This is a genomic window from Candidatus Microbacterium phytovorans, from assembly GCA_029202445.1.
GTDB classification, from domain to species: domain Bacteria; phylum Actinomycetota; class Actinomycetes; order Actinomycetales; family Microbacteriaceae; genus Microbacterium; species Microbacterium phytovorans.
Genome location: CP119321.1, coordinates 515,097 through 571,285, shown reverse-complemented (window position 1 = coordinate 571,285; position 56,189 = coordinate 515,097). Strand labels below are relative to the sequence as shown.

General features: G+C 68.5%; 55 protein-coding genes and 1 tRNA gene (2 of these 56 cut by a window edge). 18 read left to right on the top strand and 38 right to left on the bottom strand.

Annotated features, from left to right (window positions below; all coding sequences use genetic code 11):
- Positions 1-274: the final stretch of an AMP-dependent synthetase/ligase gene (locus tag P0Y48_02700; protein ID WEK14138.1), read on the top strand. The gene continues 1,559 nt to the left of window position 1, outside the view; only the last 274 of its 1,833 coding nucleotides appear in the window; its start codon lies beyond the left edge, outside the window; the stop codon is at positions 272-274.
- A 24-nt stretch (positions 275-298) separates the two neighbouring features.
- On the opposite strand, the gene P0Y48_02695 is transcribed toward P0Y48_02700, so the two are convergent.
- The 3 genes from P0Y48_02695 to P0Y48_02685 all read right to left on the bottom strand — a co-directional run bounded on the left by P0Y48_02695 (position 299) and on the right by P0Y48_02685 (position 5,599).
- Positions 299-790 carry a peptide deformylase gene (locus P0Y48_02695; protein ID WEK14137.1) on the bottom strand — a complete coding sequence of 164 codons (492 nt, stop codon included), beginning with the start codon at positions 788-790 and terminating at the stop codon, positions 299-301.
- Positions 790-2,130 carry a MinD/ParA family protein gene (locus P0Y48_02690; GenBank protein WEK14136.1) on the bottom strand — a complete coding sequence of 447 codons (1,341 nt, stop codon included), beginning with the start codon at positions 2,128-2,130 and terminating at the stop codon, positions 790-792. The genes P0Y48_02695 and P0Y48_02690 overlap by 1 nt, the downstream gene beginning before the upstream one ends.
- Positions 2,131-2,191: 61 nt before the next feature.
- On the bottom strand, positions 2,192-5,599 hold the full coding sequence (locus P0Y48_02685; GenBank protein WEK14135.1) for a pyruvate carboxylase: 3,408 nt from the start codon (positions 5,597-5,599) through the stop codon (positions 2,192-2,194).
- A gap of 112 nt (positions 5,600-5,711) precedes the next feature.
- Between P0Y48_02685 and P0Y48_02680 the strand changes: the two genes are divergently transcribed.
- The gene (locus P0Y48_02680) at positions 5,712-6,521 is read left to right on the top strand and encodes a ParA family protein (GenBank protein ID WEK14134.1); all 810 of its coding nucleotides are present in this window, start codon (positions 5,712-5,714) and stop codon (positions 6,519-6,521) included.
- Positions 6,522-6,597: 76 nt separating this feature from the next.
- On the opposite strand, the gene P0Y48_02675 is transcribed toward P0Y48_02680, so the two are convergent.
- The 3 genes from P0Y48_02675 to P0Y48_02665 form a co-directional block, all read right to left on the bottom strand.
- Entirely contained in the window at positions 6,598-7,143 is a 546-nt protein-coding gene (locus tag P0Y48_02675; protein ID WEK14133.1) for a MerR family transcriptional regulator, read from the bottom strand.
- Between the two features lie 97 nt (positions 7,144-7,240).
- On the bottom strand, positions 7,241-7,918 hold the full coding sequence (locus tag P0Y48_02670; protein WEK14132.1) for a MerR family transcriptional regulator: 678 nt from the start codon (positions 7,916-7,918) through the stop codon (positions 7,241-7,243).
- Positions 7,915-8,397 (bottom strand): FHA domain-containing protein, encoded by a 483-nt coding sequence (locus P0Y48_02665; protein ID WEK14131.1) that lies wholly within the window; start codon positions 8,395-8,397, stop codon positions 7,915-7,917. Before P0Y48_02665 ends, P0Y48_02670 begins: the two co-directional genes overlap by 4 nt.
- Positions 8,398-8,575: 178 nt before the next feature.
- On the opposite strand from P0Y48_02665, the gene P0Y48_02660 reads away from it, so the two are divergent.
- A complete protein-coding gene (locus P0Y48_02660; GenBank protein WEK14130.1) occupies positions 8,576-8,929 on the top strand; it encodes a hypothetical protein in 354 nt (117 codons plus the stop codon).
- 24 nt (positions 8,930-8,953) lie between these two features.
- Here P0Y48_02660 and P0Y48_02655 read toward each other — a convergent pair whose 3' ends face one another.
- Positions 8,954-9,367, bottom strand: coding sequence for a hypothetical protein (locus P0Y48_02655; GenBank protein ID WEK14129.1), 414 nt, complete (start codon positions 9,365-9,367; stop codon positions 8,954-8,956).
- Positions 9,368-9,484: 117 nt separating this feature from the next.
- Between P0Y48_02655 and P0Y48_02650 the strand changes: the two genes are divergently transcribed.
- Positions 9,485-10,030: a copper resistance protein CopC gene (locus P0Y48_02650; protein ID WEK14128.1), complete on the top strand. Its 546-nt coding sequence runs from the start codon at positions 9,485-9,487 to the stop codon at positions 10,028-10,030.
- 9 nt (positions 10,031-10,039) lie between these two features.
- Positions 10,040-11,440, top strand: coding sequence for a dihydrolipoyl dehydrogenase (gene lpdA / locus P0Y48_02645; protein WEK14127.1), 1,401 nt, complete (start codon positions 10,040-10,042; stop codon positions 11,438-11,440).
- Positions 11,441-11,569: 129 nt separating this feature from the next.
- On the opposite strand, the gene P0Y48_02640 is transcribed toward lpdA, so the two are convergent.
- The 4 genes from P0Y48_02640 to P0Y48_02625 form a co-directional block, all read right to left on the bottom strand.
- Complete coding sequence (locus P0Y48_02640) at positions 11,570-12,217, bottom strand: CYTH domain-containing protein (protein WEK14126.1); 648 nt, start codon at positions 12,215-12,217, stop codon at positions 11,570-11,572.
- Positions 12,214-12,441, bottom strand: coding sequence for a response regulator (locus P0Y48_02635; GenBank protein WEK14125.1), 228 nt, complete (start codon positions 12,439-12,441; stop codon positions 12,214-12,216). Before P0Y48_02635 ends, P0Y48_02640 begins: the two co-directional genes overlap by 4 nt.
- Before the next feature lie 64 nt (positions 12,442-12,505).
- Positions 12,506-14,005, bottom strand: coding sequence for a CoA-acylating methylmalonate-semialdehyde dehydrogenase (locus P0Y48_02630; GenBank protein ID WEK14124.1), 1,500 nt, complete (start codon positions 14,003-14,005; stop codon positions 12,506-12,508).
- Positions 14,002-14,946: an NAD(P)-binding domain-containing protein gene (locus tag P0Y48_02625; protein ID WEK14123.1), complete on the bottom strand. Its 945-nt coding sequence runs from the start codon at positions 14,944-14,946 to the stop codon at positions 14,002-14,004. The genes P0Y48_02630 and P0Y48_02625 overlap by 4 nt, the downstream gene beginning before the upstream one ends.
- 133 nt (positions 14,947-15,079) lie before the next feature.
- Between P0Y48_02625 and P0Y48_02620 the strand changes: the two genes are divergently transcribed.
- Together P0Y48_02620 and P0Y48_02615 are read left to right on the top strand one after the other, a co-directional pair.
- Positions 15,080-16,009 (top strand): LysR family transcriptional regulator, encoded by a 930-nt coding sequence (locus tag P0Y48_02620; GenBank protein WEK14122.1) that lies wholly within the window; start codon positions 15,080-15,082, stop codon positions 16,007-16,009.
- Positions 16,006-16,737, top strand: a complete 732-nt coding sequence (locus P0Y48_02615) for a glutamine amidotransferase (GenBank protein ID WEK14121.1) — start codon at positions 16,006-16,008, stop codon at positions 16,735-16,737. The genes P0Y48_02620 and P0Y48_02615 overlap by 4 nt, the downstream gene beginning before the upstream one ends.
- A 6-nt stretch (positions 16,738-16,743) precedes the next feature.
- On the opposite strand, the gene P0Y48_02610 is transcribed toward P0Y48_02615, so the two are convergent.
- Together P0Y48_02610 and P0Y48_02605 are read right to left on the bottom strand one after the other, a co-directional pair.
- Entirely contained in the window at positions 16,744-19,245 is a 2,502-nt protein-coding gene (locus tag P0Y48_02610; protein ID WEK14120.1) for a glycogen/starch/alpha-glucan phosphorylase, read from the bottom strand.
- 126 nt (positions 19,246-19,371) lie between these two features.
- A complete protein-coding gene (locus P0Y48_02605; protein ID WEK14119.1) occupies positions 19,372-20,364 on the bottom strand; it encodes a YihY/virulence factor BrkB family protein in 993 nt (330 codons plus the stop codon).
- 148 nt (positions 20,365-20,512) lie between these two features.
- Between P0Y48_02605 and P0Y48_02600 the strand changes: the two genes are divergently transcribed.
- Positions 20,513-22,180, top strand: a complete 1,668-nt coding sequence (locus P0Y48_02600) for an ATPase, T2SS/T4P/T4SS family (protein ID WEK14118.1) — start codon at positions 20,513-20,515, stop codon at positions 22,178-22,180.
- Between the two features lie 75 nt (positions 22,181-22,255).
- On the opposite strand, the gene P0Y48_02595 is transcribed toward P0Y48_02600, so the two are convergent.
- From P0Y48_02595 to adhE, 13 genes are all read right to left on the bottom strand, one after another.
- Positions 22,256-23,494 (bottom strand): type II secretion system F family protein, encoded by a 1,239-nt coding sequence (locus P0Y48_02595; GenBank protein ID WEK14117.1) that lies wholly within the window; start codon positions 23,492-23,494, stop codon positions 22,256-22,258.
- On the bottom strand, positions 23,494-24,639 hold the full coding sequence (locus P0Y48_02590; GenBank protein WEK14116.1) for a type IV pilus twitching motility protein PilT: 1,146 nt from the start codon (positions 24,637-24,639) through the stop codon (positions 23,494-23,496). Before P0Y48_02590 ends, P0Y48_02595 begins: the two co-directional genes overlap by 1 nt.
- Positions 24,636-25,400 (bottom strand): hypothetical protein, encoded by a 765-nt coding sequence (locus P0Y48_02585; GenBank protein WEK14115.1) that lies wholly within the window; start codon positions 25,398-25,400, stop codon positions 24,636-24,638. The genes P0Y48_02590 and P0Y48_02585 overlap by 4 nt, the downstream gene beginning before the upstream one ends.
- Positions 25,397-26,044 carry a hypothetical protein gene (locus P0Y48_02580; protein ID WEK14114.1) on the bottom strand — a complete coding sequence of 216 codons (648 nt, stop codon included), beginning with the start codon at positions 26,042-26,044 and terminating at the stop codon, positions 25,397-25,399. Before P0Y48_02580 ends, P0Y48_02585 begins: the two co-directional genes overlap by 4 nt.
- On the bottom strand, positions 26,044-27,093 hold the full coding sequence (pilM, locus tag P0Y48_02575) for a pilus assembly protein PilM (GenBank protein WEK14113.1): 1,050 nt from the start codon (positions 27,091-27,093) through the stop codon (positions 26,044-26,046). Before pilM ends, P0Y48_02580 begins: the two co-directional genes overlap by 1 nt.
- 28 nt (positions 27,094-27,121) lie before the next feature.
- Positions 27,122-27,955, bottom strand: a complete 834-nt coding sequence (locus tag P0Y48_02570; protein WEK14112.1) for a prepilin peptidase — start codon at positions 27,953-27,955, stop codon at positions 27,122-27,124.
- Complete coding sequence (locus P0Y48_02565) at positions 27,955-29,511, bottom strand: hypothetical protein (GenBank protein ID WEK14111.1); 1,557 nt, start codon at positions 29,509-29,511, stop codon at positions 27,955-27,957. Before P0Y48_02565 ends, P0Y48_02570 begins: the two co-directional genes overlap by 1 nt.
- Positions 29,505-30,023, bottom strand: coding sequence for a hypothetical protein (locus P0Y48_02560; protein WEK14110.1), 519 nt, complete (start codon positions 30,021-30,023; stop codon positions 29,505-29,507). Before P0Y48_02560 ends, P0Y48_02565 begins: the two co-directional genes overlap by 7 nt.
- 41 nt (positions 30,024-30,064) lie before the next feature.
- Positions 30,065-30,475 (bottom strand): prepilin-type N-terminal cleavage/methylation domain-containing protein, encoded by a 411-nt coding sequence (locus tag P0Y48_02555; protein ID WEK14109.1) that lies wholly within the window; start codon positions 30,473-30,475, stop codon positions 30,065-30,067.
- Positions 30,476-30,563: 88 nt separating this feature from the next.
- Positions 30,564-30,938, bottom strand: coding sequence for a prepilin-type N-terminal cleavage/methylation domain-containing protein (locus P0Y48_02550; protein WEK14108.1), 375 nt, complete (start codon positions 30,936-30,938; stop codon positions 30,564-30,566).
- Between the two features lie 289 nt (positions 30,939-31,227).
- Positions 31,228-31,524, bottom strand: a complete 297-nt coding sequence (locus P0Y48_02545) for a DUF1905 domain-containing protein (protein ID WEK14107.1) — start codon at positions 31,522-31,524, stop codon at positions 31,228-31,230.
- Positions 31,525-31,762: 238 nt separating this feature from the next.
- The gene (locus P0Y48_02540) at positions 31,763-32,746 is read right to left on the bottom strand and encodes an aldo/keto reductase (protein ID WEK14106.1); all 984 of its coding nucleotides are present in this window, start codon (positions 32,744-32,746) and stop codon (positions 31,763-31,765) included.
- Positions 32,747-32,868: 122 nt separating this feature from the next.
- On the bottom strand, positions 32,869-35,580 hold the full coding sequence (gene adhE / locus P0Y48_02535; protein WEK14105.1) for a bifunctional acetaldehyde-CoA/alcohol dehydrogenase: 2,712 nt from the start codon (positions 35,578-35,580) through the stop codon (positions 32,869-32,871).
- 207 nt (positions 35,581-35,787) lie between these two features.
- On the opposite strand from adhE, the gene nrdI reads away from it, so the two are divergent.
- A complete protein-coding gene (gene nrdI, locus P0Y48_02530; GenBank protein WEK14104.1) occupies positions 35,788-36,216 on the top strand; it encodes a class Ib ribonucleoside-diphosphate reductase assembly flavoprotein NrdI in 429 nt (142 codons plus the stop codon).
- 37 nt (positions 36,217-36,253) lie between these two features.
- Positions 36,254-37,069, top strand: coding sequence for a MerR family DNA-binding transcriptional regulator (locus P0Y48_02525; GenBank protein ID WEK14103.1), 816 nt, complete (start codon positions 36,254-36,256; stop codon positions 37,067-37,069).
- A 27-nt stretch (positions 37,070-37,096) separates the two neighbouring features.
- Here the strand turns inward: P0Y48_02525 and P0Y48_02520 are convergent, their stop codons facing one another.
- Positions 37,097-38,356: an MFS transporter gene (locus tag P0Y48_02520; GenBank protein ID WEK14102.1), complete on the bottom strand. Its 1,260-nt coding sequence runs from the start codon at positions 38,354-38,356 to the stop codon at positions 37,097-37,099.
- 252 nt (positions 38,357-38,608) lie between these two features.
- Here P0Y48_02520 and P0Y48_02515 point away from each other — a divergent pair, with 252 nt between their 5' ends.
- Together P0Y48_02515 and P0Y48_02510 are read left to right on the top strand one after the other, a co-directional pair.
- Positions 38,609-40,300, top strand: a complete 1,692-nt coding sequence (locus P0Y48_02515; GenBank protein ID WEK14101.1) for an FAD-dependent oxidoreductase — start codon at positions 38,609-38,611, stop codon at positions 40,298-40,300.
- 53 nt (positions 40,301-40,353) lie between these two features.
- On the top strand, positions 40,354-40,629 hold the full coding sequence (locus P0Y48_02510; GenBank protein ID WEK14100.1) for a metal-sensitive transcriptional regulator: 276 nt from the start codon (positions 40,354-40,356) through the stop codon (positions 40,627-40,629).
- Between the two features lie 54 nt (positions 40,630-40,683).
- On the opposite strand, the gene P0Y48_02505 is transcribed toward P0Y48_02510, so the two are convergent.
- Complete coding sequence (locus P0Y48_02505) at positions 40,684-42,489, bottom strand: hypothetical protein (protein ID WEK14099.1); 1,806 nt, start codon at positions 42,487-42,489, stop codon at positions 40,684-40,686.
- A gap of 170 nt (positions 42,490-42,659) precedes the next feature.
- On the opposite strand from P0Y48_02505, the gene P0Y48_02500 reads away from it, so the two are divergent.
- Positions 42,660-43,262 carry an HD domain-containing protein gene (locus P0Y48_02500; GenBank protein WEK14098.1) on the top strand — a complete coding sequence of 201 codons (603 nt, stop codon included), beginning with the start codon at positions 42,660-42,662 and terminating at the stop codon, positions 43,260-43,262.
- A gap of 39 nt (positions 43,263-43,301) precedes the next feature.
- Here the strand turns inward: P0Y48_02500 and P0Y48_02495 are convergent, their stop codons facing one another.
- The 7 genes from P0Y48_02495 to P0Y48_02465 form a co-directional block, all read right to left on the bottom strand.
- The gene (locus P0Y48_02495) at positions 43,302-43,694 is read right to left on the bottom strand and encodes a VOC family protein (protein ID WEK14097.1); all 393 of its coding nucleotides are present in this window, start codon (positions 43,692-43,694) and stop codon (positions 43,302-43,304) included.
- A 3-nt stretch (positions 43,695-43,697) separates the two neighbouring features.
- Positions 43,698-43,976: a metalloregulator ArsR/SmtB family transcription factor gene (locus P0Y48_02490; protein WEK14096.1), complete on the bottom strand. Its 279-nt coding sequence runs from the start codon at positions 43,974-43,976 to the stop codon at positions 43,698-43,700.
- A 119-nt stretch (positions 43,977-44,095) separates the two neighbouring features.
- Entirely contained in the window at positions 44,096-45,628 is a 1,533-nt protein-coding gene (locus tag P0Y48_02485; protein ID WEK14095.1) for a hypothetical protein, read from the bottom strand.
- Entirely contained in the window at positions 45,625-47,034 is a 1,410-nt protein-coding gene (locus tag P0Y48_02480; GenBank protein WEK14094.1) for a hypothetical protein, read from the bottom strand. Before P0Y48_02480 ends, P0Y48_02485 begins: the two co-directional genes overlap by 4 nt.
- 153 nt (positions 47,035-47,187) lie before the next feature.
- Positions 47,188-47,529, bottom strand: coding sequence for a hypothetical protein (locus P0Y48_02475; GenBank protein ID WEK14093.1), 342 nt, complete (start codon positions 47,527-47,529; stop codon positions 47,188-47,190).
- A 147-nt stretch (positions 47,530-47,676) separates the two neighbouring features.
- Positions 47,677-48,120 (bottom strand): hypothetical protein, encoded by a 444-nt coding sequence (locus P0Y48_02470; GenBank protein WEK14092.1) that lies wholly within the window; start codon positions 48,118-48,120, stop codon positions 47,677-47,679.
- Positions 48,121-48,270: 150 nt separating this feature from the next.
- A tRNA-Pro gene (locus P0Y48_02465) sits at positions 48,271-48,344 on the bottom strand.
- A 100-nt stretch (positions 48,345-48,444) separates the two neighbouring features.
- Here P0Y48_02465 and P0Y48_02460 point away from each other — a divergent pair.
- From P0Y48_02460 to P0Y48_02450, 3 genes are read left to right on the top strand one after another with little or no spacing between them, the layout of a single operon-like run.
- Complete coding sequence (locus tag P0Y48_02460) at positions 48,445-49,023, top strand: GNAT family N-acetyltransferase (GenBank protein ID WEK14091.1); 579 nt, start codon at positions 48,445-48,447, stop codon at positions 49,021-49,023.
- Between the two features lie 53 nt (positions 49,024-49,076).
- On the top strand, positions 49,077-49,766 hold the full coding sequence (locus tag P0Y48_02455; GenBank protein WEK14090.1) for a lysoplasmalogenase: 690 nt from the start codon (positions 49,077-49,079) through the stop codon (positions 49,764-49,766).
- Positions 49,763-50,122: a S4 domain-containing protein gene (locus P0Y48_02450; GenBank protein ID WEK14089.1), complete on the top strand. Its 360-nt coding sequence runs from the start codon at positions 49,763-49,765 to the stop codon at positions 50,120-50,122. The genes P0Y48_02455 and P0Y48_02450 overlap by 4 nt, the downstream gene beginning before the upstream one ends.
- A gap of 15 nt (positions 50,123-50,137) precedes the next feature.
- Here P0Y48_02450 and P0Y48_02445 read toward each other — a convergent pair whose 3' ends face one another.
- Complete coding sequence (locus P0Y48_02445) at positions 50,138-51,055, bottom strand: NUDIX hydrolase (GenBank protein ID WEK14088.1); 918 nt, start codon at positions 51,053-51,055, stop codon at positions 50,138-50,140.
- Positions 51,056-51,237: 182 nt separating this feature from the next.
- On the opposite strand from P0Y48_02445, the gene P0Y48_02440 reads away from it, so the two are divergent.
- Together P0Y48_02440 and P0Y48_02435 are read left to right on the top strand one after the other, a co-directional pair.
- Positions 51,238-53,070, top strand: coding sequence for a ribonucleoside triphosphate reductase (locus tag P0Y48_02440; protein WEK14087.1), 1,833 nt, complete (start codon positions 51,238-51,240; stop codon positions 53,068-53,070).
- Positions 53,040-53,771 (top strand): anaerobic ribonucleoside-triphosphate reductase activating protein, encoded by a 732-nt coding sequence (locus P0Y48_02435; protein WEK14086.1) that lies wholly within the window; start codon positions 53,040-53,042, stop codon positions 53,769-53,771. The genes P0Y48_02440 and P0Y48_02435 overlap by 31 nt, the downstream gene beginning before the upstream one ends.
- Positions 53,772-54,063: 292 nt before the next feature.
- On the opposite strand, the gene der is transcribed toward P0Y48_02435, so the two are convergent.
- Both der and cmk read right to left on the bottom strand, forming a co-directional pair.
- Positions 54,064-55,590, bottom strand: a complete 1,527-nt coding sequence (gene der, locus P0Y48_02430; protein ID WEK14085.1) for a ribosome biogenesis GTPase Der — start codon at positions 55,588-55,590, stop codon at positions 54,064-54,066.
- Positions 55,590-56,189: the 3' portion of a (d)CMP kinase gene (gene cmk / locus P0Y48_02425; GenBank protein WEK14084.1), read on the bottom strand. Its footprint extends 99 nt past the window's final position; 600 of the gene's 699 nt are visible here — the last part of the coding sequence; the start codon falls outside the window, past its right edge — the gene reads right to left on this strand; the stop codon is at positions 55,590-55,592. Before cmk ends, der begins: the two co-directional genes overlap by 1 nt.

Genomic DNA, 56,189 nt, shown 5'->3' with positions numbered 1-56,189 from the left:
CGAGCTTCCGGCCGACATGTCGCTGGCGGATGCGGCGAAGAACCCGAAGGTGCGCGCGGAAGTGCAGCGCGCGATCGACATCGCCAACAAGGGGGTCTCGCGCGCCGAGTCCATCCGCAAGTTCGAGATCCTCGATTCGGAGTGGACCGAGGCCAGCGGCCACCTCACCCCGAAGATGAGCATCAAGCGCAACGTCATCATGAGCGACTTCGCGAAGCAGATCGAGGACCTCTACGCGGTTCCGGTGACCACGACGAACGTGTCGCTGGGCTGATCGAGCGCGCGGGTCCGACGGGGCTCAGAACCAGTCGGACTCGCGCACCTCGCGCATCGCGACCTTGCGCGTGGCCGGGTCGAGCCGTTCCAGATAGAGCATGCCGTCGAGGTGGTCGGTCTCGTGCTGTAGCGCCTGTGCGAACAGACCGTCGCCCTCCAGCACGAGTTCGTTGCCGTCGAGGTCGATGCCCACGACCTTTGCGTGCGGGTACCGGATCGCGTCGTGCCAGAGTCCCGGCACCGAGAGGCATCCTTCGCCCGTCGGCCGCGGCTCACCCGACAACTCGACGATGACCGGATTGAGCACGTAGCCGATGACGCCGTCGACGTTGTAGCTGAAGGCGCGCACGCCGACCCCGATCTGAGGCGCGGCGACCCCCGCGCGTCCCGGCAGTTCCACGGTGTCGAGCAGATCCTGCACGAGCGCTCGCACCCCGTCGTCGATGGACTCCACGGGCGCCGAGGGCGCGCGCAGCACGGGGTCGCCGAAGAGGCGAATGGGACGGACGGACATCAGGCGGATGCCAGGATACGCAGGCCCTCGACGACCGTCGCGGCCAGTTCGCGGGCAGCCTGGCGGGTCGCGGGCTGCAGGTCACGGAAGGAGACGGCGCTGCCGGCGGCCAGGTGCGGGTCGTACGGCATCCGCACCACCGTGCGCACCCGGGTGCCGAAGTGGGCTTCCAGTTCCGACGCGCGCACGAGCGGGGTGCCCGGGCGGGCGGTGTTGAGTACCACCACCGCGTTACGCACCTGGTCCTCGTAGCCGTTCGTCTCCAGCCACGTGAGCGTCTCGGATGCCAGCCGCGCCTCGTCGACGCTGAGCCCCGCCACCACGACGAGCACATCGGCTAGCTGGAGGGTGGCCTCCATCACCGAGTGCACGATGCCGGTGCCCGTGTCGGTGAGGACGATCGAGTAGTAATGGGCGGCGACGGATGCCACGTCGTGATAATCGCGATCGTTGAACGCCTCGGACACGCGCGGATCGGCGTCGGACGCGAGCACGTCGAGTCGCGTCTCGTCGCGGGCCACGATGGAGGAGAGATCGTTGAACCCGACCACTTCCCCGCGCACACGTACGAGATCACGGACGGTCTTGCCGCTGACGCGACCGATGCGATCGGCGAGCGTACCGCGATCGGGGTTGGCGTCGATCGCGATCACGCGGTCGTCCCGCGCGTCGGCCAGGGCCATGCCCAGGAGCGTCGAGACGGTGGTCTTCCCGACGCCACCCTTGCGCGAGAGAATCGGCACGAACTTGGCTCCGCCTCCCAGCGGCGCCGCGATACGACGGTCGAGCTCCTTGCGGGCGCGGGCGCGCTTGCCGTCTCCCAGGTTCACCCGGTGACCCGTGACCGAATACACGAAGTGCTGCCACCCGCCCTCGGGCTCGGGTCGCACGACGTGAGCGGGGTCGAGCAGGCGGTCGGCGGTGAGAAGGTCGGAGCTCTCGCGTCCGCCCTCGAGCTCGCCCAGCCGGCGCGACTGCAGAGGAACGTCCGCCGTGCGCGTGTGGACCCGCTCGACGGCGTGCTTCGCGTCATGGTCGCCGAGGTGATGCGCCTCGCGTCGGCTGATCGGTTGCGGGCCCGTGCCGGGGTCGACGACGAGCTCCGCATCGACGGTGTCGACCGGGTTACTCGACCGGTCGACGAGCAGGTCGTCGGCCTCCGCGAGCAGTTCCTCCTCGGTGAGGAGATCGTCCTCGTCGGCCGTCAGCGACGGCAGGTCGACGTCGACCTGTGCGGTCGAACCGCCGATCAGGCCGATGCCGGCGGTGTCGATGCTGCCGGTGGTCAGCACCCCGTTTTCGAGCTCGTCGGGCGTCTCGTCTTTGCGCTCAGGCGTCACTGCTGTTCACTCCAGATAGATCCCCAGGTCGCGGGTGCATGTCGCGGCCCAGGGTGCCAGGCTACTCGGCGGGTCGCAGGACGACCAAAAGATCACCCGCTTCGACCTGCGCCGTCGTGGGGATCACCACCCGCTCCACGACCCCGTCGACGGGTGCGGTGATGGCCGCCTCCATCTTCATCGCTTCGATGGAGGCGACGGGCTGTCCCGCGCTGACAGCGTCGCCGACACCGATCTTGAGGGTCACGACGCCCGAGAACGGTGCCGCCACCTGCCCCGGTCGTGACGTATCCGCCTTCTCCGCCTGTCGGCCTTCGACGGCGATGCTGCGGTCGCGCACGAACACCGGGCGAAGTTGCCCATTGAGCGTCGTCATGACGGTGCGCATGCCCTTGTCGTCGGCCGCGCCGATAGCCTCGAGGCCGACATACAGCTGCACGCCGCGCTCGATCTCGACGACGTGCTCGGTACCCGGGGTGAGGCCGTACAGGTAGTCGGCCGTCTCGAGCACGCTCAAGTCGCCGTAGGTCGCCTTCACCTCGCGGTAGGTCTTCGTGGGCGCGGGGAACAGCAGCTCGTTGAGCGTGCGACGACGGGTCGCGGGATCCGCGGCCAGCGCCGCCTGGTGTGCGGTCGAGATCTCGGTCACCCCGATCTTCACCTCGCGCCCGCGCAGCACCTTCGTCCGGAACGGCTCCGGCCACCCGCCCGGGAGATCGCCGAGCTCGCCGGCCATGAAGCCCACCACCGAATCGGGCACATCGTACTTCTCCGGGTTCGCCGCGAAGTCGGCGGGGTCGGCCTTCACCGCGGCCAGGTGGAGTGCGAGGTCGCCGACGACCTTCGATGACGGCGTCACCTTCGGCACCCGGCCGAGGATGTCGTTGGCCGCGGCGTACATGTCCTCGATGAGCTCGAAGTCGTCCGCGAGTCCGAGTGCGATGGCCTGCTGCCGGAGGTTCGACAGCTGTCCGCCGGGGATCTCGTGCGTGTACACGCGGCCGGTCGGTCCCGGCAGACCGGACTCGAAGGGGTGGTACAGGTGACGCATCGCCTCCCAGTACGGCTCGAGATCGGCGACGGCGGGCAGGTTCAGTCCCGTGTCGCGGTCGGTGTGCGCGAGCGCGGCGACCAACGCCGACAGCGACGGCTGACTGGTGGTTCCCGCCATGGGAGCGGCCGCGGCATCCACGGCATCCGCGCCCGCGGCGCTCGCCGCCAGCAGGGTCGCGAGCTGCCCTCCCGCGGTGTCGTGCGTGTGCACATGGACCGGAAGGTCGAACCGGTCCCGAAGAGCGGAGACCAGCGTCGCGGCCGCACCGGGGCGCAGCAGTCCCGCCATGTCCTTGATGGCGAGGATGTGCGCGCCGGCGTCGACGATCTGCTCCGCGAGTCGGAGGTAGTAGTCGAGCGTGTACAGGTCCTCGGTGGGATCGAGGAGATCGCCCGTGTAGCAGAGTGCGACCTCCGCCACGGACGTGCCGGTCGCGAGCACCGCATCGATCGCGGGGCGCATCTGGGAGACGTCGTTGAGGGCATCGAAGATGCGGAAGATGTCGACCCCGGATGCCGCGGCCTCCCGGACGAAGGCATCCGTCACGGCGGTCGGGTACGGGGTGTAACCGACCGTGTTACGCCCGCGGAGCAGCATCTGGATGGCGACGTTGGGGAGAGCCTCCCGCAGTGCGTCGAGTCGCTCCCACGGGTCCTCGCCCAGGAAACGAAGGGCCACATCGTACGTGGCGCCGCCCCAGGCCTCCACCGAGAGCAACTGCGGCGTGAGTCGCGCGACATACGGCGCGACTGTCACGAGGTCACGCGTGCGCACCCGGGTCGCCAGGAGGGACTGGTGCGCGTCGCGGAAGGTCGTCTCGGTGACGGCGAGAGCCGTCTGAGCACGCAGTGCCGCGGCGAAACCCTCCGGGCCGAGCCGCTGGAGACGCTGGCGCGACCCGGCCTGCGGCTCACCGGACAGCGCGATCGCGGGCAGCTTGGACGCGGGTGTGATCGAGATCGGATTCTCGCCGTGCGGCTTGTTGACCGTCACGTCGGCCAGCCATGCCATGATCTTCGATCCACGGTCCTTCGATTCCCGTCCCTTGAGCAGCTGAGGACGCTCGTCGATGAACGCCGTGCTCAGATCGCCGACCACGAAGGCGGGGTCGTCGAGCACCTGCTGGAGGAAGGGGATGTTGGTCGACACCCCGCGAATCCGGAACTCCGCCAGCGCTCGCCGCGACCGCACCACAGCGGCCTCGAAGTCACGCCCACGGCAGGTGAGTTTCGCGAGCATCGAGTCGAAGTGCGGGCTGACCTGTGAGCCCGCCGCCGTGGTGCCGCCATCGAGACGGATACCGGCGCCGCCGGGCGATCGGTATGTGGTGATCTTGCCGGTGTCGGGGCGGAAGCCCTGGGTCGGATCCTCGGTGGTGATGCGGCACTGGAGGGCAGCTCCGCGGAGACGGATCTGCTCCTGACGGAGACCCAGGTCTTCGAGGGTCTCCCCCGCGGCGATCCGCATCTGAGACTGCACGAGGTCGACGTCGGTGACTTCCTCGGTGACGGTGTGCTCCACCTGGATGCGCGGGTTCATCTCGATGAAGACGACCTCACCGGTGCGCGGACCGGCCGTCTCGAGCAGGAACTCGACGGTGCCCGCATTCTGGTAGCCGATCGACTTCGCGAACGCCACCGCGTGATGGTGCAGGGACTCGCGGATCTCGTCGGAGAGGTTGGGCGCCGGCGCGATCTCGATCACCTTCTGGTGGCGACGCTGCACGGAGCAGTCGCGCTCGAAGAGGTGAACGGTGTGACCTGTGCCGTCGGCGAGGATCTGCACCTCGACGTGGCGCGGACGCTGCACGGCCTGCTCGAGGAACACGCGGGCGTCGCCGAAGGCGCTATCCGCTTCCCGCATCGCCTCGGCCAGCGCGGGCGCCAGCTGCTCAGGCGTCTCCACGCGCCGCATCCCCCGTCCGCCGCCACCCGCGACGGCCTTCACGAAGATCGGGAACCCGATCTCCGGTGCCTGCGCGACGAGCGCGTCCACATCGTCGGACGCGGGCGTCGACCGCAGCACGGGCACACCGGCCGCAATCGCGTGCTCCTTCGCAGTGACCTTGTTGCCAGCCATCTCCAGCACGCGCGACGGCGGGCCGATGAAGGCGATCCCCGCGGCGGCAGCCTCGGCGGCGAGCTCGGGGTTCTCGGACAGGAAACCGTACCCGGGGTAGATGGCATCCGCACCGCTCTCCCGGGCGACCCGGATGATCTCCGACACGTCGAGGTACGCGCGGACGGGGTGACCCTTCGTGCCGATCTCGTAGGCCTCATCGGCCTTCAGGCGGTGCAGGGAGTAGCGGTCTTCGTACGGGTAGACGGCGACGGTGCGAGCACCGAGTTCGAAGGCGGCACGGAAAGCGCGGATGGCGATCTCTCCGCGGTTCGCGACCAGGATCTTTCGGAACATGCTCACCTCACGTGGGATGACCGGGGCGTTCACGTCATCGGACGCCGGATGCCGGGAGGCGCCGGAGCGCCTGAGTGTCCTCACAGCCTAGGGGACGGTAACGTAGTGCCTCGTGCACGTACTCTCCGTCAGCTCTCTCAAGGGCGGGGTCGGCAAGACGACGGTGACCCTCGGACTCGCCTCGGCGGCGTTCGCCCGAGGTGTCCGTACCCTCGTCGTCGACCTCGACCCGCAGTCCGACGTGTCGACGGGGATGGACATCCAGGTCGCGGGTCGACTGAACATCGCCGACGTGCTGGCGAACCCGAAGGAGAAGGTCGTTCGCCAGGCGATCACCTCCAGCGGCTGGGCGAAGGTGCATCCCGGCACGATCGACGTGATGATCGGCAGCCCGTCGGCCATCAACTTCGACGGTCCGCACCCGAGCGTGCGTGATGTCTGGAAGCTGGAGGAGGCGCTCGCGACGATCGAGGCCGACTACGACCTCGTCCTCGTGGACTGCGCCCCCTCGCTGAATGCGCTGACGCGCACCGCGTGGGCGGCGAGCGACCGCGTCATCGTCGTGACCGAGCCCGGCCTGTTCTCTGTCGCGGCCGCCGATCGCGCACTCCGCGCCATCGAAGAGATCCGTCGCGGACTCTCGCCGCGGCTGCAGCCGCTGGGCATCGTGGTCAATCGCGTCCGACCGCAGTCGATCGAGCACCAGTTCCGCATCAAGGAGCTCCGCGACATGTTCGGTCCCCTCGTACTATCCCCGCAACTGCCCGAGCGCACCTCGTTGCAGCAGGCGCAGGGCGCCGCGAAGCCGCTCCACATCTGGCCGGGAGATTCCGCCCAGGAACTCGCCGGCGATTTCGACGCGCTCCTCGACCGGGTCATGCGCACGGGCCGTATTCCGTCGGCTGGCGAAGCACGCGCGTAACGACCTTCGTTCAGAGGCGAAGCGTCGACGTTCGCCGATGGCCGCCTCGAAATGAAGCGATCGAATCGCGTGAAGGTCAGGCGGACCGCACGGCGCGACGCGCCGCGAGCTCGTCGACGGGGTCGGGCGCCTGCGGGTCGAACTCCAAGAGCGTCGACTCGACCTCGTGGAGGACCTTGCCCACCGCGATGCCGAACACGCCCTGTCCGCGGCTGACGAGGTCGATGACCTCGTCGTTCGAGGTGCACAGGTAGACCGAGGCGCCGTCGCTCATGAGCGTGGTACCCGCCAGATCACGGATGCCGGCAGCCCGGAGCTGCTCGACCGCCGTGCGGATCTGCTGCAGGGAGATGCCGGTGTCGAGAAGGCGCTTGACGAGCTTGAGCACGAGGATGTCGCGGAAACCGTACAGGCGCTGCGATCCCGAACCCGACGCGCCTCGGACCGTGGGCTCCACGAGTTCCGTGCGCGCCCAGTAATCGAGCTGGCGGTACGTGATGCCCGCTGCGCGGGCGGCGACTGCACCGCGGTATCCGACTTCGTCGTCCATCTGCGGGAGGCCGTCGGTGAACAGCAGATCAGTCATGAACTGCGGCTCGCCGATCGCGTCATGCGCGGTCATTTCGCCTCCTACGTCGGGTTGTCAGTTCCACGCTAGATGAGGGATGCTCACCCGGCAACGACATCGGGCCGTGTCGCCTCGGCGTGTCGCGCTGCGGTCAGGGGGTCAGACGCTCGAGCGCCGTCTGAAGAATGCCGGCGCGGAGCTCATCGAGTCGACGCACGAGCTCGGGCGCGAGTTCGTGCGCACGGCCGCGAGAAGCGGCATCCGCCTTGCGGAGGAGCGGCGCGAGGGCGTTCTCCACGAGCGCGACGTCGCGCTCGGCGGCTTGCCTCAGACTGCGGAGATGGCGCGGCTGGATGCCGTGCGCATCGAGTGCGACCAGCGAACGCAGCATCGACAGTGCCCTGTCGTCGAAGCTGTCGCCGGCGGGAATGAGGCCCGCACTGATCGCATCGGTGAGGAGCCCCGCCGACGCGCCCGAGGCGGCCAGCATCTCGTCGCGCCGATGCCGACGCGCGGTCTGAACGATCGAGGCGGGCATGGACGAGAGGTCGCCGGAGGGGTCGTCGAGGTACTCGCGAATGCGAGCGAGAGGGATGCCGTAGTCGCGCTGCATCGTGAGCGTGGTGCGCAGTCGCTCGACGTCCACGGGTGAGAACTTGCGGTACCCCGATTCGGTGCGGACGGGCGTGACGATGCCCTGAACCTCGAGATAGCGGAGCTTGCTCGCGCTGAGGAGGGGGAACTCGGGGGTGAGTCGGGCGAGCACCTGGCCGATGCTGAGGTGACCCGCGGACGTCGAACGTCCGCGGGGAGCAGTCGCAGGGCTCACCCGGCCGACTCGCGATCGGCCGGCGAGGCGAAGAAGTTGAGACGGAACTTGCCGATGCGCAGTTCCGCGCCGTTCGCCAGGACCGCGCGATCGACGCGCTCTCCGTTGACGTACGTGCCGTTCAGCGAGCGCTGGTCGACGAGTTCGAAGGTCGCGCCGGTGCGCGTGATCTCGGCGTGACGACGAGACACGGTCACGTCGTCGAAGAAGATGTCGGCTTCCGGGTGGCGACCCACCGTCGTCACGTCGTTGTCGAGCAGGTAGCGAGCCCCCGCCGTGGGGCCGGACCGCACGAGCAGCATCGCGGAGCGCGACGGAAGCGCCGAGATGGCCTCCAGTTCGACCTCACTGAGGTCGCTGCCGAAGGGGATGAAGGACAGATCGGAGTCGTGCCCGAACGTCTGGGTCGTGTCTGACGACACACGCTGCGGCGACTCGGCTTCTCGCCGGATCTCGTCGGGGCGACGGTTCTCGTCCACGCTTTCCTCCTCCTCATTCACCCTAACGGATCACCATGCTCACGGAAGATCAGATCCGGGCACCGAACCACCCCGGGCACGGGCGATCGGATTGTTTCCCCCCATTTCTTCGGCTGCGACGGGGCGACGGGTGTTCGCCTAGCCTGTCGGAAACCGCGCCCCACGACAAGGAGTTCCCGTGTACGCCCCGCACAACCGCCTCACGCCCGCACCGGTGCGTCAGGATGCGCCGTGCATGTGCGCCCACGGCGGAGCGTGCTCGTCGTTCGCTCCCGGGCACGCCGTCCACCTGATCCAGGCGCGGCTCGTATCGGCGACGCCGGCGCAGTGGCAGGACGCGATCGTGACGACGGTGGAACGGAGCACCGGCCGAATCGTCCTTCACCGGCTGTCCGACGAGGCCGACCTGGAGCTGTGGAACGGTGCCGGCATCGTGGATGCCGTCGTCCCCGGCGCTCCGGTCGCCTACCACCCGCGCCACCACGCGGTCCACGCCGCCGGACGCGTGTTCAACGTCGCGCCGTTGGAGTGAGCAGCGTTGCGCTGACGAGACGTGTCACGCCACGGACATGGCATCCTTCATCGCCATGCACGCGTCCATGCACGCCTGACACGCGTCGGCGCACATCTTGCACACGGGGCTCATGTCCGCGTGCATCATGCACATGTCCATGCAGGCCTGACACATCGCGATGCAGGCGTCGAGCATCGCCATCATCACCGGCGCGGTCATGCCGGACATCCGCATCATGGCGCGCATCATCGTGTTGCACATGTCGGCGCAGTTCGAGCAGGCCGGTGCGCAGTCCATGGGACGCCCGTCCATCATCTGGGCGGAGCACACCGTGCACGCCTGCTCGCACGCCGCGCACGCGTCCATGCACGCTTGCATCAGCGCCATGTCGAGGTCGGGCATGCCTTCCATCGACATCATCTCCGGCGTCATGGCATCCCGCATCATGGCGTCCATTCGACACCCCTGTTCCCTCGACGGCGCGCCCGGACGGCGCGCACCTGCCGCCATGGTAGGCCCGCATGCGCTCTGGCGACAGGGCGTGCAATGCCCGGCTTCGGTAGGCTGGATCGGGTGACAGTCGAGCGCCTCCGTCCCCGTATCCTCGCCATCTTCGGGGCCCTCGCCGCCCTGCTCCTCGTCGGTGTCGCGGCGCCGGCGTCGGCCCACGACGAACTCGTCGGGTCCGATCCCGTCGCGGACGCGGTCGTCGAGACCCTGCCCGATGCGCTCACTCTCACCTTCAGCGGAGTGCTCCTCGCGGGCGACGGTGCGACGGAGGTCGTCGTGACGGATGCCTCTGGCACCGACCTCACTGCGGGAGAACCCGTCCTCGACGGGGTGCGTGTCTCGCAGCCGCTCTCGGGCGACGCCTCCGGCACCGTGGAGGTCGCGTGGCGCGTGGTGTCCAGTGACGGCCACCCCATCTCGGGCGAGTTCGCCTTCTCCGTCGGCGCCCCCTCCTCTCCCGGTGACGGTGAGACGCCCGCACCTCCGTCGCCGTCCGAGGGCGCCGGCGACGGGCTGCTTCCGGTGTGGATCGGGATCGGCGTGATCGCCGTCGCGGGAGCCGTGGTCGCCTTCGCCGTGACGAGGAGACGCCCCTCCCGCGAGGACTAGGCTGGAGGCATGCCTCATTACAACGTCGTCGTCCTCGGTGCCGGCCCTGGTGGGTATGTCGCAGCGGTCCGCTCCGCGCAGCTCGGACTGTCCACCGCCATCATCGAAGAGAAGTACTGGGGAGGCGTCTGCCTCAACGTCGGCTGCATCCCCTCGAAGGCGCTGCTGAAGAACGCCGAGATCGCCCACACGCTCAAGCACAAGGCCGAGTTCTTCGGCATCTCGGGCGAGTTCTCTCTCGACTACGGCGTCGCCTGGGACCGCAGCCGCGACGTGGCCGATGGCCGCGTCAAGGGCATCCACTACCTGATGAAGAAGAACAAGGTCACCGAGTACGAGGGCCGCGGCTCGTTCACCGGGCCCAAGGCGATCTCCGTGACCAAGAGCGACGGTCAGGTCGAGGAGGTCACGTTCGACAACGTGATCATCTCCACCGGCTCGACCGTGCGCCTCCTCCCCGGCGTGACACTGAGCGAGAACGTCGTCACCTATGAGGAGCAGATCCTCTCGCGCGAGCTCCCCGGCTCGATCGTGATCGTCGGCGCGGGCGCAATCGGTATGGAGTTCGCGTACGTCATGTCGAACTACGGCGTGAAGGTGACGATCATCGAGTTCCTCGATCGCGCCCTCCCCAACGAAGACGCCGACGTCTCGAAGGAGATCGCGCGTCAATACAAGAACTACGGCATCGACCTCCTCGTCTCGACGAAGGTGGAGTCGGTGGTCGACGCGGGCGACAAGGTCACCGTCACCTACACCGACAACAAGAGCGGTGCACAGGGATCCATCGAGGCCGACAAGGTGCTCATGTCGATCGGCTTCGCCCCGCGTGTCGAGGGCTTCGGTCTCGAGAACACGGGTGTCGCACTGACCGACCGCGGAGCCATCGCGATCGACGAGTTCATGCGGACGAATGTCGAGGGTATCTACGCCATCGGGGACGTCACCGCCAAGCTCCAGCTGGCCCATGTCGCCGAGGCGCAAGGCGTCGTCGCCGCCGAGACCATCGGCGGTGCGGAGACGATGCCGCTGGGCGACTACCGGATGATGCCGCGAGCGACGTTCTGCTCGCCGCAGGTCGCGTCCTTCGGTTACACCGAGGCCCAGTACAAGGAGACCGGCCGCGAGTACAAGGTGGCCACGTTCCCCTTCATGGCGAACGGCAAGGCGCACGGCCTCGGCGAGCCCGTCGGCTTCGTGAAGCTCATCGCCGACGCCGAGCACCTCGAGCTCGTCGGCGGCCACCTGATCGGGCCGGACGTGTCGGAGCTGCTCCCCGAGTTGACCCTCGCGCAGAAGTGGGACCTCACGGCGCTCGAACTCGCCCGCAACGTGCACACGCACCCGACGCTGTCCGAGGCGCTGCAGGAGGCCTTCCACGGCCTCGCGGGCCACATGATCAACTTCTGATCGATCGCCCTCTGACCAGATTGCATTTGACTGCATAGGTCGACGGAGTACGCTGAGCCTCCACCACTGACGCCGCCCCGACGAAGCCGGGGGCGGCGTCAGTGCCGTTCTGAGGTCTGAGCGACGACGTCAGACTCCGAGTGCTCGGCCCAACTTCGACCCGGATGCCGAGACCGAACCGCCGACCGCCGACACGAGCACATCGGCGGCCGAAAAGAGTGCGTGCCGTCCCTCGTCGTCGGTGGGGGCGGCCGGCCCGAGCTCGAGCTCCCACTCGCGCCAGTGCGTCTCGGTGCCTCGACGCGCGTCAGTCGCCGACACCCGGTCGTCGACGAACTCCGCGACGAGGTCGCCCCGCTCGTCCCGCAGCGCATACGCCGTGCGCTCGTTGCGTATCCGCGCGACCATCGAGAGCTCACTAAGGCCGTCGAAGCCGTGCTCACCCACGAGCGACGCCGCCACGGCATCCGGCACGACGATCTCTGCGTCTGCCGCCGCATCGTCGAGCGGCCACCTCGCTTCGTGCTTTCCTTCGGGCGTCGCGTGCTTGATGTGCCAGCCCTCGTCGGGGCCCCCCGTGCGGCGCCGCAGCGCCACGGCCGAGCGTCCGAGCCGGCCGTCGTCAGTATCGAGATAGCGGGCATCGAGCGACCTGCGTTCCGGCACGCCGACCGAGATCACTCCCGGAAGCCCGCGCCAGTCAGGGATCGCCGTGTCGTCGTCGACGTCGTACTTCCGCTCGATCTCGAGCGAGCGCTCGGCGTCGCCGCCGGTCACTCGTCCCGGCTGTCGGGGTCGGGATCGATGTCGTCCTGAGCCTCGAGGTAGTGGAAGTCGGACGAGGTGGGGCCGTCGCCTTCTCCCGTGTGCTCGGGAGCGCCACCGCGTTCGTAGACCACCTGGGTCTCGCTGTAGGGAAGGATCAGACGATCCTCCGTCGCGTCGTCGATCGGGATGACCTGCCCGTCGAGCGGGCCTCCGTGCAGCCGTGCAATGGCCATGATGACCTCCCTTTCCGCGTCGACTCCAGCCTAGTCCGGGGCTACGACAGGCCGCGCTCCCGGCTCAGTGCGTCGGGAATCCGAGACTGATCTGACTCTCGCTCGCCTCGGGCCACCTCGTGGTGATCACCTTGCGACGCGTGTAGAACTCGAAGGCCTCGGGGCCGTACATATGCGTATCGCCGAACAGCGAGTCCTTCCACCCGCCGAAGGAATATGCGCCGATCGGAACCGGTATCGGCACATTGACGCCGACCATTCCCACCTCGATATCGAACCCGAACTGACGAGCAGTCTTCCCATCGCGAGTGAACACCGCCGTGCCGTTGGCGTAGCGGCTGGCGTTGACGAGGTCGACGGCCGCCGCATAGTCGGCGACGCGGACGATCGAGAGCACGGGGCCGAAGATCTCCTCGTCGTACACGCGCATTCCCGGTCGCACCCGGTCTACCAGCGAGGGTCCGATGAAGTAGCCATCGTCGGGGAGGCTCCCCTGACGACCGTCGACGACGAGCTCAGCCCCTTCCGCGGTCGCGCCCGCCACGAAGCCCGTGACGCGATCGAGCGCGTCACGCGAGATGAGCGGGCCCATCGCGGTGGCGGGGTCGCGCCCGTCGCCGACGACGAGGCCGGGCAGCCGCTCGGCGATCCGCGCCACGAGGCCGTCGGCGACGTCGCCGACGGCCACCACGACCGAGATCGCCATGCAGCGCTCCCCCGCCGAACCGTAGGCGGCCGAGACGGCGGCGTCGGCCGCGGCATCCAGGTCGGCGTCCGGCATGACGATCATGTGGTTCTTCGCGCCGCCGAGGGCTTGCACCCGCTTGCCGGCAGCGGCTGCGCGCTCGTAGATGTGGCGGGCGACCGCGGTGGAGCCCACGAAGGACACCGCCCGGATCACGGGATCGTCGAGGATGGCATCCACGGCCTCGCGATCGCCGTGCACGACGTTCAGGATGCCGTCGGGCACCCCGGCCTCACGGAACGCGTCGGCGAGCCACACCGCGGCGGAGGGATCGCGCTCGCTGGGCTTGAGGATGACCGCGTTCCCGGCGGCGATCGCGGTCGTCACCATCCACAGGGGCACCATCGCGGGGAAATTGAACGGGGTGATGCAGGCGACGACGCCGACCGGCTGCCGGAGCTGATGCACGTCCAGACCCGCGGAGACCTGCTCCGAGTGGTCTCCCTTGAGATGGTGCATGAGCCCCGTGCAGAACTCGACGTTCTCGAGTCCGCGCGCGACCTCGCCGAGCGCGTCGTCGACGGTCTTGCCGTGCTCGGCCGTGATGATCCGGGCGAGCTCCTCCGCCCGCGAGGAGATGATCTCGCGGAGCCGGAACATGATCTGCTGGCGACGACCGAGTCCGGTCTCCCGCCACGCGCGCTGGGCCCGTTGAGCGATCAGCGCTGCCTCGTGGACGCGCTCGGCCGAAGCCCAGACGACTTCCCCCGTCTGCCTCCCCGTGGCGGGATCGAACACGGGCCCGACGCGCTCGGCATCGAGAATGCGTTCGCCGCCGATGACGTGAGGGATGAGGACGAGGTCGGGGGCGGTGGTCATGAGAGCTCCTGGGCGGGGTCGAGGGACGGCGACGGATGCCATCCGGGTATGGTGCCGTCGGGGGAAGGGAATCGGGCGACGAGAGTGCAGTCCCTGCCTCCGAGGCCGTCTGCGACGAGCTGCTCCAGCTGCGACTGCGCCAGCTCCGCCGCCGGCAGCCGGAGTCCGGCCGCGGTTCCGGCGGCGACGGCGAGCGAACAGTCCTTGAGGGCCAGATCGACCGAGAACGATGCCTCGAAGTCGCGGTTGGCCGCCGCAGTCTCCACGACCCCCGGGACCGGGTACCAGGTGCGCACCGCCCACGACGATCCGGAGGAGGCGCTGGCGACCTCCCAGAACACCCGCGGGTCGAGGCCGAGGCGTGCGGCGAGCTGAGCGCCCTCAGCCATGGCCATCACGTTCACGAACAGCATCATGTTGTTCGTGAGCTTGGCGGCGATCCCGGCGCCCGCGCCGCCGCAGCGGACGACGGTTCCGGCCATCGGTGCGACGAGACCGGCGGCGCGCTCGACGGCATCCGGCTCGCCGCCCAGCATGAAGGTGAGCGTGTGCGCGGCCGCTCCGGCGGTTCCCCCGGAGATCGGCGCGTCAACGAAGGCAAGACCGCGCGCGGCGGCTTCGCGATGACACCAGGCGGTGGTCTCGACGTCGACGGTCGACGTGTCCAGCAGCAGCGTCCCGCGGGCGCTGTGCGCCAGGATGCCGTCCTCTCCTCCGTAGACGGCGCGCACGTGCTCGGGGCGCGGCAACGACGTGACGCAGGCGTCGGCGCCCTGCACCGCGTCGGCCACGGAGTCGGCGATCACCACGCCCTTCGCCGCAGCGGCCTCCGTCGCGCGAGGATCGGGATCGACGCCGACGACGCGATGTCCGGCCTCGATCAGATGGCCACTCATAGGCAAGCCCATGTGTCCGAGTCCTATCCAGGCGATCGTCGCCATCGCCGCTCCCTTCCTCGCGAGCCACCGGCACGGCAGGCCGATGCGAGTCACGGTACGCGTGCTACAGGTTGCGTTCAACGCACAGAGTCGAGCGAGTTTGCACCGGCACTGTGCATTCCTGCACACTCAAGAGATGCCTGTCGCCGACGAACCGCCGCTCGACGCTTTGATGACGTTCCTGGCCGTCGCGCGACGTGGGCGCTACACCGCCGCGGCGGACGCCCTCGGCCTCAACCACTCCACCGTGTCCCGTCGGATCGCGACGCTCGAACGCACGGTCGGGGTGCGCCTCCTCGTTCGTTCCGCGGCCGGGTGGGACGTCACAGAAGAGGGCCAGCGCGTCGTCGCGATCGCCGAACGCGTCGAGGCATCGCTGCGAGACCTCTCGGGCGGCGACCAAGCGGTCCCGTCCGACGCGAGCGCTGGCGGCGAGCATGCCGGCGGCCTGCGCGGCGCGGTGCGCATCGCCGCACCCGAGGCCTTCACGGCCCATGTCCTGGCGCCCGCCTTGACCGCCCTGCGTCGCACCCACCCCTCCCTCGCCGTGGAGTTGGTGGCCGTCACGCAGCGCGCACGCCAGCATCGTTCCGGCGTGGACCTCGAGATCGTCGCGGGCCGCCCGGAGGTCTTCCGGGCGTACGCGACCGCGATCTTCGACTACTCGCTGCGTCTCTACGCGTCTCGCGACTACCTCGACGGGAACGGAGCCCCCTCCGACGTCGGCGGGCTCGCCCGGCATCCGCTCGTCTTCTACATCGAGTCGGCGCTCCAAGTCGACGAACTGGACCGGGCCCTCCACGCGCTTCCCGACTCTCCCCCGTCACTACGATCCACGAGCGTGTTCGCGCACCTCGAGGCCACCGCCGCGGGCGCCGGGATCGGGCTCCTGCCGGATTTCGTCGCCGACCGAGACGACCGGCTCGTGCCCGTGCTACCCGACACGTGGGAGCATCGACTGTCGTACTGGGCCGTCGCCCGCGACGAAGGCGCGAGGAATCCCGTCGTCGCCGCGACCCTGGCCGCGATCCAAGACCAGATTGCGAACCGAGAGGGAGGCCGATGAAGCCGTTCCTCCTGCTCGCCACCCGCGCCGAGGACGGTCCCGCCGACGAGGAGTACGCGCTGTTCCGGCGGTTCGCCGGCTTATCCGAGGACGAGCTGGTGCGGGTGCGGATGGAGGCCACCCCGCTCGGCGACCTCCACCTCGACGACTGGTCCGGCATCTTCGTCGGCGGCGGACCCTTCAACGCATCCGACCCCCTGGAACGCAAGTCGCCGGTGCAGCGCCGCGTCGAGGCGGAGTTCGACACGCTGCTCGACGAGGTCGTCGCCCGCGATTTCCCCTTCCTGGGCGCCTGCTACGGCATCGGCACGCTCGGCACCCATCAGGGCGCCGTCATCGACCGCACGTACGGCGAGCCCATCAGTGTCGTCGACCTGAGACGCACTCCCGCCGGGACCACCGACCCTCTCCTGGCGGAGATGCCCGACGAGTTCACCGCCTTCGTCGGGCACAAGGAGGCCATCTCGGCACTTCCCCGGTCGGCCACTCTCCTCGTGAGCGGCATCGCCTGCCCCGTGCAGATGTTCCGCGTGGGCACCCACGTGTACGCGACGCAGTTCCATCCCGAACTCGACGTGGACGGCATCGTCACGCGCATCCACGCCTACGCCGATCACGGCTACTTCGCGGCGGACGAGCTCGACCTCACGCTCGCAGCCGTGCGGCGGATGCCGGTGACCCACACGGGCCGCATCCTTCGCGCGTTCGTCGAACGGTACGCGCGCTGATCGCGATCAGATGACCGGCGGCGTGTGCCAGATGCGCTCGATGTAGTCGCGCATCGAACGGTCGGAGGAGAAGAACCCGGAGCGGGCGATATTGAGGATCGCCGAGCGCGTCCAGCCCTCCTCGTCCTGGTACGCCGCGTCGACCTTCGCCTGCGCGGCGATGTAGGACGAGTAGTCGGCCAGCACCATGAACCGGTCGTCGTACAGGAGGTTGGAGACGACCGGTTCGAACACACTCCGGTCACCGCCGGAGAAGGCGCCCGAGGCGATGAGATCCATGGCCCGGCGGAGATTGTCGTCGGCCTGGTAGAAGTCGGCGGGCTTGTACCCGCGCGCCCACAGCGCCTCGACCTCCGGCTCGCTCATGCCGAACAGGAAGAAGTTGTCGTCGCCGACCAACTGGCGGATCTCGACGTTCGCGCCGTCGTCGGTACCGATGGTGAGAGCGCCGTTCAAGGCGAACTTCATGTTGCCGGTTCCCGATGCCTCCTTGCCGGCGAGCGAGATCTGCTCCGACAGGTCGGCGGCGGGGATGACGCGCTCCGCGAGCGTCACGTTGTAGTTCGGCGGGAACAGGACCTTCAGGCGCCCCTCGACCCGGGGATCGGCGTTGACGACCGACCCCACGGCGTTGATGAGGTGGATGATCCGCTTCGCCATCACGTAGCCGGGCGCGGCCTTCGCGCCGAAGATGAAGGTGCGGGGCTGGACGTCGGCGGCGGCGACCCGGCCCGACACGATCGCCTCGTAGGAGGTGACGATGTGGAGCAGCTTCAGCATCTGACGCTTGTACTCGTGCAGGCGCTTGACCATGACGTCGAGCATGTGCCCGTCGCTCACGTCGAAGCCGTCGCGCGCGTGCAGCACCTGCGAGAGGCGCCGCTTGTTGGCCGCCTTCACCTCCCGGAAGCTCGCCCGGAAGTCCGGGTCTTCGGCGTAGGCCTCGAGCTCGCGCAGCCGCTCCAGGTCGGTGATCCAGCCCGCGCCCAGGGCGTCGGTGATGAGGCTGGAGAGCTCGGGGTTGGCGAGCCGGACGAACCTTCGCGGTGTGATGCCGTTGGTGACATTGGTGAACTTCCCCGGGAAGAACTCGTCGAAGTCGGGAAGCACCTTCTCGCGGAGCAGCTGGGAGTGGAGCTCGGCGACGCCGTTGACCTTCGCGCCCGCCACGGTCGCCAGGAACGCCATCCGCACCGAGCGGTAGGGCACCTCGCCGATGATGGACATGTTCCGGATGCGCATCTCGTCGTCGCCGAATCGCTCCCGCACCTCGGCGAGGAACTCGTCGTTGATGCGGTAGATGATCTCCAGGTGGCGCGGCAACAGGCGTCCCAGCAGCTCGACGGACCAGACCTCCAGCGCTTCGGGAAGCAGCGTGTGGCACGTGTACGCGAAGCACTCGCGCGTGATCGACCACGCGACGTCCCAGTCGAGCTTCTTCTCATCGACGAGCACGCGCATCATCTCGGGCACACCGATGACGGGGTGGGTGTCGTTGAGCTGGAAGATCACGCGATCGGCGAGCTTGGTCATGTCGAAGCCGTCGACCAGCTGGTGCTCGAAGAAGTCCGCGATGGAAGCGGCGACGAAGAAGTACTGCTGCTGAAGGCGCAGCTCCTTGCCCTGGGGGGTCGAGTCCTCGGGGTAGAGGACCTTCGAGATGTTCTCGGCGAAGGTCTGCGCGCGCACCGCCTCCTCGTAGTCACCCGAGTTGAAGACACGGAGATCGAACGAATTGGTCGCCTTGGCGCTCCACAGTCGAAGCGTGTTGACGCGGCCGTTCTGGTAGCCGGGGACCATGTAGTTGTAGGGCACGGCCTGGACATTCCAGCCCGGAACCCAGCGCGAGCGCAGGACGCCGTCGTCGTCGTAGGTCTCCGTGTGTCCGCCGAACGAGATCGTCTGCGCGGCCTCCGGGTGCGGGAACTCCCACGGCGAGCCCATCGACAGCCAGGCATCGGGCTGCTCCACCTGCTGCTCGTCGACGAACGTCTGACGGAAGATGCCGTACTCGTAGCGGATGCCGTAGCCGATGTTGGGCACGCCAAGCGTCGCGAGAGAGTCGATGAAGCAGGCCGCCAACCGGCCGAGACCGCCGTTGCCGAGCCCCGGCTCGACCTCCTCGGCACGCAGCTGGTCGATGTCGATGCCACAGGATGCCATCGCCTCGCGCGCGATGTCGGCGAGCCCGGATGCCAGGAGGTTGTTGTCCAGCTGGCGTCCGAGCAGGTACTCGGCGCTCAGATAGCAGACGCCCTTGGCCTGCTGCTCGCGCTGCCGGCGCTGATCCTCCAGCCAACGCGCCATGAGGTAGTCGCGCACCGTCATCGCGAATGCGAAGTAGCGATCGTTGGCGTTGGCGGCCGAAAGCGCGACGCCTCGCTCGTAGTTCAGATTGCGCAGGAACTGACGAACGAACCCGTCAACGGTGCTCGCGGGCCCCGTGACGGGGGCGAGGGCGAGCGGGTGGGTGACGGACAGCGCTGCAGCGGACTCGATCTCGGGCACGATACGAAGGTACACACTCGACGGGCTCGCTGTGACCGCTCTCAGGTGGCGGTAATACGACTTTCACATCCGCGACCTCGTTCGCATACCGGATAGCGCCGCGAACGGCGGTCGGCTCCGACGCCGTCAGGAGGATCGCTCGGCCGCCAGCGCCTCCCGTGCGGACGCGAGCTCCGACGCCGCCACGGCGACGGCATCCTCCGCGGTCTGCACTTTTCGTTCCGCGAACGTGCGGGCGCCGTGTCGGACACGGAGCCGGTCGGCGTCTTCGGCCGCGGACTCCACGACGTATGCACCGGCGATGAGGATCACCTGGGACGAGAGGTTCACCCACAGGAGAAGGGCGATGAGCGCACCGAATGTGGCGAGCAGCGGATTCGACGTCGCTCCCCCGACGAACAGGCCGGAGAGGGTCTGCAACACGGTGAGGCCCGCCGCTCCGATGAGCGCGCCCACCCAGAACGCCCGTGCGGGGGCGACGATGCCGGAGAGCATCCTGAACACGACGAGCAGCACGATCGCATCGAGCGCGAACGTTACGGCGATGGCGACCACGCGGGTTCCGATCGCGACCGCCGGGTGGTCGTCGGACCAGCCGAACCATGCCGCCACCGTGCCGACCCCGGCCGTGCCGAGCACCGTCACCGATGCGGACACCGCGAGCGCGACGCCCACACCGAGGGCCAGCAGGAGGTTGCGCAGGATGACCCAGATCCACAGGACGTCGTCGAGGGGACGGTCGGCGATCGTGTGGAGCGCGGTCCGGAGCGACCCGATCGCGCCGATGGCGGCGCCGATCAATCCGACGAGGGACACCGCGCCGGCGATGGTCAGTCCGGCGGGAGCGCTGATGGCATCCGCGTCGATGAGCCCGTCGGGTCCGACCAGGCCGGGAATGGCCTGATCGACCGCATCCACGAGCGCGGCCCACGCGGCGGGGTTCCCCGCAAGCCACAGGGCGGCGAACGAGAAGCCGAGCAGCACGCCGGCGAAGATGCTGAACAGGGCCCGATACGTCACGCTGTCGGCGAGCATCGGACCGCGGTGCTCGCTGTACCGCAGGAAGGCGCGGACCGGTCTGCGGGCGAGAGCCCAGGCGATGAGGCGAGCGACGTCCATCCGGTCAGGATATCGAGGGCGTCTGCGGCACCTCACGGGGTTGACAGCCGCGGAAAGGCCCCTACGTCAGTCACACCAGCCTCAGGAATATTCTTCTTTCACACCGACACCGGGGCGTCGTAGGATACAGGCGGGGAGAGGATGCGCCGTGAAGGGACTCGCGGAAAGCCTCGTGCAATCTGGGGCTGTCAGTGCAGACGACATGTGGGATGCCGTCGCCGAATTCGGCGAGGGTCCCGAACTCCGTCGACGGCTCGTGGAGTCCCAGCTCATCTCTCAGACGCAGCTCGCGCAGGGCATCGCTCGCCAGCTCGGACTGAAGTTCGTCGACCTGCCCGAAGCGGAGCTCACCGCTGAGGTCATCGCCGCCGTTCCCCCGACCCTCTGCCGCCGCTATCAGATCATCCCGATCGAGCGCGGTCGCCGCAGCCTCACGATCGGCATGGTCGACCCGACCGACCTCATCGCGATCGACGACATCGCCACGGCGACGGAGCTGAACGTGCGCCCGGTCGTCGTAGCGGCCGACGCGCTCGAGACGGCCTTCTCCCGATTCCTCCGTTCGGACGAAGAGCTCATCGACCTCTCGGAGCAGATCGGCGAGATCGCCGCCGCCGATGGGGCGAGCGGCACCGAATCGATCGAGGAGCAAGTCGACGACGCGCCGGTGGTGCGGTTCGTGAACCTCCTCATCGCCCAGGCCATCAACGACCGGGCCAGCGACATCCACATCGAGCCCGGCGAGAAGAACCTCACCGTCCGCTACCGCATCGACGGGGTGCTGCACGAGATGCAGCGCGCCGACCGGGCGATCCAGGACGGCGTCATCTCGCGGCTGAAGATCATGGCATCCGTCGACATCGCCGAGCGACGCAAGCCTCAGGACGGTCGCCTGTCCGTGCACCACGACGGCCGCCAGATCGACCTGCGTCTCGCGACACTGCCGACGGTGTGGGGCGAGAAGATCGTCATGCGCATCCTCGATAGCTCGGCGCAGTCGCTGACCATGTCGGACCTCCGCTTCTCGATCCGCAACGAACAGAGGTTCCGCGCGGCGATCACGCGCCCGCACGGCATGGTGCTCGTCACCGGCCCCACGGGCTCCGGCAAGTCGACGACGCTGTACACGGCGCTCAACACCGTCGCCAACCCTCGGATCAACGTCATCACGGTCGAAGATCCCGTCGAGTACCGGATCGCGGGGATCAACCAGGTGCAGGTGAATGCCCGCGCCGGCATGACTTTCCAAGCGGCGCTCCGCTCGATCCTGCGATCGGACCCCGATGTGGTGCTCGTGGGCGAGATCCGCGACGAGGAGACCGCGACGATCTCCATCGAGGCGGCCCTCACGGGACACCTCGTGCTGTCGACGCTGCACACCAACGACGCCCCTAGTGCCCTCACACGTCTCGTCGAGGTCGGCTGCGAGCCCTACCTCGTGGGTACGGCGCTGTCGGCCGTGGTCGCGCAGCGCCTCGCCAGGCGCCTCTGTATGAAATGCCGCGAGGCGTATACAGAGACGCGCGAGGTGCTCTCTTCGGTGCGATTCCCCCATAATCCGCTCGATCCGCCCGTGCTCTACCGAGCGGTGGGATGCCAGGAGTGCTCCGGCACCGGCTACCGCGGCCGGGTGGCGCTGCACGAGGTGATGGAGGTGACCGAGAAGCTCGAGCAGCTCGTCGTCACGCACGCCACGGGAACGGAGCTGCGGTCGACGGCGCTGGAGGAGGGCATGATCTCCCTCCGGGAAGACGGCTTCAGCAAGGTCGCCGAAGGCATCACGACCATCGAAGAGGTCATGCGGGTTTCGCTCTGACACCTCGTTGCCGAGGAGAAAGAGCAGGGCGCGCGTCCCTCCCCAGTTCCGCGCGCCCTGCCGTCTGTGACGGAGTCAGCCGGATTGTCCGAGCTCTCCGTAGATCGAGAAGATCGGCAGGTACAGCGAGATGACCATGCCGCCGATGATGATGCCGATGCCGACGATGAGGATGGGTTCGATGGCGGAGGTGAGCTGCTCCGTGGCGGTCTGGACCTCGCCCTCGTAGAAGTCGGCGATGCTGGCCAGCATGTCGGGCAGCGTGCCCGACTCCTCGCCCACCGCCGCCATCTGCGCGACCATCGGCGGGAAGACCCCGGCCTTGGCCAGAGGGGCGGAGAACGACTTCCCCTGCTTGACGGACTCTTGAACGGCGCGGACGGCCTCTTCGATCTTGTGGTTGTTCGCCGCTGAACCGACGATCGCGAGCGCCTGCACGAGCGGCACGCCCGCCTTCAGCATCATCGAGAGGCCGCGGCTGAACCGGGCGACGGCGATCTTGGTCGCGAGCGGACCGAAGATCGGCAGCCGCAGCTTCAGAGGATCGACCGCCTTGCGGACCGCCTCCTCGTTCCGGTTCTTCATCCACCACAGCCACCCGACGACGCCGACGACGAGCAGGAGGGGGAAGATCCAGAACATGTTGTTCGAGATGGAGACGATGATCTGGGTGGGAAGCGGCAGCTCCGACCCGAGGTTCTTGAACATCCCCTCGAAGATCGGCACCACGAAGGTCACCATGGCGATCACGCCGAGGATCGCGATGCTGAGGACGATCAGCGGGTACGTCGTCGCCGACTTGATCTTGTCCTGCAGCTCCGCCTCGTTCTTGTACGTGTCGGCGACCGTCGTGAGGGCCTGACCGAGGAAGCCGCCCGACTCACCGACCCTCACCATGCTCACCATGAGCGGCGGGAACACGTCGGGATGCTGTCCGAGCGCTGCCGAGAACGCACTGCCCGATTCCACCGCGCCATGGACCTTGACGAGCGCGTCGCGCAGCATCCGGTCTTCCGACTGATCGATGAGGATCGAGAGGGTGCGCATGAGCGGGAGGCCCGCGTTGATGAGCCCGGCCATCTGCTTGGCGAAGACGGCGAGTGTCGCGACCTTCACGCGCTTGACGAACCCCGGGAGCGAGATCTCTCGGTTGAGACCCGTCTTCGACGTCAGGGCCACCTCGAGCGGCGTCAGCCCCTGCGCGCGGAGCTTGGCGGCCACCGCGGTGTCGCTCGACGCTTCGATCGTGCCCTTGACGACGCCGCCGCCGGTCGCGTCGACGGCACGGTAGGTGTATTCCTCGATGAGCGACATCAGTTGCCCCAACCCACCGAGGCGCGCTCCGACGCGTGCATGGTCCACGCCTCCGCGTCGTAGTCCACCGGGCGCACGCGCGTGTCGTCGAACGACTTCGGGTCTTCCGCGATCTCGCGGGCCAGAGCGAGCGAGATCGACCCGTCCGCGACAAGCCGCTGCAGGTCCTGGTCGAGCGTGTGCATGCCCAGCGAACCGCCTGCCTGCAACATCGAGTAGATCTGGCTCACCTCCCCCTCGCGGATGAGGTTCGCGATCGCCGGCGTGTTCACGAGCACTTCGGTGGCGATCACCCGTCCTTCCGACTGCGCACGTGGAAGCAGCGTCTGGGTGATGATCCCCCGGAGCGTGTCACCCAGCTGGGTGCGCACCTGATTCTGCTGATCCGAGGGGAACGCATCGACGATGCGGTTGATGGACTTCGCCGCGCTCTGGGTGTGCAGCGTCGACATGACGAGGTGGCCGGTCTCGGCCGCAGTCAGCGCCGTCGAGATCGACTCCGGATCGCGGAGCTCACCGATGAGGATGATGTCCGGGTCCTGGCGCAGCACGCGTCGGAGCGCTTCGGAGAAGGATGCCGTGTCGCTCCCGATCTCGCGCTGGTGGATGAGTGCGCGCTTGCTCGTGTGCTGGAACTCCACCGGGTCTTCGACGGTCACGATGTGCGCGGGCTTGGTGCGGTTGACGACGTCGATCATCGACGCGAGCGTGGTGGACTTGCCCGATCCGGTCGGTCCCGTCACGAGGACGAGTCCGCGCGGCTTCATGACGAGGTCGGCCGCGACGCGGGGCACACCCAGTTCGTCGAAGCTCTTGATCCGGTCCGGGATGAAACGGAGCGCGACGGCGACCTGGCCGAGCTGGCGGAAGATGTTGACGCGGAATCGTGCGACATCGGGCACGGTGATCGACAGGTCGACCTCGCCCGAGGTGCGGAACTCGGCGACCTGGTCGTTGGACAGGATGCCGCCGATGGCGGACTCGAGCCAGTTCGTCGACGTGGGCTGTTCGTAGCCGGGGATCGTCTCCAGGTCTCCGTCCACACGCATCTGCGGCGGGTGGTTCGCGGTGAGGTGCACATCCGATGCACGCGACCGGGCGGCGACGGCGAGCAGGCCCTGCAGGGGGGCGACATTCTGAGTCATGAGGCATCCTCTGTCTGGAAGAACGCGAGCGCGGACACGACGACTTTCCCGTCCGCGAAGTTCACATCGATGATCGAGACGAGCCGTGGCCCCGCGCGGAGACCATCGACGAACGCCGAGACCCGCTTCGCGGTGGAGGTGAGGGTCTCCTCGTCGATATCCGTGCTGTCCTCGACGTCGGTGCCCTCGTCGCCTCCGCCGAGGAACGGCAGGGTCATGTCGAGGGTGATCGTGAGGAGCACCTGCTGCTGGGGAGTGAGCTCCGTCGCGGGCGTCTCCGGCTCCGCCGCCGGAGCGGACTCGCCGTCGCCGCCGTCGCCGTCGGTCGCGGCGGGGGTCGGCGAGGCGGCGGTGTCGGCCGGCTCCTCCTCCGCGGCGACCGCGACGCCTTCCTCGTCGATGACGTCGCGCGCCAGCCACGACTCTGCGGGTTCGGCGGCGATCGACTCGACGCGGGCGTCGACCCGCGCGGCGGAGCGGGCGATCAGGGAGTGCACCTCGTCGAGGCGCGGGGAGCTGGCGATCTCGGTCCGCAGCGTGGCGAGGTCTTCGTCGACCGCGGCGATGTCCTCCTCGGCGGCGGACAGGCGGGCGATCTGCTGCTCGTACGTCGAGTTGCTCTGCGCGACGGTGCGCTTCTGACTGTCGATCGCTAGCGATTCGCTGTAGAAGGGAAGCGCGACCAAGACCACACCGGCCACGAGGAGGATCACGACGACCAGCGTGCCGGCGAGGTTGACGAGCTGCTTGCTGGCGTTCATCCGTCGCTCTCCGTCGCGAAGGCGCCCGTGTAGACGGATTGGTCGAGGGTGACCCTCACCACGTGGTGATAGCTGTTCTCCTCGAAGCTCTGCGTCCAGCCGTCGGCGTCGAGCACGCCCGGCAGGGCACGGATGGAACGGATGAGCGGAGCCATGTCGCGCGGGTCTCCCCCGGTCAGGAGCAGATCTCCCTGCAGCCCGATCTCCGCGGCGGGGTCATCGCCCTGGAGGAGGCCGCCGGGCGAGAGGTCCCAGCCCTCGAAGTACAGCCCGTCCGGCAGCGCCCGGGTGAACTCGGCGATGACGGGTGTCCACGCGATGTCCGTTCCCATCGCGCGGCTGCGGAAGTCGGTGAGATCGGTCTGCAGTGCGAGCTTGGTGCGGACGGGCTGGAGGCCTGCCAGCTCGGTGAGGAGCCCGTCGGTACGGGCCTGCTCCGCGTCGAGCCGCTGCTGCGCGGCCGCCTGGAGCGTGTAGGCGCCGGCGCTCACGATAGCGATGACCAGCAGGGTGGCGGCGAGCACCCAGATCCACTGCCGCAAGAGCGTCGCACGCTGGCGCCGTTCGATCGCGGCGCGGGGCATGAGGTTGACACGCGGAGCGCCGCCGAGAGCCAGTGCGGGCGTCACGGAACGTAGTGCCATCAGCGTCCGCCTCCCAGCGCGAGCCCGACCGTCGGGACGAGATCGAAGTCGACGTCGCCGACCGGAGCGGCGACCTTGGTCTCGACGACGCTGGACAGCCCCACCGGGTGCACCGGCATCGGGAGGCTCGCCGCGAGAGACGCCACGATGCCGTCGACGGCCACGCCGGCGCCGCTGACGAGCACGCGGGTCACGGGGGCGTCGGCCGATCGGTCGGCGTAGAAGCGGAGCGTGCTCCCCAACCGTGCCACGACGTCGCGTACGTCTGCGTCGCTCATGGTGAGGGTGCGGCCCGTCCCGCGCGACGCGGCGCGGCGCCGCATGGGGGCGTCGCCAGGGGGAACGGTCTCGAGCAGCTCCTCGACGACGGGGGCCGCGGCATCCGTGTCGGTCTGGGCTGCCGCCCGCGCGCGCACGGCCTCCGTCACGATCTCCGTCGGGATGATGCGCACGAACCGCGGCACGCCGTCCTGGACCACGACGACGTAGGTCGTATGGTCGCCGAGGTGGAGGGCGGCGACGGTCTCGCCCGCTGCGGCCACCGCTGTGACGGCACGGGCGAGCGCGAACGGCGCGAGATCGACCACGTCGACGGTGAGCTTCGCCTTCGTCACGGCCGAGACGAGCTCGTCGACGGTCTCGGCGACCGCCGCGACGAGCAGCCCCGACACCTGATCGCCCTGCTGCGAGATCGGGTAGAAGTCGAGCACCGCCTGCTCCGCCGGCACGGGGAGCAGGTCCTGCACCTGGAAGGGCAGCGCCTGCGCGAGAAGATCGGGTCGCATCGCCTGCATGGTGTAGTCGCGAACGAGGATGCGGCGGCTTCCGATGCCGAGCACGACGTTCTTGCTCTTGATGCCCGCCCGCGACCACAGCTGACGCAGCGCCAGCACGACGGCATCCGTGTCGAACACCTCGGAGTCTTTCGCGGCGCCGGGAGGGAGCGGCACCGAACCGAACGCGACCACGCGCGGGCTGCGCCCGACGGTCACCTCCGCCGCTCGGACCCCCTCCTCGGTGATCTCGAGCCCGACGATCGTCTTCGCCATGCTCTCTTCCCTTCTCTCCGCCGCCGGCTCAGCCGATGACGAGCATTCCCACGTACCAACGAGCGACGGTCTCGCCCGCGAAGATTCCCACCCAGGCGCCCGCCAGCATCCACGGACCGAACGGTATGGCGGTCTTGCGCCCCGCCCGCCGTGTGAAGAGGAGAACGACGGCCATGAGCCCTCCGAGCACGAACGCCGCGAAGGCGCCGACCACGAGGGTTCCCCAGCCGAGCCATCCGAGCGCGATGCCGAGCACCCCAGCGAGCTTGACGTCTCCCCCGCCCATGCCGCCCGGGCGCGCCAGCCGGAGCACGGCGTAGAAGGCGAAGAGGGCAAGGGCCCCGATCGCGGCGCGCAGGAGCGACTCCCAGGGGGCGCCGACCACGCAGGATGCCGTGAAGAGCACCGCGAGCACCGCGTAGGCCGGAAGCACGATCACGTTCGGCAGCCGATGGGTGTCGGCGTCGATGAGGGCCAGCGCGATGCTGATGGCCGCGAGGTACAGGTAGGCGACGCTCTGAAGGATCGTCGCCGGCGACCAGGCCGCGGCACCGGAGCCGAGCGAGGCCCACACGACGGCCAGGAACGCGAGACCGGTCGCGAGCTCGACCAGCGGGTACCGGGCGGAGATGGACGCGCCGCACGACGCGCAGCGTCCCCGCAGGAGCACCCACGACACGAGCGGCACGTTCTGCCAGGGCCGCACCGGCGCGTCGCAGGACGGGCAGCGGCTCTCGCGTGTGAGCGGGATGCCGGCCGGCACGCGGTAGACGACGACGTTGAGGAACGAGCCGATGACGAGCCCCAGGAGGCCCGCGAAGACGAGCAGGAAGACGGTGAGGGCGGGAGTCAGAGTGGACATCAGTTGATCGTCTCGTAAGGGACGTCTCGCGATGAGATCAATCCACCGATGCCGCCGCTGCCCGAGGAGCCGCTCTCGCTGATACCCATGCCGGGGACCCCGATGGGGTCGGCGGTGAAGGTGAGTCCGCCGCCGTAGCTCCAGCCGCCGCCGTAGAACGAGCCGTTCCACTTGTCCTGGAGTCCGTAGGCGCCGCCGGCGACGCTGATCTTGCACGGCGAGTAGGCCATCGCCTTCACCGTGAGATCGGTGACGGTGCCGTTGATGAGCAGTTCGCCGTACCCCGATCCGCACGTAGGCGCGGCGTCGGTGGGCGTGGGGTCCTCCGTCATGACCCAGAACTTGGGCTTGCCGGCCACACCGGTGCCCGCCTTCACGGTGAGCCCGGAGAGGTCGAACTTCTTGGCGAGCAGCACGACGTTGGTCTTGATGCCCACCGTGGGCTTGCTCCCGTTGTTGCTGCTCAGGGTGGAGCAGGCGCGCGCGTCGATGATGACGGGGCTCGTGTACGTCTGCAACGACGTCCACGCCGCGCCGGGCGAGCTGTTGAAGCCGTTGCACGTGTCGCTCGCCGTGCCCGAGGTCTTCAGGGTGACCACCTGATAGCCGGGCCAGTCGGAGGTCTTGAACTTGTACTCGAACCAGCCGGGAAGCGTGGGCGCCGTCGGGCCGGCGACGGTCGTCGGGCGCACGGTGCCGCCGACGATCGTTCCGCTCTGCATCGAGAGCGTGCGGGCGGACGGCATCGTGAGACTTCCGTTGATGCGCACGTTGCCGAGCTGCACGTTGCCGTTGGCGATGACGGCGCCCGCGACCTGCTTGCCCTCCCAGCCGAAGGCGATCTCGCCGTTGGTGTGCAGGCTCCCCTTGAGGGTGCCGCGCACGGTGCTCGAGCCGGTTCCCGAGGTCGCGACGTTGCCCTCGATCGTGTCGCTGCCGCAGCACATGTCGAGGACGCCCGCGGCGGAGGTCACCGTGCCCTTGATCGTGCAGCCGCCGTTCGCGCTGACGGTGCCGCGGGCCGTGATGTTCCCCGGGATGAGTGACTGGCACGTGAACGACGCCTGCGGCACGACGATGTTGAGCAGTCTGCCGTCGGCGGAGGTCTTCACTTCGGAGGTGAAGGTGACGTTGCCGCTCCCGAAGAAGACCATGTCTCCGCCGGAGCTGGTGGCGGGAGCCTGCGCGTAGACGGACTGGACGGCCGTGCGCGCTCCGTTCACGGCGGAGTTCACGCGCACCGTCGCAAATCCGGAGCCGCAGGTGACGGCGTAGTCGTACTGGAGCGAACCGGTGCCGTCGACCGCCACGTTGTGACCGGTCGCGCCGCAGGCGACCTCGCCGCGCTTGAGGCTCGCGACGACCTCGGCGAGCCCGGCGTCCGCGGTGACGCGCGACTGCGACTGGCTGCGGGTGTCGACGACGATTCCGGTCGTGTTCGTCACGATGGTCGCGAGGGCGAGACCGCCGATGGTGAGGACGAGCATCACGACGAGCACCGCGACGAGCGAAGAACCCTCGTCGCTGCGCAGCAGACGCTGGAGACGGCTCAGCATGTCGGTGCGCTTCCCTGGATGACGACCTGGGCGGTGACGGCGTCCGACAGGCGGACGGTCTGGCCGCCCGCGGCGACGTCGATGCCGATCGTCAGGCGCTTCTGCGCCTCGACGCTGCCGGTCCCCTGCTGGAAACCCGCCCCCGAACCGAGGATGCCGGTGAGTCCGGTGGCGATGGGGTTGCGGCCGGTGACGATGTTGGCGGGTCGCGCGGTGGCGCCGACGCTGTAGTAGAGGGAGCCGCCGGAGAGCTTCCAGGCACGGCACTCCCACGTGAGGGTCGAGGAGACCTGCGCAACGGTCGCGTCGACGCGCGTGCCGCTCTCGCTCACCCGGATGGTCGCGGCGTGGCGGATCGACGAGTGAAGCTGCGAGGAGACGACGTTGGCGCGGCCTGTCGCGGTGTCGCGGGCGGTGGCCTGCTCCTGCGCCTGGAGTCCGTTGACGAACATGAGCGCGAGGAACCCCACGAACATGCCGGCGATGACGATGGTGACGATGAGTTCGATCATGGTCACTCCTCCTTCATCTCTCCGGAACGTGTGGGGGGTCATCAGGGCGCTCCGACCGGAAGGCGCGTGACGAGGCGCACGACGGTGTCGCCGTCGGAGTCGGTGACCGTCACGGTGACGGGCACGGAAGCGGGGTAGCCGGCGGACGTCGCCGGGCAGGGGTTCACCGCGATCGCGGCGGTGGTGCCGTCCGGGCCGGCGATGCCGGTGCGGGCCTGCGTGCGGAGCGAGGCGCAGCTCGTCGTCGCGGAGTCCGTTGGGAACGCGGTCTTGATGGGGGCGAGCTGAGCGTTCGCGAAGGCGGTGGCGGTGGCGAGATCGCGGTTCGACACGCTGACGCGGGTCGCTCCGACGAGGAGCGGCAGCACCGCCAGGGCGAGCATGGCCAGGAGGAACAGGGAGATGAGCACCTCGACGAGGCTGAATCCGTCGTCGGCGGAACGCTGGAACATGTCACCTCCGGGAGGACGAGGTGGGGTGTGGGGAGATGCCGCGAGGCCGGCCCGTTCGGGCGGACCGGCCTCGCGTCAGTGCAGCTGGTTAGCAGCCGGGGCCGGACGTCGACGCGGCGTCGCCGGGGCCGGTGACCGTCACGCAGAAGTCGTCGAGGCTTCCACCGTCGGCGATGGCGAACGTGTACGTTCCACCGTCGGCGAGGTTCGCGAAGTCGGCGACAACGACCGTGTCGCCGTCCGCGATCGACGCGGCCGCCTGGCTGGCGGCGTTGGCGGCGACGGAGTCCTGCGCGGTCTGCTCGGCCTGGCCTTGCAGACCCAGGAAGACCGGGATCGCGACGGCGGCGAGGATGCCGAGGATGACCACGACGACGATCAGTTCGATGAGCGAGAAGCCCTCGTCACCGTTCTCCTCGCGGCGGGCCTTCTCAGCCTGGACAATGTTGCGGATAGTGCGCATGTGCGTGCCTTCTCCTAGGGGGGTGAACAGGTTTCACCGGCACGGTAGGAGTGCACTTCGGGGGGGAAGGTGCACAACTGGGGGGAATCTCGGAATCCGGGGGGAGAACTCCGAGACTTGTGCCGGGTTGGATTGAGAGGCCCGCCGCGAGGACGTTTCTCCCTCTCCGACACCAATCATTAGAGGTCTCTCATGTTGTTGTCAATGAGAAATCTGGGAGAAATGTGAATTCTGTGTTTCGTGTGACGGATGTGACGAAATTCGTGCAAGGGAATCCGCAGGGTCCGGATCAGGCGTCGAGCACCTCGAGGACCACCCCGATGACGTCCCGTTCGGCGACGCCCTCGGCATCCCTCACGGAGCGCTTCAACGGCAGCACGTAGGCGCCCTCGTCACCCGCCGGGAAGATCGACGTTCGCCAGGTGGTCGACCCCACCGTCGCGCGCACCGCGACCGCGCCGAAACCCCTCGGAATCCGCGGAATCTCGCGGATTTCCTCCGACAGTTCGACCGGCAGCGCGACGAAGAACCAGGCCTCCGCACGGGCGTCCCAGCGGTAGACGGATGCCGTGAAATCTACCCTCATGGTCCGAGACTATCGACCGGGTTCGCACCCTTTCCGATGGTCTATCGGCACGCCGTCTCGCGCCGTTAGACGACGCGTTCCGAGCCCTCGCGCGGTGCCCTCGACGAGCCCGCGCAGGGTGTCTTCGATGGCCGCGAAATGCCTCGACGCGTGAGCGTAAAAATCTTCTCCGACTCGGAAATCGTCGCGTGGAGGCTGCTCCGAAGATGAGAAATCGGGTCGGCGGCGCCGCCAGGGGTCACCACTGAGGGTGGATCTCGGCCTTCAGGTAGCGGTCGTAGACGTCGACGACGGCGGCGTCGAAGGCTGTGAGATCCGCTTCAGACTCCCCCGCCTTCGCGTTGGCCAGGGCCTGCGCAACGTTGCGCGCACCGGGGATGACGCTCGTGATGCCGGGGCGGGAGGCGATCCAGGCGAGCGTCGCGGCCGGGAGGGTGAGATCCTCGGGGAGCGCCCGCTCGAGTTCCGACACGGCCTGGAGACCCGTCTCGTAGTCCACGCCCGAGAATGTCTCGCCCTTGTCGAAGGCTTCGCCCTGCCGGTTGTAGGAGCGGTGGTCGTCGGCCGCGAACCGCGTCGACGCCGAGTACTTCCCACTGAGGAGCCCGGATGCCAGCGGCACCCGCGCGAACACGGCCACCCCGGCACGCTCCGCGGCGGGCAGCACCTCGTCGAGCGGCTTCAGCCGGAACGGGTTCACGATGATCTGCACATTCGTCACATGCGGGCGCGAGATGGCCGATAGTGCCTGCGCGACCGTCTCCACCGACACCCCGTAGGCGGCGATGTCGCCGCGCGCGACGAGCGCGTCGAGAGCGTCGTAGGTGGTGTCGGCGTCGATGACGGCTGAGGGCGGACAGTGCAGCTGCACCAGGTCGAGCGTGTCGACGCGGAGATTGCGACGAGAACGCTCGGTCCACGCGGCGAAGTTCTCGGGCGTGTAGTTCTCGGGCTCCTGCGGCAGTCGGCGCCCCATCTTGGTGGCCACCGTGATGCCGTGGCCGGGCCGCTCTGCGAGGAAGTCGCCGATGAGCGACTCGCTGCGGCCGTCGCCGTAGACGTCGGCCGTGTCGAACAGGGTCACCCCCGCGTCGACGGATGCCGCGAGCACCGCGCGGGCGTCGGACTCGGAGACGTCGCCCCAGTCGGCTCCCAGCTGCCAGGTTCCGAGACCGATGGCGGAGACGGTACGACCGGTGGAGCCGAGGCGACGCTGCTGCATGCCCCCAGCCTAGAAGATGCGGCGCCGTTCGCCTCGGAGGTGGGCGCGGGGCGCACATACGGGACTCACGAACGAAACAGCGAGGGCCGGGTATGCTCCCCCGGCCCTCGCTGCGGCTCCGATCAGGCGCTCGCCTTGGCGCGTCCCTTCGTCTTGGCGGTCTTGATCGTGCCGGTCACTGCGTCGCTCTCGGCGTGCGCACCCGTTCGCTGGGCACGCACCTCGTCGAACGACGTTCCGTAGTAGGCCGCTTCCATGAGCGTCTTCATGTCGGCGATCATCGGCATCCGCGGGTTCGCCGGCGCGCACTGGTCGCCGTAGGCCGCCATGGCGAGGTCGTGCAGACCCGCGATGAAGGCCGTCTCGTCGACACCCTGCTGCTGGAACGAGCGCTCGATGCCGACGCGGTCACGCAGCTCCTCGACGGCGCGGGCGTAGCTCTCGACGCCCTCTTCCGGCGTGGAGGCCGGCAGCCCGAGGTGGGCGGCGATCTCCTGGAAGCGCTCCGGGGCGATGTACCGCTCGTACTTCGGCCAGCTCGTCAGCTTCGTGGGGATGCGCCCGTTGTAGCGGATGACGTGCGGGAGGTAGACGGCGTTCGTGCGCCCGTGGATCAGGTGATAGGTCGCGCCCGTCACGTGGGCCATGGCGTGCACGATCCCGAGGAACGCGTTGCCGAAGGCCATGCCCGCGATGGATGCCGCGTTGTGCATCTTCTCCCGGGCCTTCAGCTCCGCGGCATCCGTCGAGTTCGGCTGCGCCTTCGCGCTCTTCTCGATGTTCTCGAAGATCAGCTTGATCGCGTGGAGGCACAGGCCGTCGGTGTAGTCGTTCGCGTAGACCGACACGTACGCCTCGGTGGCGTGCGTGAGAGCGTCGAATCCGGCGTCGGCGACGAGGAAGCCCGGGAGCACCTTGGTGAGTTCGGGGTCGATGATCGCGACGGACGGGGTGAGCGCGTAGTCGGCGAGCGGGTACTTCATCCCCGACTCGTCGTCGGTGATCACCGCGAACGGCGTCATCTCGGAGCCGGTGCCCGACGTGGTCGGGATGCACACGAGCTTGGCGAGCTTGCCCATCTCCGGGAAGGTGAAGGCGCGCTTGCGGACGTCGAAGAACTTCTCGCGCATGTCGGAGAACTCGATGCCCGGGTTCTCGTACAGCAGCCACATGACCTTCGAGGCGTCCATCGGGGAGCCGCCGCCGAGCGCGATGATCGTGTCGGGCTGGAACTGGCGCATCGCCTCGGCACCGGCGCGCACCTCCGACACCTTCGGCTCGGGACGCACCTGGTTGAGCAGCTGCACCTGCACGCGGTTCTCGCGGCGGTTGAGCACGTCCATGATCTTGTCGACGTAGCCGAGCTTGGTCATGGTCTCGTCGGTGACGATCGTGACGCGCTCGACACCGCGCATGTCGGCGAGGTAGCGGATCGCGTGGGGCTCGAAATAGGTCTTGGCGGGGATCTTGAACCACTGCAGGTTGTTGTTGCGACGCCCGATGCGCTTGACGTTCAAGAGGTTCACCGCCGAGACGTTGTTGGAGACCGAGTTGTGTCCGTAGGAGCCGCAGCCGAGGGTCAGCGAGGGCATGAAGGCGTTGTAGATGTCACCGATGCCGCCGAGCGCCGACGGGCTGTTCTCGATGATGCGCACGGCCCGGACGACCTCGCCGAACTTGGCGATGACGGCCTGGTCGTTGGAGTGGATCGCGCCCGAGTGGCCGAGACCGTCGAAGTCGACCATCTGGCGGGCGAGGTCGATGCCCTCGTCGGGGGTCGCCGCGCGGAGCACCGCGAGCACGGGGGCGAGCTTCTCGCGCGTGAGCGGCTCGTGGGGTCCGACCCCGGAGACGTCGGCGAGGATGATCGAGGTGTCCTCGGGAACGGTGAACCCGGCCTGCTCGGCGATCCACTGGGGCGACTGACCCACCACACGCGGGTTGAGCTTCGCGTCGGCGCAGTTCACGCTGTCGGCGGCGACACCGAAGATGAACTCCTCGAGCATCTTCTTCTCGGCCGGCGTGGCCCGGTAGGCGTGGAGACGGGCGAACTCGGCGAGGGCTTCCTCGGCGATCGGCTCGTCGAGGATGACGGCCTGCTCGCTTGCACACACCATGCCCATGTCGAACGACTTCGACAGGACGATGTCGTTGACGGCGCGACCCACCTTGGCGGTGCGCTCGATGAAGGCGGGGACGTTGCCCGCACCGACGCCGAGAGCCGGCTTGCCGCACGAGTACGCGGCGCGCACCATGGCGTTGCCGCCGGTCGCGAGGATGAGAGCGACGCCCGGGTGGTTCATGAGCTCGCCCGAGGCCTCCATGGAGGGCTCTTCGATCCACTGGATGCAGTTCGCAGGGGCGCCGGCGGCGACGGCCGCGTCACGCACGATGCGCGCCGCCTCGACGGAGCACTTCTGCGCCGACGGGTGGAACCCGAAGACGATGGGGTTGCGCGTCTTCAGGGCGATGAGCGACTTGAAGATCGCGGTCGAGGTGGGGTTCGTGACGGGGGTCAGCGCGCAGACGACACCGACGGGGTCGGCGATCTCAGTGATGCCGGTGAGCTCGTCGTGCGAGATCACGCCCACCGTCTTCTGGTTGATGATCGAGTTGGTCACGTGCTCGCACGCGAACATGTTCTTCACGGCCTTGTCCTCGAACAGACCACGACCGGTCTCCTCGACGGCCATGACGGCGAGGTCGCCGTGGTGGTGGAGCGCGGCCACAGACGCCTTGCGGACGATGTGGTCGACCTGCTCCTGGGTGAATGATGCGTACTCCGCCAGGGCGACCTGCGCCCGTTCGACCAGAGCATCGATCGACGTTGACATTGTGGGTCTCCTACCCGGCGCGGATGCTGCATCCGCACCCTTGCTGATTCGGGTCGGGATGGTTCCCCGCCCTTGTGTTCTCATTATCACGCGTGTGGTCTGACCACACAAGGGGGTAGGGGGTGTGAATAAATCGGATGCCGCGGCATCCGGTTATCCACGTCGATCGCGCGGGCGGGAGCGAGCGCTGCGGATCACACTGAGGTCATGGCGAAGGTTCCGCTCTACTACTACTCGTCCTCATCGAATCTGACCGGGCGGTTCGCGGAGAGCCTGGCGCGCACCGACGCGCGCCCCGTGTTCAATCTCGCCGACCCGAAAGTGCGTCGCACCGAAGCTACCGGACCGTGGGTGCTCCTGACGCCGTCATACAAGGCCGGCAACGCGAACGAGGTGACGCTGCCCGCGGGAGTGCGGAGCTTCCTGAAGTCGCCGATGAATCGCCGGCGACTTATCGGGATCATCGGATCCGGCAACCGGAACTTCGGCATCTACTACCAGGCGGCGGCGCGGCGCCTCGCTCAGCGGTCGGGCCGACCGATCCTGTTCGAGTTCGAACTGTCGGGCACGAGAGAAGACGTCGAGCGGTGCGCAGCCATCATGGCGGAACTGGATGCCGCGCTGAACGCCATTTGACCCTCACACTGTGTCATGGTCGACAGTGATCGACATCATGTACACCATCGGAGAGTTCGCCGCCCTGGGACGGGTGAGCGTGCGGATGCTGCGTCACTACGACGCCATCGGCCTGCTCGCACCGGCGCAGGTCGACGCGCGCACCGGCTACCGCCTCTATGCGATCGACCAGCTGCCGCTGCTGCTGCGCATCGCGGAGTTGCGGGAGTTGGGCGTCGGGCTGGAACGTATCGCGGTGCTCGCCGGGGCGGAAGACCCGGATGCCGCGCTGCGTTCCGTGCTGGTCGAGCGCCACCGCGACCTCGTGGCATCCGTCACCGAGGACCGGCAGCGCATCGCCCGGATCGAGCGGCGTCTTCGCCTTCTGGAAGGAACCACCATGTCGGATGTCATCTACACCTCCCTCTCCCCCGTCACCGTCTACGCCGCGCACGGCGTCGCGCAGGGGATGGGCAACGAGAACATCGGTCCGCTGATCGGCCCGCTGATCGGGCGGCTCGATGCGGCGCTGGAGGCCGCGGGGCGCCCGCTGATCGAGCCCGGCATCTTCTGGTACGACGCGCAGAACGAGGACGGCGTCGGCGTGCACGTGTCCTACGTCGCGGAGGCCGAGCCGGTGGCCGGCGAGGGTTACGACGTCGTCGAGCTGCCGGCGTTCGAGACAGCAGCGACCCTGCAGCATCGCGGCGACATGAGCGGCATCGGCGAGGCGTGGTCACGACTCATGGAGCAGATCGTCGCCGACGGCTACCAGGTCATCGGCGCCTGCCGCGAGGTGTACCTGGAGGCCGACGGCCACGAGCCCGGGCCCGACTGGCTCACCGAGCTGCAGGCACCCGTCGCGCGCGTCTGATCGCCCGCCCGCGGGGGCTCTTCTGGCTCACGTCGCCGCCGCGTCGTCCTCGTCTTCGGTAGGACGCGCGGCGGCGATGTGCGCGATCGGACGCCACACGAGGAGCAGGGTGAGGGCCGCCCCGACGAAGGCGAACCACCAGGGCGCGGTGAGACCCCACACCTGCGCGATCACGCCACCGAGCGCCTGACCGATCACGAGGCCGCCGAACACCCCGACCATGTTGACCGACGCGATGCGTCCCTGGAGCTCGTGGGGCACGAGGCGCTGACGCACTGTCGTGGAGATGGTTCCCCACACGAACGCGTACGCGCCGAAGGCGAACATGATGACGAACGCGACCGCGCCCGACGTCGTGAGGGCGAAGGCGAGGTGCATGAGCACTTCCGCACTCAGGCAGACGCGCATGAGGAAGCGGAACGAGAAGCGGCGTTCGAGCCAGCCGAAGCTCAACGTCGACAGCAGGCCGCCGATCGCCGATGCCGTCGTCAGGGCGCCGTAGCCGACCGGCCCCATCTGCAGGTAGTCGGTCGCGTACAGCACGAGCACGCCCCAGGGCGCGGCCCACGTGATGTTGAACGTCAGGATGATGATCACGAGGGTGCGCACGGGCGGGTTGCGCCAGAGCCAGCGCATGCCCTCGAGGATGTCGGTGTGCACGGCGGTGCGCGGGACGTCGGCGTCCTTCTTCGGCACCCGCGTGGTCGCGATTCGAGATATCAGGACGACGGCCAGCGCGACGCACACCGCTTGCGCGACGAACGGCCAGAACGACCCGAGCGCGAAGAGGAAGGCTCCCAGCGGCGGCCCGCCGAACTGGTTCGCGACGAGGAACCCCGCCTGAAGGCGCGCGTTGCCGATCCCGAGGTCCTTCTTCTTCACCATCATCGGCAGGAGGGTGCTGCTGGTCGTGTCGACGAACACCTCCGCGCAGCCGTAGACGAACGCCACGACGAGCACGATCCAGATGGTGGCGACACCCGTCACGAGGAACGCGCACAGCGCCACGAGCACGAGGGCCCGGATGCCGTTGGCCACCATGATCAGCACGCGTCGGTCGACTCGGTCGGCGATCGCGCCGGCGTGCAGTCCGAACAGGAGCCACGGCAGGAACTGCAGCACGGCCCCGGATGCCACGAGCACCGGCGAGTCGGTCATCGACGCGATGAGCAGCGGCGAGGCGGCGAGCGCGATCCCGTCGCCGACGTTACTGGTCCAGGACGCGGAGAGCAGCCACCGGAAGTCTCGTCCCAGTCGCCGCGGCGCGACCCACTCTCCGATGCTCACCGGTCGAGCCTAGGCCACGCCTCGGACGCGACGTGGAAGGGTCGTCGATTTGCACTAGGGATACCCCCGGGCGTATTCTCGTTATACCCCAGGGGGTATCAAGACGAGGAGTAGCCGCATCATGTGCAGCAGAGTGACGTGTGAGACGTGTGGAAAAGCGACGTGGGCCGGGTGCGGCCAGCATGTCGAGCAGGCCCTGGCCGGTGTCGCGGCGGCCGACCGCTGCCCCGGCCACGACGAGAGCGCCTCGCGATGAGGATCGTCGTCGTCGGCGGGGTCGCCGGAGGAATGAGCTGCGCGGCACGCGCGCGCCGTCTCGACGAGAGCGCGGAGATCATCGTGCTCGAGCGCGGCGCCCACGTCTCGTTCGCGAACTGCGGTCTGCCGTACTTCGTCGGCGGTGAGATCACCGACGAGCAGAAGCTCCTCGTCCAGACGCCCGCCTCGCTGCGGGCCGCGCTCGCGCTCGACGTGCGCACGGGAAGCGACGTCGTGGCGGTCGACACCGACGCGAGGCAGGTAACGGTGCGCACGGCCGACGGCGAGAGCGCGCTCTCCTACGACGCCCTCGTCCTCTCCCCCGGCGCGACCGCTCTCCGCCCGCCCCTCCCGGGACTCGACTCCCCCCGCGTCCGCACCCTCCGCACGGTGGACGACGCCGTCGCCCTCCGCGACCGTGTGCACGACGGCGCACGGCGCGCCGTCGTGCTCGGCGCCGGCTTCATCGGCCTGGAAGCGGCCGAGGCGCTCGCGGGCCAGGGCCTCGAGGTGACGGTCGTCGAGCTGGCGGCCCACGTGCTGCCGCCGCTGGAGACCGAGCTCGCCTCCCTCGTCGCGCAGGAACTCGGGCGGCTCGGCATCGACGTGCAGGCGGGCGTCGGCGCCGCCGCGGTCGAGACCGGTGACGATGCCGACACGGTCGTCCTCACCGACGGCACCCGCATCCCCGCCGACCTCATCGTGCTCTCGGTGGGCGTCCGCCCCGACACGGCACCGTTCGAGGCTGCCGGCATCGCGTGCGAACGCGGTGCGATCGTCGTCGACGCCCACGGCCGCACCTCCGCGGCGGGCGTGTGGGCGGTCGGCGACGCCACCGTCTCGGTCGACGCGGTCACCGGCATCCGTCGTCCCGTCGCCCTCGCCGGACCGGCGAACCGGGCGGGACGTCTCGTCGCCGACGACATCCTTCGACCCGGCTTGGCCCGCGCGGTGCCCCGCCCGGTCGGCACCGCGATCGTGCGGGTCGGCGAGCTCGCCGCAGCGCTCACGGGCGCGAACCGTTCCTCGCTCGACGCCGCCGGCATCCCGTACCGCACGCACCACCTGCACCCGAACCAGCACGCGGGGTACTTCCCCGGCGCGACACAGATCCACCTCGTCGTGCACGTCCGCACCGACGACGGACTTCTCCTCGGGGCACAGGCGGTGGGCACCGAAGGTGTCGACAAGCGCATCGACGTGCTCGCGACGGCGCTCCGCGCGGGGATGACCGTCACCGACCTCATCGACCTCGACCTCGCCTACGCGCCGCCCTACGGACAGGCCAAGGATGCCGTCAACCTCACGGGCATGGTCGGCGAGAACGTGCTGTCGGGGGCGCTCGCCCTCTGGTACGCCGAGGAGCTCGACGACCTGACGGGCCGCGCGCTGATCCTCGACGTCCGCACTGCGGCCGAGTACGCCACCGGCGCGATCCCCGGGTCGCTGCACATCCCTCACACGGAGCTGCGCGAGCGCCTCGACGAGGTGCGCGAGGCGGCGGCGGGTCGTCCTGTCCGGGTCACGTGCCAGTCGGGGGTGCGTTCGGCGATCGCCCACCGCGTGCTCACGCAAGCGGGGTTCGACTCCGCGTCGCTCTCCGGAGGCATGCTCACCCTTCGCGCGTGGCTCGGCGAGCGCCAGTCCGACGTGCTCACCGCACCTTCCGTGCCGCAGGATGCCTGATCCGCAGCGCCCCGCCCGCCCCACCGACAGCGACACCGAACGGGAGTGATCTCATGACCATGACAGACGCCGACGCACAGAAGCGCATCCTCAACCGCCTGCGCCGCGCGCGGGGACAGCTCGATGCCGTCATCGCCGCCGTAGAGAACGAACGCCCCTGCCGGGAGATCGTGACGCAGCTCTCCGCGGTGTCCAGCGCCCTCGACCGCGCCGGGTTCGCCATCGTCTCGACCGCGATGAAGGACTGCATCAGCGACCCCGACGCCGCACTCGAGAACGACGGCATCACGACGGAGGAGCTCGAGAAGCTCTTCCTCATGCTCGCCTGACCGACCCGACTCTGGCCTCGCAACCGATCCTGCAGGGATCTGCCGATGCGGAGCCTACGGTTTCGCCGCGACCTTCTTCGTGGGCTTGGAGGTCTTCACCGTGGTCTTGTATCCCGACTTCTTCCCGGTGACCTTGACCGTGATGACCTTCCCCTTCATGGACGACGTGATCTTGTAGGTCTTGCTTGTCGCCTTCGAGATCTTGGCGCCGTTGGCGTACCACTGCCACGTGTAGGTGATCTTGCTGGGTTTCCACGCTGTCACACTGGCCGTGAGCGTCGAGCCGACGCGCGCGGTGCCCTTGATGACCGGTGCGGTCACGTTGGTGAACGACGCGGGGGGCTTCTTGGCCGTGATGGTCAGGAACTTCGGCACGTAGTGCGTCGGCGCGAAAGTCGTTTCCTTCGTGGGCACCGTGTAGAAGAGCCGCGAGCCGACGGGCAGCAACTGCGTCGGCCGCCCGGAAGTGCCCTGGTGCCGAGCGATGCGCTTGGTCGTCTCCGCGACCGTGCCGCTCTGCCACAGATCCTGGTAGCCGGAGACGGAGCGGACGTAGATGTACTGACCCGCCACCGACACGGGTTCGTTCTGCGGAACCCGATAGTAGGCGGCGGCTCCCGGCGTCATCCCGCGATCGGTTCCCGATGCGATGCGGACGGTTCCCTTGCTCGTTCCGTTGGTGACCCACACGTCGTCTCCGCGTGTACCCGGCCGAACGAAGGCGAGCTTCGACCCCACCTTCGTCATGTGCTTGATGCCGGCACCGGTCTTCCCGGTACCGAGGTTGCGGACGAGTCTCACAGACTCGCGCGTTCCGCTGGTCGTCCACAGCTCGGCACCGTACGCCGTGGTGTTCGCGTAGTAGTAGAGACGGTTGCCGACCGTCACCAGGCTCGGCGCGTTGGGCACGATCGACACGCTCTGCGTGCCCGTGCCGTGGTTGGTCAATCTGACCGTGCCCGAGCTGGTGCCGTCGCTCGTCCAGATCTCGTAGCCGTTCGTGCCGTCGTCGGCGGTGAAGTAGAACCGCGACGTGCCGGCCGTGAAGTACGCGGGGTAAGAGCTCGACGACGCGCGGATGTTCTTCACCCTCGACGTGCCGGCTTGTGTGCCGTCCGACCTCCACAGCTCGCGGTCGCCGTCGGCATCCTCTGCCGGGAAGTAGGCGACCCCCTTCACCACGGCGGCGGCGTGCTCCCGGTGGAGCACGTCGACGACCGGACGACGGTAGCCGGAGAGTTGCGTGAGCGAGAGATCCGCGCTGTCGAAGGCGATGACGTGGTCGGCGAGGAAATCGGTCAGGAGCACCCGACGGCCCAGGTTGGCCAGCAGGTCGTACTTGCCCGACGCCACGAGCGTCACCTTCTTCTGGGCGACGTCGATGCGGTACAGCCCCGGGCTCGACTGCGAAGCACTGGAACACGTGCCCCCGGCGCACAGCGCACCGACGAGGAAGAGGCCGTTGGAGGTCGGAAGGAGGTAGTGGTTGTCGTTCGCGTCACTGTTCAACGAGGTGGCGTAGAGCCCGTGAGAGGCGGCATCACCCGGGTTGATGTCGATGAACAGAGACGTGCCGGATGCCGTCCCGTTCGTCCGCCACAACTCCAACCCGTGCTGGTCGTCGTTGGCGAAGAAGTAGCGGTAGCCGGCGTACTCGACCGAACGCACGGAGCCGACCTGTGTGAAGTACGCCGGCGCCGCAGCGGAGGCGGGCGTCGACGCCGACGGCGCCAGCAGCAGCGCTCCGGCGACAGCGGCGGCCGAGACGATTGCCACCGTCCGCCGACGCCACGACGGCTCGGCAGCGGCGACGGTGTCGGGCGCTCCGGCGGGGAACAGACGACGAAGGACATGGTGCATGAGGGACCCCCCAGTCCTCAACGCGAGCATTCTCGGCGCCAGCCTAGGGGTCCGGAGAGCCGAGCGCACCGGAAAACTTCTCCGGCAACGGCACGTCAGTGGCAGAAACCGTGCGGGAGTCGTCCGTCGGGCGCTCGCCCGTGGCATCCGCGGCCTTCCACACTGGGACCATGCACCTCGCGGACTTCTCCCCTCCCGACACGCTCGCCGCCCGCGGCGCGCTCGAGATCGCTCGTGAGTATCAGACGGCGTCGCTGACGAATCACGCGCTGCGCTCGTGGCTGTGGGCCGAGGCCTTCGCCGCCGTCGAGGGCTTCCCCGACATCGATCACGAGCTCCTGTACGTCGCCGCCCTGCTCCACGATCTCGGCATCACGCCAGCGTTCGACAACCACACGCTGTCGTACGAGGATGCCGGCGGACATGCGGCCGTCGCCCTGACCGCGGGCGCCGGATGGGCCGCCGCCCGCCGACGCCGGGTGCACGAGGTGATCGTGCGGCACAACTGGCCGAGCGTGGATCCCGCGATGGATGCCGAGGGCTACCTGCTCGAAATCGCCACCGGGCTCGACATCTCCGGCGCGCGACCCGACGCCCTTCCCGAAGGGTTCCGCCGCGAGGTGCTGACGGCGCACCCCCGCGGTGCGCTCGCCGCCGAGTTCGGTGCGTGCGTCGTGGACCAGGCCGCGCGCAAGCCCGACACGCAGGCTCGGCGCCTCGTCGACGGCGGACTCGTGGCCAAGCTGGCCGCGAACCCTCTCGAACGACTCTGATCGCTCGCGTCCGAGCGGGTTCGCGGCTGGGCTACGCGACTACGCGAGGCTGCTCAGCTGAATGAGGTTGCCGCACGTGTCATCCAGCACGGCGGTGACGACCGGTCCCATCTCGGTCGGCTCCTGCGTGAAGCGCACGCCCTGACTCGCGAGACGCGCGTGGGTGCCCCGCACATCGTCGACGGCGAACGATGCCGCCGGGATGCCGTCGTCCACCAGAGCGGCGGTGAAGGTCTTCGCCGCGGGGTGCTGGTCGGGCTCGAGAAGGAGCTCGGGCCCGTCGGGGGCGTCGGGCGAGACGACCGTCAGCCACCGGAACTCCCCCAGCGGCACGTCGTGCTTGGACACAAAGCCCAGCTTCTCGGTGTAGAAGTCGAGCGCCTTCGACTGGTCATCGACGAACACGCTCGTCAGGTTGATGCGGATGCTCATGGGTCATTCCTTCGGTTCGATGTGCCAGCGTTCGGTGATGGCACGCAGGGGTTCCGTGTTCAGGTGCAGGAACTTCGTCCGCCCGGCACGCTCCGAACGGACCAGCCCGGCGTCCTCCAAGACGCTGAGGTGCTGGGAGATCGCCTGCCGGGTGGATGCGACGCCGTGCCGCATCGCGAGTCGCCCGCACAGCTCGAACAGGCTCTGCCCGTCGCGCTCCGACAACTCATCGAGGATGAGCCGTCGCGTCGCGTCCGCGAGTGCCTGATAGACGTCTCCCACGAGGGAGAGTTTATGCAAGTGATCACTTGCATATCAAGGGGTGGTGGCGATCGGCGGGGACTCGCGGTCAGCCCACGCTCAGGCGCCCACCAAGTGCCGCAAGGGCCGCATCTGGCGGCCTAGCCCACCTTCTTCGTGGCACTGGACGTCTTGGTCGCGGTGCTGTAGCCGCTCTTCTTGCCCGTGACCTTCACAGTGATGGTCCTTCCCTTCTGGGCCGACTTGAGGGTGAGCGTTGACTTTGTGGCGCCGGAGATGGGCTTTCCGCTCGCGTACCACCGGTAACTCAACGACGTGCCCGACGTCCACGTCCCTGGCTTTGCGGTCAGCTTCTTACCCACCTTCAATGTCCCCGAGATTTTCGGGACCGACGCGGCGAGGATCCCCGCTTTCACCGTGGCAGTCGGTTTCGACGTCTTCGCCACGGTCGCGTGCCCGGGCTTCGACCCGGTCACTGAGACCGTGATCCTCTTGCCCTTCTCAGCGGCCGTGAGAGTGTAAGACGGCTTCGTCGCTTTGCTGATCGACTTGCCATCCGCCAACCACCGGTAGGTGAACGTCGTCCCGGACGTCCACAAGCCGGGATTCGCGGTCAACTTGCGCCCCACCGCGGCTGTCCCCGAGACCACCGGGGTTCCTGTGGTGGCGACCTTCACCGATGTCGCGCTTTCGCGGCGTTCGTACTCGTCTTCTTCGACCTCACGGAACACGGAAGCCTTGATGCTCTTCCCCGCCTGCGCGGAGGTGAGTGTGAGGGTGCGGCCGGTCTGTCCGGCGAGTAGCTGGTTGTCGGCGAACCAGGTGTACTCCAGGGTCGAATCGGGCGCCCAGGATGCGGTCTTCGTGTTGACAGTGAGAGTCGATCCGACCGCGAGGGTGCCGGCGAGTGTGACAGCGGTGCTGTGACCGTTGATCGTGGCGAAGTCCGCGTCGATGCCCGCGCGGACGGCGCCGACTGTCAATGTGATGGTCTGCGCGTCGGCGAGAGTGAACTTATCCGGCCAGTACTCGAGGCCCTCGCTGACGCATCCGAACCCGCACCCGCGGGCCCGGTCGAACTTCACACGATAGGACCCGGGCGACAGTTGCCCGATGGTGTACGCACCATCGGTTTCTACGCCCACGCTGTTGTTGTAGGTCCACGACCCATCGTTGTTCGCCCGGTAGGCGGTCGCGACGCTACCCGCGCCGGGGCGTTTGAGGGAGTCGACCGCCTTCCCGCTGATGGTCGCACCGCGCGGTACGGTGACGTTCTTGCTGACCGTTTCACCGTCGCTGACGGTGAAACTCTGAGCTGTCGCGAGTTCATACGCCCCGCCCCACCATGTCGACAACGGCACAGCCTCGTTGTAGGAGCGGACTTCGAGCTTGTAGGTTCCCGCGGCGACATCCTCGATCGTGTACGACCCGTCCGCCTCGACGCTGTCGACACCGCCCGCCCAGCCGGTCTCCGGATCGACGAGCCCTACGAAGGTGTAGTCGCTAGTCAGGGACACACCGGCGGGGAAGGTGACCGTGCCTGACACGGTAGCGGTGTCCGCAGCATAGGCGGGCGTCCCCAACGCGACGAGGCCGGTGGCGGCGAGCGATACGACGGCGAGTCTCACGAGAGCGGCCGGGCCGCGAGTGGTCGGACGGAGTGCGGTGTTCATGCGACCTTCTTGGTGGAGGCGGAGGCCTTCGTGACCGCGGTGTAGCCGGACTTCTTGCCCGTGACTTTCACGGTGATGCTCTTCCCCTTTTGTGCGGACTTGAGAGTGAACGTCGACTTCGTGGCGCCGGAGATGGGCTTTCCGCTCGCGTACCACCGGTAACTCAACGACGTGCCCGACGTCCACGTCCCTGGCTTTGCGGTCAGCTTCTTCCCGACCGCCACCGTGCCCGAGATCTTCGGGGTGGGCGCTGTCAGCTTCCCTGCTGCGACCTTCGCGGTCTTCGCGGCGGTGACCGTCGTCGAGGTGTACCCGGCCTTCTTGCCTGTGATCTTCACTGTGATCGTGGCTCCGCGATCGGCGGCGGTGAGTACGTAGGAGGATCTGGTTGCACGGCTGATCTTTGTCGACCCGCGATACCACTGGTATGACAGGGCCGCGGTCGGCTTCCAACTGCCGGGCACGGCCGTCAGCTTCTGGCCGACCCTGACAGTCCCGCTGATCTTCGGCGTGGGTGCCGAGGAAAACGATCCCGAGGCGATCTTCGGTGTGGCCGGCGACGTGAACCGCGCCGACGTCAGGGACAGCCCCTTCGAGTTCTGTGCCGTCACCGCAACGCTGAGCCGCGCCCCGACATCGGCCGCGGACGGCGTGTAGGTTGTCCCGGTGGCCCCGGAGATCGGTGTGCCATCACGCAGCCAGCGGAACGTCGACGACTCGTCCCACGGCCCGGTGAACCCACGAGTCGCCGTGAGCGTCTTCCCCACAGCGGCCGAGCCTGCGATCCTTGGCCCGTCCGTCGTCCCTGCGCCCGGAACGGTGACCGCCGTGAACGATGAGTCGGCGTGGTGCTCTCCGGGGAAGTGTTCGTAGCCGTCCGGGGATGCCCACGCTTCCAGGGCGATTCCGGACCCTGGAGCGAGGTCGCGGAGAATCGTGACCGAAATCGTGCAGGAGAACGAGGCGCCGGGGGCGAGGGTCGCGGGGCGCGTCGAGCTGAACGCTCCGCGCCACGTCCACCCATCCGGCCAGCCCATGCTGGCCCCATTGCAGCCCGTATTCGTGGGCGTGGTGCCCGATCCGAAGCACACGTTTTCCGACCCGCCCCACCCGTCGCCTCCGACCGGCTCGGTACAACTGGACGGGTCCGGTAGCCACAGCCCGACGGACGCACCAGGGCCGTCGTACTCATCGAATCCGGTGAGATCGATCGTCGAGGAGCCCTCGTTCGTGACGGAGACGGTGAACTCCACCTCACCGCCCGCCACCGCGGACGAAGCAGAAGCGGTGGCAGACACTGACAAAGACGGGGTCTCTGCGGCGACGGCAGGTGCGGTGCCGGTCAGCACAGCAGCGGCGACGGCAACGGCCGTGGAAAGCGCGACGAGACGGTGTGCAGTGGGCATCTCTCTCCTTGAAGCTCCAGCACCAGGGAGTGACGCGCGACAGTCGTCGCGAGTATGCCTCGCGTCGACATCAGACGAGAAGAGCGCCCCCAGCGCGCAGAACTTCAGAGTAGAGCACCCGAACACGCGCGCGGAAGGAGATCCCTGTCATCGTCATACGAGCTTCGGGGCATCTCCGTAGATGGTGGGGGTCAGCTCTTGACGGAAAGAAGCGTCCTCGAGGGACGTCTGAGCGACCTGACGCAACCGTCGCACTCCTTCCCAATAGGAAACCGACTCCGACGTGAACACAGCCGTGAGAAGCCGCGGGAACTTGCTGAGGCTTGAGAGATCGATCAGTTCACCCACATCAGCTGGGTCGAGATTGAACGGCACCACAACCGCGTCCGGATAGCGACGACGCAACTCGGGAAGGCTCGCCGACACCCTCCAGCCGTACCAAAGAAGAACGCCCAACACGACGAGGATGCCGGGCACGATCGAGAGCAGGATCACATCGAGAGCAGCAAGGCCGGAGGATTCCCGTCCCGAGCTTGCGACCCACAAGCGAGCAACAAGCGCTGCCGACACCAGTGCGAGTGCGAGGAGTATGCCTCAGCGACGAGAGCGAATTATGCCGCTGCCATTTCGGTCGGACGCGAACTACAGAAGCAACAGAGCTGACGCGACGCTGACCACTCCGCCGCCCACAAGCGCGACGCCGATCCACCGTGTACGTCGCCTGGGCCGCTCACTCCGTCGCTCCGAAGCGACGAGGAGGAGCGCTAGTCCGGCGCCGACCGCGACCGCCCCACCAGACGCAAAGATGGCTGCGCCGGGGGACAGCTTCCACAAGCGAGGAAGGATGTTGGCGATGATCAAGAGGCATATAGGCACACCCATTACCGCCACAAACAGCAGATTCCCGGGCGTGGAGTTCTTGGCGCCGTCTTCCCTGCCGAGCAGCCGCGGCGTGCCCGATCGAATGTGGGATGCCATCAGCCTCGATACTTCTACACGAAAGATCGTAGCGACGCCAAAGAAGCCCACAAGCAAGGAGGCAACAGTGACTCCGAACAACAGCTCGAAACTCGGGTCGCTCACCATGGTCCGTCCAGCGTAGTGAATGCGCTCACGCCGGCCCTGCCACTAGACGTGTACCGGCAGGACCACCGACACCACGGAGACGAAGAAGGGCACCGGCTCGCTGCCAGTGCCCTTCTTGCATTTCGACCGCTTTGCCAACGGCCTGAACCGTCGGGATGACAGGATTTGAACCTGCGACCCCTTGACCCCCAGTCAAGTGCGCTACCAAGCTGCGCCACATCCCGGTCCGTCATCCGCACGCGGACAACTCCCCCATCTTACCCGTTCGCGCGACGACCCGCGAACCGAGCAGCGGGTGTCGGCACCCCGCGGTAGCGTCTGGCCATGTCAGAGATCGAGATCGTGCCGGCATCCGTTGCTCGCTTCGACGATGTCGAGCATGCACTCACCGGCGGAGGCGACGGTGGTTCGTGCTGGTGCCAGTGGTGGATGCTGCGCGCGAGAGACTTCGAGGCCACCTCGAACGACGAGAAGCGCGAACTCCTCCGGCGCGATCTCGAGGCGGAGCCCGCGTCGGCGCTCGTCGCCTACATCGATGGCGCGCCGGGTGGGTGGGTGAAGGTGTCCTCGCGTCCCGATCAGCCGCGGCTCGCGCACACGCGGAACCTCCAGCAGTCGCCCGAACCGTTCGACGATCCGTCGGTCTGGGCGATCACCTGCTTCGTCGTGAGGAAGGAGCATCGCCGGCAGGGAGTATCGGAACGCCTGCTCGACGCCGCGATCGACCACGCGCGCGCACATGGGGCGCGGGTGATCGAGGGCTACCCCGTCGACACCGAGGTCGCCCGCACGTCATCGAACGCCCTGTTCCACGGCGCGATGTCCACCTTCGCCGCGGCCGGCTTCACCGAGGTCGCACGCCCGACGCCCAGCCGGCCGATCGTGTCGCTCACCCTCACCTGAGCCGCCGTACGATGGGCTCACCCGCCCGCAGTGGCGCAACCCGAGAGCACGAGATGACGCAACAGCGCACCCTGGCATCCCGCCTGGAGGTCACGCGCTGGTGGGGCTTCTGGCTGTACGGAGCGGTCGCCCTCGCGCACGTCGCCGCCATCACCTTCGGACTCGACGCGATCGAGTATCCGACCAAGCTCATGCTTATGCCTGCACTCGCCCTAGCGGCGATGTGGGCGCTCCGCGGGAGCAGTCTCGACCGAGCGGCGACGATCCTGTACCTCGCACTGGCCTTCTCCTGGCTCGGCGACGGGGCCGCCTGGTTCTTCCCCTACCTCGACGACGAACTCCCCGCGATGCTCGCCTGCTTCGGACTCGCCCACCTCGCCTACATTGCACTCTTCGCGTTCCGGGTTCGCGAACGCGCCATCCCGCCGTGGACACTCTCTTACGCCGCATGGTGGGGAGTGATGATCGCCGTCCTCTGGCCCCACCTCGGCGCACTCCTCGTGCCGGTGGTCATCTACGGCGCAGTGCTCGCCGGCACCGCTGTGCTCGCCACCCGCGGCAGCCGCATCACCGCAGTCGGCGGCGCCCTGTTCCTGGCATCCGACACCCTGCTGGCCCTGCGCCTGTTCCTGCCGGGCGTCTCCGCTGACGCCACCGGCCCGTGGATCATGGCGACCTACGCCGCCGGTCAGGGCCTTCTCGTGCTCGGGATCGTGCTTCTCCTGCGGCGAGGCCTGCGATGAGCGACACTGCGCGCGTCGACGCGTGGCTGTGGGCCGTCCGCGTATACAAGACGCGATCCGCCGCCACCACCGCGTGTCGAGCCGGCCACGTTCGCGTGAACGGCGAGAAGGCCAAGGCTGCGCAAGCGGTGCGGATCGGTGACGAGCTCCGCGTGCGGATCGCCGGCTTCGACCGCATCCTCGTCGTGCGTCAGCTGCTCACCAAGCGGGTGGGCGCACCGATGGCCGCCGTCGCGGCGGAGGATCGCACCCCCGCACGTGAACCGGTCGCGATGCTCGCCGTCCGCGACCGCGGAGCCGGACGCCCGACCAAGCGCGAGCGCCGCGACATCGACCGCCTCCGCGGCCGCGAGTAACCGGCGTAGGCCGCGTCAGCCCAGGTCGCGCAGCCACGACACGGACCGTACCGACACACCCCGGATGCCGTCGGCACGCGCCGCCAGTCCACGGTCGCTCGTGACGACGGTAACGGCCCGCCCGGCCGCGCTGAGCCGCTCCGCCTCGCCCACGATGGCGTCGTCGCCGGCGGCCGGCGCGAGCACGACCGACAGGCCCTCGACGTCGGGCGCGACGGCACCCTTCGCGGCGCCTTCGAGCACCACCGACACCTCGGGGAACCAGACGCGTTCGCTCATGCCCAGCGCCTCCCCCGGCACGCCGACGGTCCGCAGGTCCGCCAGCCGTCGCAGGAGCCGCTCGGCGGCGCCGGCGCGATCCTTCCACCACTCGTCGGGCACCGAGCCGACGACGTTCGCCGCGTCGATCACGAGCGCGGGGCGCACCGATAGCAGCGGGCGCAGGCGCCGCCACGACGCGGCGAACCCGGGGTGCAGTGGGTAGGAATCGACGGCGTCGACCGGCACCCACGCGAGCTCGCGGCTCTCGGGGTCGCTGATGACGGGCTCGAACGGGCGGACGACGTCGGCTACGACGGTGCTGTACGTCCAGATGCCCGCATCGAAGACGCTGATGAGGCGCGGGGTCACGGCATCCGCGGGGACACCGGCTTCCTCGGCCGATTCGCGCAGCGCACCGTCGCACGCGGACTCGCCCTCGTGACGCGCACCGCCCGGAAGGGCCCACGTGTCGCCGTGGTGACTCCACGAGACCCGGTGCTGAAGGAGCACGGCACCCTCGGCATCCGCTCGCGGGTCGAGCGCGAGAAGTCCCGCGGCGCCGTACCGACCCCAGTACTGGGTGCCGTCGTCTGCCACCACCCACGCGTCACCGGAATCGCGCGGACCATGCGGACGGCGCGGTTCTCCGGGGGCGGGCGGGACGATCGTCACTCCCCCACCCTGTCACACCCGCCCACCCGACCGCCCGGAGCACGACATCGGGGGACGCGAATCGGCCAACGAAACCCGCGACACGCCACATCTGCGCTCGACAGCGCGATCCACCACTACATATGGTGGTCAGACCACATCGGCGGGTTGCCCGCTGCTCGTCTTCTCAGAGAGGAACCCCCATGCCGTCCCCCCGTACCGTCACCGTCGCCGAAACCATCGACGAGTACCTCTCCCGCGCCGACTGGCGCGTCAACGCGAACGCGAACCAGGGCTACTCGCTCGGCGGCATGATCCTCAACTCCGCCGGCAAACTCGTCGCCAACTACTGGCTCGACGAGGTGTACGCCCCCGAAGCGGGCCGCGCCCACCGCGACGGCGACCTGCACATCCACGACCTCGACGTCTTCGCCGGGTACTGCGCCGGCTGGTCGCTGCGCATGGTGCTCGAACAGGGCTTCAACGGCGTCGCGGGCAAGATCTCCTCCGCTCCGCCGAAGCACTTCTCCAGCGCCCTCGGTCAGCTCGTCAACTTCCTCGGCACCCTGCAGAACGAATGGGCGGGGGCGCAGGCGTTCAGCTCCTTCGACACCTACCTCGCCCCGTACGTGCGCCTCGACGGGCTCGACTACGAGCAGGTGCACCAGGCGATGCAGGAGTTCATCTTCAATCTCAACGTCCCCTCGCGCTGGGGAACCCAGACCCCCTTCACCAACCTCACGTTCGACTGGGTCTGCCCCGACGACCTCGCCGACCAGCACCCGCTCGTCGGCGGCACCGTGCAGCCGTTCTCCTACGGCGACCTCGCGGACGAGATGGCCCTCATAAATCGGGCCTTCATCGAGGTCATGACCTCCGGCGACGCCGACGGCCGCGCCTTCACCTTCCCCATCCCCACCTACAACATCACCCGCGACTTCGACTGGGACGGCCCTCACGTCGACGCGCTCTTCGCGATGACCGCGAAGTACGGCCTCCCGTACTTCCAGAACTTCGTAAACTCCGACCTCGACCCGCACATGATCCGCTCGATGTGCTGCCGCCTCCAACTCGACCTCACCGAACTGCTCAAGCGCGGCAACGGCCTGTTCGGCTCGGCGGAGCAGACCGGCTCCATCGGCGTCGTGACGATCAACTGCGCCCGCCTCGGCTTCGTCCACTCGGGCGACGAGGCCGCAGCCATCGCGCGCCTCGACGAACTGCTCGAGATCGGCCGCGACAGCCTCGTGGCCAAACGCGCCGTCGTCGCGCAGCACCTCGAGAACGGCCTGTTCCCCTACACGAAGCGCTACCTCGGCACGTTCGACAACCACTTCTCGACGATCGGCGTCAACGGCATCAACGAGTACGTGCGCAACCTCACCCGCGACACCGACGACATCACGACGGATGCCGGGGCCGCTCTCGCTGTGCGCCTCCTCGACCACGTCCGGGGCCGCATGGTCGAGTTCCAGGAGTCGACCGGCCACATGTTCAACCTGGAGGCGACCCCCGCCGAGGGCACCACCTACCGATTCGCCAAGGAGGATATCGCCCGGTTCGGAGCCGACGGCATCCTGCACGCCGGCACGGACGCGCAGCCGTACTACACCAACTCGTCGCAGCTCCCCGTCGGCTTCACCGCCGACCCGTTCCTCGCGATGGAGATGCAGGAGCCGCTGCAGGCGAAGTACACGGGCGGCACGGTGCTGCACCTCTACCTCGGCGAAGCCATGTCGTCGGCGACGGCGTGCAAGCAGTTCGTCCGGCGGGCACTGGAGCGGTTCCGCCTCCCGTACATCACCGTCACCCCGACGTTCTCGATCTGCCCCCGGCACGGCTACCGGTCGGGCGAGCACCCGCAGTGCCCCGAATGCGGAGCGGTGTGCGAAGTGTGGACGCGCGTCATGGGTTACTTCCGGCCGATCGCCTCGTTCAACATCGGCAAGAGGGGCGAAGCTGAAGAACGACGCTACTTCGTCGCCGACGCCGTCGAGGAGGACTCATGGAGCGACAGCCTGCACCCTACGACCTGAGGATCGCCGGCCTCACGCCGTTCTCCACCGTGGACTGGCCCGACATGCTCGTGGCCACCGTCTTCCTGCAGGGCTGCCCGTGGGACTGCTTCTACTGCCACAACCCCGCCCTCATCGACCCGCGCGCCGAGACGGTGCTGGAGTGGAGCGACGTCACCGACCTCCTGTGCGATCGCATGGGCCTGCTCGACGGTGTCGTCTTCAGCGGCGGCGAACCGACGATGCAGCGCGGCCTCGTGCCGGCGATGCAGATCGCCCGTGCACTCGGCTTCCGCGTGGGACTCCACACCGGCGGTGCCTACCCGTCGCTCCTCGCGCGGGCGCTGCCGTTCGTCGACTGGGTCGGCCTCGACATCAAAGCGGCCAGGGAGGACTACGCCGGGGTGACGGGGCGCGGACCCAGTGGCGATCATGCGTGGCGTTCGCTGGAGCTCGTGCTCGCGCACAATCTCCTGCGCGCCGGCACGCGGCATCCGCTCGACTACGAGGTGCGCACGACCGTGCACCCGGCCGCGATCGACGACGCCGGACTGACCGAGCTCGGATGCCGGTTGGCCGACGCGGGCGTCGAGTCGTGGGCGGTGCAGCGGTTCCGCGACGCGGGGGTGCGCAGTCCGCTCCCCCGCGTCAGCGAGACGGCGGCGCAGCTGCACCTCGACGCGCTGCCGACGGAGCGGTTCGCGTCGTTCGAGATCCGCTGACCGGCTCCGTTTCGTCTCGTCGCTTCGCTCCTCGCTCAACGACCGAGGCTCCCTCCCGCCCCTACCCGGTCGTTGAGCGAGCGCAGCGAGACGAAACGCCGCCCACCACCGAACGTTGAGCGAGCGCAGCGAGACGAAACGCCACCCACCACCGGACGTTGAACGAGCGCAGCGAGACGAAACGCCACCCGCCACCACCGGTCGTTGAGCGAGCGCAGCGAGACGAAACGCCACCCACTACCGGTCGTTGAGCGAGCGCAGCGAGACGAAACGCCACCCACCACCGGTCGCGTCAGCGCTGGCGACGCTCCCGCACGCGCATGTTGGTGACGATGGGCGTGCCCACGAAGCCGAACAACTCGCGCAGACGCCGCTGGATGAACCGGCGGTAGCCCGGGTCGAGGAAACCGGTCGTGAACAGCACGAACGTCGGCGGCCGGGTCGAGGCCTGCGTGCCGAACAGGATGCGCGGCTGCTTGCCTCCGCGCAGCGGGTGCGGGTGCTCGGCGACGAGCTCGGCGAGGAAGGCGTTGAACTTGCCCGTCGGAATGCGCTGATCCCACGACTCGAGTGCGGTCTCGAGCGCCGGCACGAGCTTGTCGAGGTGCCGTCCCGTACGCGCCGACAGGTTGACGCGCGGAGCCCACGTGACGTGCGCGAGGTCCTGCTCGATCTCCCGCTCCAGGTAGCGACGCCGGTCGGCGTTGTCCATGTCGGGATCGTTCAGGCGATCCCACTTGTTGAACGCCAGCACGAGCGCACGGCCCGACTCCAGCACGAGGTCGATGATGTTGAGGTCCTGCACGCTGATCGAGTCGGTCACGTCGAGGACGACGACCGCGACCTCCGCCTTCTCGAGCGCCGCCGACGTGCGCAGCGACGCGTAGAAGTCCGCCCCCTGCTGCAGGTGCACACGACGACGGATGCCGGCCGTGTCCACCAGCCGCCACAGCTTGCCGCCGAGTTCGACGATCTCGTCGACGGGGTCACGGGTGGTGCCCGCGAGGTCGTTGACGACAACGCGCTCCTCACCGGCGGCCTTGTTCAGCAGCGACGACTTACCGACGTTCGGGCGACCGAGGATCGCCACGCGACGCGGGCCACCGAGTTCGTTCTTGGCGACGGCGGAGACCTCCGGCAGCACCTTCATGATCTCGTCGAGGAGATCGGCCACACCACGGCCGTGGATCGCCGAGACCGGATGCGGCTCGCCGAGGCCGAGGTTCCACAACGCGGCGGCCTCCGGCTCCTGGCGGGCATCGTCGATCTTGTTGGCCACGAGGAAGACGGGCTTGCCCGACTTGCGCAGCAGGCGGACGACCTGCTCGTCGGTGGAGGTGGCGCCGACCATCGCGTCGACCACGAACATCACGACGTCGGACAGGTCGATGGCGACCTCGGCCTGCGCCGCGACCGACCGGTCGATGCCCTTCGCGTCGGGCTCCCACCCACCGGTGTCGACGAGGGTGAACTTGCGGTCCATCCACTCGGCCTTGTAGGTCACCCGGTCGCGCGTGACGCCGGGAGTGTCCTCCACGACGGCTTCACGACGACCGAGGATGCGGTTCACCAGCGCGGACTTGCCGACGTTCGGGCGCCCGACGATCGCGACGACCGGAAGGGCCGGAAGCACCTCCACGACCTCGCCGCCGGCGGTGAAGCCGGCCAGGAGCGCGTCGTCCTCGTCGTCGAGCTCGTACTCGGCCAGCGACGCCCGAAGCGCGGCGGCGCGCTGCTCGGCGAGCTCCTCGTCGAGGTTCGCGAGCTTCTCCTCGAGCTGGTCGGGACCGCCCTCGTACTCGTCGTCCACTGCGGCCATCAGCGCGCTCCCGTTCCCTCGCCGACGACGGCCAGAACGGCCTCGACGGTCTGTGCGAAGTCCAGCTCGGTCGAGTCGACGACCGTCACCCCCGGCGCGGCCGTCAAGAAGTCGACCACCTTCGAGTCGGCCGCGTCACGCTGATGCAGTGCCGCGGCGACGGCGGCGGCATCCTGCGTGGTCACCTCTGCGCTGCGCCGCGCGGCCCGCACCTCGGGCGCCGCGGTCAAGAGGATGCGCACGGGCGCATCGGGGAACACGACCGTCGTGATGTCGCGTCCCTCGACGATCACGCCCGGCACGTCGGCCTCGGCGACCAGCGAGCGGAACAGGGCGTTGACCGACTCACGGACGGCGGGAACGCGCGCGACGCCGCTGACGGCTCCGGAGACCCGCGGATCACGGATCGCCTCGGTCACCGAGGTGTCGCCCACCCGCACCCAGTAGTCGTCGGGGTCGAGGGAGATGGCGTAGTCGAAGTCGGCCACCGCCGCGAGCACGGCATCGGCATCCGCCGTGTCGGCACCACGGTTCAGCACGTGCCAGGCCAGCGCCCGGTAGGCGGCGCCCGTGTCGAGGTAGCCGAAGCCGAGGCGGCG

Bases quoted from the DNA above. Each gene is read 5' to 3' on its own strand.
- P0Y48_02695 (WEK14137.1), bottom strand. From the start codon at position 790: ATGTCCGTCCGTCCCATTCGCCTCTTCGGCGACCCCGTGCTGCGCGCG.
- P0Y48_02685 (WEK14135.1), bottom strand. From the start codon at position 5,599: ATGTTCCGAAAGATCCTGGTCGCGAACCGCGGAGAGATCGCCATCCGC.
- P0Y48_02675 (WEK14133.1), bottom strand. From the start codon at position 7,143: ATGACCGCGCATGACGCGATCGGCGAGCCGCAGTTCATGACTGATCTG.
- P0Y48_02655 (WEK14129.1), bottom strand. From the start codon at position 9,367: ATGGACGCCATGATGCGGGATGCCATGACGCCGGAGATGATGTCGATG.
- lpdA (WEK14127.1), top strand. From the start codon at position 10,040: ATGCCTCATTACAACGTCGTCGTCCTCGGTGCCGGCCCTGGTGGGTAT.
- P0Y48_02635 (WEK14125.1), bottom strand. From the start codon at position 12,441: ATGGCCATTGCACGGCTGCACGGAGGCCCGCTCGACGGGCAGGTCATC.
- P0Y48_02630 (WEK14124.1), bottom strand. From the start codon at position 14,005: ATGACCACCGCCCCCGACCTCGTCCTCATCCCTCACGTCATCGGCGGC.
- P0Y48_02625 (WEK14123.1), bottom strand. From the start codon at position 14,946: ATGGCGACGATCGCCTGGATAGGACTCGGACACATGGGCTTGCCTATG.
- P0Y48_02620 (WEK14122.1), top strand. From the start codon at position 15,080: ATGCCTGTCGCCGACGAACCGCCGCTCGACGCTTTGATGACGTTCCTG.
- P0Y48_02615 (WEK14121.1), top strand. From the start codon at position 16,006: ATGAAGCCGTTCCTCCTGCTCGCCACCCGCGCCGAGGACGGTCCCGCC.
- P0Y48_02605 (WEK14119.1), bottom strand. From the start codon at position 20,364: ATGGACGTCGCTCGCCTCATCGCCTGGGCTCTCGCCCGCAGACCGGTC.
- P0Y48_02595 (WEK14117.1), bottom strand. From the start codon at position 23,494: ATGTCGCTCATCGAGGAATACACCTACCGTGCCGTCGACGCGACCGGC.
- P0Y48_02590 (WEK14116.1), bottom strand. From the start codon at position 24,639: ATGACTCAGAATGTCGCCCCCCTGCAGGGCCTGCTCGCCGTCGCCGCC.
- P0Y48_02585 (WEK14115.1), bottom strand. From the start codon at position 25,400: ATGAACGCCAGCAAGCAGCTCGTCAACCTCGCCGGCACGCTGGTCGTC.
- P0Y48_02580 (WEK14114.1), bottom strand. From the start codon at position 26,044: ATGGCACTACGTTCCGTGACGCCCGCACTGGCTCTCGGCGGCGCTCCG.
- pilM (WEK14113.1), bottom strand. From the start codon at position 27,093: ATGGCGAAGACGATCGTCGGGCTCGAGATCACCGAGGAGGGGGTCCGA.
- P0Y48_02570 (WEK14112.1), bottom strand. From the start codon at position 27,955: ATGTCCACTCTGACTCCCGCCCTCACCGTCTTCCTGCTCGTCTTCGCG.
- P0Y48_02565 (WEK14111.1), bottom strand. From the start codon at position 29,511: ATGCTGAGCCGTCTCCAGCGTCTGCTGCGCAGCGACGAGGGTTCTTCG.
- P0Y48_02560 (WEK14110.1), bottom strand. From the start codon at position 30,023: ATGATCGAACTCATCGTCACCATCGTCATCGCCGGCATGTTCGTGGGG.
- P0Y48_02555 (WEK14109.1), bottom strand. From the start codon at position 30,475: ATGTTCCAGCGTTCCGCCGACGACGGATTCAGCCTCGTCGAGGTGCTC.
- P0Y48_02550 (WEK14108.1), bottom strand. From the start codon at position 30,938: ATGCGCACTATCCGCAACATTGTCCAGGCTGAGAAGGCCCGCCGCGAG.
- P0Y48_02545 (WEK14107.1), bottom strand. From the start codon at position 31,524: ATGAGGGTAGATTTCACGGCATCCGTCTACCGCTGGGACGCCCGTGCG.
- P0Y48_02540 (WEK14106.1), bottom strand. From the start codon at position 32,746: ATGCAGCAGCGTCGCCTCGGCTCCACCGGTCGTACCGTCTCCGCCATC.
- adhE (WEK14105.1), bottom strand. From the start codon at position 35,580: ATGTCAACGTCGATCGATGCTCTGGTCGAACGGGCGCAGGTCGCCCTG.
- nrdI (WEK14104.1), top strand. From the start codon at position 35,788: ATGGCGAAGGTTCCGCTCTACTACTACTCGTCCTCATCGAATCTGACC.
- P0Y48_02525 (WEK14103.1), top strand. From the start codon at position 36,254: ATGTACACCATCGGAGAGTTCGCCGCCCTGGGACGGGTGAGCGTGCGG.
- P0Y48_02515 (WEK14101.1), top strand. From the start codon at position 38,609: ATGAGGATCGTCGTCGTCGGCGGGGTCGCCGGAGGAATGAGCTGCGCG.
- P0Y48_02510 (WEK14100.1), top strand. From the start codon at position 40,354: ATGACCATGACAGACGCCGACGCACAGAAGCGCATCCTCAACCGCCTG.
- P0Y48_02505 (WEK14099.1), bottom strand. From the start codon at position 42,489: ATGCACCATGTCCTTCGTCGTCTGTTCCCCGCCGGAGCGCCCGACACC.
- P0Y48_02500 (WEK14098.1), top strand. From the start codon at position 42,660: ATGCACCTCGCGGACTTCTCCCCTCCCGACACGCTCGCCGCCCGCGGC.
- P0Y48_02495 (WEK14097.1), bottom strand. From the start codon at position 43,694: ATGAGCATCCGCATCAACCTGACGAGCGTGTTCGTCGATGACCAGTCG.
- P0Y48_02485 (WEK14095.1), bottom strand. From the start codon at position 45,628: ATGAACACCGCACTCCGTCCGACCACTCGCGGCCCGGCCGCTCTCGTG.
- P0Y48_02480 (WEK14094.1), bottom strand. From the start codon at position 47,034: ATGCCCACTGCACACCGTCTCGTCGCGCTTTCCACGGCCGTTGCCGTC.
- P0Y48_02470 (WEK14092.1), bottom strand. From the start codon at position 48,120: ATGGTGAGCGACCCGAGTTTCGAGCTGTTGTTCGGAGTCACTGTTGCC.
- P0Y48_02460 (WEK14091.1), top strand. From the start codon at position 48,445: ATGTCAGAGATCGAGATCGTGCCGGCATCCGTTGCTCGCTTCGACGAT.
- P0Y48_02455 (WEK14090.1), top strand. From the start codon at position 49,077: ATGACGCAACAGCGCACCCTGGCATCCCGCCTGGAGGTCACGCGCTGG.
- P0Y48_02450 (WEK14089.1), top strand. From the start codon at position 49,763: ATGAGCGACACTGCGCGCGTCGACGCGTGGCTGTGGGCCGTCCGCGTA.
- P0Y48_02440 (WEK14087.1), top strand. From the start codon at position 51,238: ATGCCGTCCCCCCGTACCGTCACCGTCGCCGAAACCATCGACGAGTAC.
- P0Y48_02435 (WEK14086.1), top strand. From the start codon at position 53,040: ATGGAGCGACAGCCTGCACCCTACGACCTGAGGATCGCCGGCCTCACG.
- der (WEK14085.1), bottom strand. From the start codon at position 55,590: ATGGCCGCAGTGGACGACGAGTACGAGGGCGGTCCCGACCAGCTCGAG.